A 46,714-nucleotide genomic window follows, 5' to 3' on the forward strand; every position below is an offset into this window, starting at 1 on the left:
CGGACAGCTCCAGCAGCTTGGCCGAGTCGCCCGACATCGGGGACGCGAACCCCTCGCCCATGTCGGTCGACCCGGCGCGGGCGGCGTCCCGCAGCTTGACCTGCTTGAGGAACAGCGACACCACGAAGCCGACGAGGGCGACCGGGACCGTCCACAGGAACACCGTGTGCAGCGAGTCGGCGTACGCCTGGACGATCGGCTCCGCCTGCGCGGCCGGCAGCGCGTGCACGCCCTCCGGGCTCTGGGCCGCGCCCGTCAGAGCCTCGGGGTCGGCACCGCTCGCCCGGGCGGCCTCGGTGACGCCCGCGGTCAGGTTGGGGCGCAGGGAGTTCGCGTAGATGGTCCCGAAGACCGCCGTGCCGAACGACATGCCGAGCGTACGGAAGAAGGTGACGCCGGAGGTGGCCGTGCCGAGGTCGGCGTACTCCACGGTGTTCTGCACGGCGATGGTCAGCACCTGCATGCACAGGCCGATGCCGATGCCGAGCACGAACATGTGCAGCGACTCCAGCCAGGCGCTGGTGCCGGTGTCCATCGTGGACAGCAGGAACAGGCCGATGCCCATGACCAGCGAGCCGGCGATAGGGAAGACCCGGTACCTGCCCGTCTTGCTGACGACGTTGCCGCTGAACACCGAGGCGATGAGCAGGCCGACGATCATGGGGAGCGTACGGACGCCCGAGACCGTCGCAGAGTCCCCGTCGACGTACTGGAGGTACGTGGGCAGGAAGATCATCGCGCCGAGCATCGCGAAGCCGACGACGAAGCTGAGGATCGAGCAGACGGTGAACACCGGGTTCGAGAACAGCCGCATGGGCAGCATGGGCTCCACGGCCCGCGTCTCGGCGTAGCAGAACAGCGCCAGCGCGATCAGGCCGCCCGCGAAGAGGCCGATGATGACGCCCGAATCCCAGGCGTACTCGTTGCCGCCCCAACTCGTCGCCAGGATCAGCGCGCTCGCGCCGGCCGCGACGAGCGCGATGCCGAGGTAGTCGATGACGGGGCGGGTCGCGGAGCGCACGGACGGGATGGTGCGGGCGGCGGCGATCACGACCACGATCGCGATCGGCACGTTGACGTAGAACGCCCAGCGCCAGGTGAGGTGGTCGGTGAAGAGGCCGCCGAGGAGCGGACCGACGACGGTCGCGACGCCGAACACCGCTCCGATCGCGCCCTGGTACTTGCCGCGTTCGCGCAGCGGGATGACGTCGGCGATCAGCGCCATCGAGGTGACCATGAGGCCGCCGGCCCCGATGCCCTGGAGCGCGCGCCAGGCGATCAGCAGCGTCATGTTCGCGGAGAGGCCGCACAGGAACGAACCGGTGATGAAGACGACCGCCGAGACCTGGAAGACGACCTTGCGCCCGAAGAGGTCGCCGAACTTGCCGACGAGGACGGTGGCGACGGTCTCGGCCAGCAGGTAGGCGGTGACGACCCACGACATGTGCTCGGCGCCGCCGAGTTCCGCGACGATGGTGGGCAGCGCGGTGCCGACGATCGTCTGGTCGAGGGCCGCCAGCAGCATGCCGAGCATGATCGTTCCGAAGACGATGTTGCGCTGCCGGCGGTCGAGCACGGGCGGCGCGGAGGCCGCCGCCCGGGATGCCGGGGCCGTGTCCGGACTGGTCTCGCGGGTGGGGGTCACCCTTGCACCCTCACACCGGCGGTGGCGGGGCGCACGCGCTGTCGGCCGTACGCCGTAGGGCCCGCCCCCGGGCGGCCCACCGGGAACGGTCCGGCCGGCGGCCGGGGTCGCGCGGCCCCCGGGTGGGCAGACTGCACCGAGGGGAACACCGGGCTGAGGGGGACGGCATGGCGGACTTCGCGGTGATCGGCGGCGGCATCGCCGGACTGGCGGCGGCGCTCTTCGCCGCCAGACGCGGAAACCGCGTGACCGTCTTCGAGCGGGACACCCGCGCGCCCGGCGGCGCCTGTCTGGACGACGACTTCTTCGGCTGGCGGCGGCCCGGCGTGCCCCAGGCCGCCCAGCCGCACCTGATGCTCGGCGCCGCCCGCTCCGTGCTCCGCCAGGAGGCCCCCGACGTCTACGAGGCGATCATGCGGCTCGGGGCCCGCGAACGGCACGAGCTGGACTGGTTCGAGGAACGGCCGCCCGCCCGCCCCGGCGACGAGGACCTGGTCACCGTCCAGGCGCGGCGCATCGTCGTCGAGACGGCGCTCACCGACGCGCTGCGCGCCGAGCCGCGCGCCGCACTGCGCTACGGCGAGCCCGTCACCGGCCTGCTCGTCGACCCGTCGTCGGCCCCGCCGCGCGTCCGCGGCGTACGGACCCGGCACGGCGCGTACGAGGCCGAACTGGTGATCGACGCCGGTGGCCGCCGGTGCGCCTCGGGGGAGTGGCTGACCGGGGCCGGCTGCCGGCCCCCGGCCGTGGAGCGCCACCGTACCGGCATCGCGTACTTCTCCCGCTGGTACCGGCTGCCCGACGGGGGCGCCGACGGTCCCGTCCGGCCCTGGACCGTGGCCGGCGGACGGTTCGCCGGGTGCGCCGTCTTCCCCGCCGACAACGGCCTGTTCGCCGTCACGGTCTTCGTCCACACCGAGGATCCGACGCGCGGCGCGCTCCGCGACCCGGCCGTGTTCGAAGCGGCGGCCCGCGCCTTCCCGCCGGGCGAGGCGTGGCTGGAACTGGGGGCCCGCCCGCTCTCCCCGGTGCTCGCGACCGCCGGTCTCGACAACCGCTGGAGCGCCCTCGTCGACGACCGGGGACCCGTCGCCGCCGGCATGGTGGGCGTCGGCGACGCCGTCACCCACACCAACCCGACCCTCGGCCAGGGCATGGCGCTCGCGCTGTGGACGGCCCGCCGGGTCGCCCGGGAGACGGACTCCGCCGCCTGCCGCGGACAGGGCCCGCGCCCCGTCCCCGGTTCCCCTGACTTCGTCGCCGAGCACTACGCCTGGGCGCTGCGCACCCTCAGGCCCTGGTTCGACTACCAGGTCGTCACCGACCGCGCGGTGGGGGAGCGGTTCGCCGTACGGCAGTTCCGGCCCGGGCACGCGCGGGAGATGGCGGCGCTCTTCGAGTGCGCCCAGGAGGACCCGGAGGTGATGCGGGCCCGCGCCCGCGTCCGGCACCTCCTCGCGCCGCCCGCCGACGCGTACGGAGCCCCCGAGGTCAGGGCCCGGGTCGACGCGTGGCTCGCCGCGCGCCCCGGCTACATACCCCGCCGGCTGGGCCCCGACCGCCGGGAGTGGGACAAGATCACCGCACCGTGACGCCGGCGCCGCCTCAGCGCGCCCGCAGGACGTCCGCGAGGTCGTAGCTCACCGGCTCCTCCAACTGGGCGTACGTGCAGCTCTCCGGCGTACGGTCCTCGCGCCAGCGGCGGAACCTGGCCGTGTGCCGGAAGCGGTCGCCCTCCATGTGGTCGTACGCGACCTCGCACACCGCCTCCGGGCGCAGCGGCACCCACGACAGGTCCTTCTTGCCGGACCAGCGGCTCGGCGCACCCGGCATCCGGGCGCTCTCGTGGGCGGCGTCGTCCGCCCACGCCGCCCACGGATGGCCCTCGGGGGACTCCATCCGCAGCGGACCCAACTCGTCGATCAGCTCCTGGCGGCGGCGCATCGGGAACGCCGCGCACACCCCGACGTGCTGGAGCGCGCCCGCGTCGTCGTACAGCCCGAGCAGCAGCGAGCCGACGACGGCCCCCGTCTTGTGGAACCGGTAGCCGGCCACGACGCAGTCCGCCGTCCGCTCGTGCTTGATCTTGTACATCAGGCGGGTGTCCGGGCGGTACGGCATGGACTCCGGCTTGGCCAGCACCCCGTCGAGGCCCGCTCCCTCGAAGTGCTCGAACCACTCCTTCGCCACTTCGATGTCGTTCGTCGCGGGCGCCAGGTACACGGGCGGCGGCGCCCCCGCCAGCGCCCCGGCCAGCGCGCTGCGCCGGTACACGAAGGGGGCGTCGAGCAGGGCCTCGTCGTCCAGCGCCAGCAGGTCGAACGCGACGAAACTCGCGGGCGTCCGCTCGGCGAGCGTCCGCACCCGGGACTGCGCCGGATGGATGCGCTCGCTCAGCCGGTCGAAGTCGAGCCGGCCGTTCTGGACGACGACGATCTCACCGTCCACGACGCAGCGGGCGGGCAGCGCGGCCCGCAGCGACTCCACCAGCTCCGGGAAGTAGCGGGTCAGGGACTTCCCCGTCCGGCTGCCGATCTCGATCTCGTCGCCGTCCCGGTGGACGATCGCGCGGAACCCGTCCCACTTGGCCTCGTACTGCATGCCGGGCCCCGGCGGGATGGCGGCCACGGCCTTGGCCAGCATCGGTTTCACGGGCGGCATCACCGGCAGATCCATAGCTCGATTCTGCGACGTGTCTCCATGAAACGCCTCATATCCACCCGGGCGTGGCGGGGGCGGTCCCGGTGTGCGGCGGGCGGCGGACCGGCTTAGCGTGGCGGGCATGGGTGAAGCGGTGGAGCTGCATGCCGGAGAGCGGACCGTACGGCTGTCGAGTCCGGACAAGGTCTACTTCCCCGAGCCCGGGTACACCAAGTGGGACGTGGCGCAGTACTACCTGGCCGTGGGCGACGGCATCATCCGCGCGCTGCGCGACCGCCCGACCACGCTGGAACGTTTCCCCGAGGGGGTCGGCGGCGAGTCCTTCTTCCAGAAGCGCGTCCCGAAGAACCTCCCCGACTGGATCCCCACCGCCCGGATCGCCTTCCCCAGCGGCCGTACGGCGGACGAGATGTGTCCCACCGAGCCCGCCGCCGTCCTGTGGGCCGCGAACCTGGGCTGCCTGACCTTCCACCCCTGGCCCGTACGCCGCGACCGCCCCGAGCACCCCGACGAACTGCGCATCGACCTCGACCCCCAGCCCGGCACCGACTTCGGGGACGCGGTCAGGGCCGCCCACGAACTCCACGCCCTGCTCGACGAACACGGTCTGCGCGGCTGGCCGAAGACCTCCGGCGGCCGCGGCCTGCACGTGTACGTGCCCATCGAGCCCCGCTGGACGTTCACCGAGGTGCGCCGCTGCGCCATCGCCGTCGGCCGCGAACTCCAGCGGCGCATGCCGCAGCGGGTCACCACCGCGTGGTGGAAGGAGGAACGCGGCGAGAAGATCTTCGTCGACTACAACCAGACGGCCCGCGACCGCACCATCGCCTCCGCGTACTCCGTACGGCCGCGCCCGCACGCCCCCGTGTCCGCACCGCTGACCTGGGACGAACTCGACGAAGCAGATCCCCGCGCCTTCGACATCGCCACCATGCCGGTGCGCTTCGCCGAACTCGGCGACGTCCACGCGGACATGGACGACCACGCGTTCGGCCTGGAGAGCCTGCTGGAGCTCGCGGAACGCCACGAACACGACCACGGGCTGGGCGACATGCCGTACCCGCCGGACTACCCCAAGATGCCGGGGGAGCCGAAACGCGTCGCGCCGAGCAGGGCGAAGCGCGAGGAAGCGTGAGCAGCGCGTGAACGGGCCACCGGCCGGCGAGGCCGACTCCGCGCACGGCGCTCACGGCAGACCGCCGACGCGCGCGGAGAAGTGGGCGGCCTTCAAGGAGTCGCCGTTCCTGCCCGCACTCGTGCTGGTGTTCATCCTCGCCCTCGCCGCAGGGCTGTTCGCCGGCTCCTACACGTACACGATGGCCAACCCCACCCCGCACCGGATCCCGACCGCCGTCGTCGGGGACGTGCGGGACGGGGACGGGCGGGCGTTCGTCACCGGCATGGAGCGGGCGCTCAACACCTCGCTGGTCCTGACCCCGTACGCCACGGACGCCGGGGCGCGCGAAGCCCTCGACGAGCAGGAGGAGTTCGCGATCCTGCGCACGAGGGGCGCCGGCGTGGAACTCGACGTGGCGGGCGCGTCGGGCGCCTCCGTCGCGCAGGTGCTCGCCGAGACGGGCGTGAAGGTCGGCCGGCAGACCGGTGTGCCCGTCGTCATCAGGGACATCAAGCCGTTGCAGGAGGGGGATCCGCGCGGACTCGCCCTCTTCTACGTCTCGCTCGCCGCCGTCATCATCGGATTCGTCGGCGCCATCCAGCTCAGCGTGCACGCCCGCGCCCTGAATCCGGCGGAACGGATCGCCTTCACCGTCGCCTACTCACTCCTCGGCGCCTTCGCGATCGCCGCCGTCGTGGACTGGCTGCTGGGCGCGCTCGACCTGCCCTTCGCCGAGTCGTGGCTGATCCTCGCCCTGACGATGTTCACCTCGGGCATGGTCTTCACGATGTTCAACACCCTGATCGGACGCTGGGCGATGCTGCCGACCTGGGGCCTCATGGTCCTCCTCGGCAACCCGTCGTCGGGCGGCGCGGTGTCCTGGCCACTGCTGCCGTCCGCACTGGGCCACATCGGCCGGTGGCTGCCACCGGGCGCGTCCGTCAACGCCCAGCACACGGCCGTCTACTTCGAGGGCCACCAGCACCTCTTCCCCTTCCTGGTCCTCGGCGGCTGGGCGCTGGTCGCCTGCACGGTGTTCGGTGTGTACCGCCACCGGCACCCCGGCGGCCGCGACCGCGTGCCCGCGCACGCGGCCGCGCCCGCCGGGGCGTGAGGCGTGCGGCCTACAGCTGCTTGACGCGGATGTCGCGGTACGAGATCACGTCGGTGGTCCCGTGGACCTGGAGGCCGATGTAGCCGGAGGCGTACCGCCGGCCGTCCGTCCCCGGGTCGTCGCCGCGCGGCGGGTGGAAGTCCTGCCCGCCGGTGTTGTCGAACTCGTTGATCAGGACGCCGTTGCGGAAGACCGAGTAGTGCTGGCCCTTCACCCGGATCTCGTAGTCGTTCCAGGTACCCTTCGGGGTGACGCCCGCCCCGCCGAGACCCACCCGGTCGAAGCCGTAGACCGACCCGGACTTGTACATGTCACCGTCCGGGCGGTCCAGGATCTGCACCTCGTGCCCGTACTTGATGGCGACCCACTCCGGACGCGGCTCCTCCGGATGGTCGTGGACCTGCGGGAAGCGCACGAAGACACCGGCGTTGGCGTTGCCCGTCCCCGGCGCGTCGTCGCGCCAGCGGAGCCTGAGCGAGAAGTCCTCGTACCTGCGCTCGGGGAACCACAGCATGCCCATGCCGGGCGTCGTGGCGCTGCTGGTCATCGAGCCGTCCGCGTTCAGGCCGAACGAGCCGCCGCCCACCTGCTGCCACTTGGCGAAGGAGGACCGCGTACCGTCGAACAGATCCCGGTAGCCGGCCGTCCGGCCGGGCTCGCCGATGCCGGACTGCCGGGCCGCGCGGTAGATCTTCCGGCGCTCCCGCTCGTCGACGACACCGTCGTACAGCAGCTTGTCGAGGACCTTGTCGACGTGCTTCAGGAACAGGGCCTGGGAGCTCCACTCCCGCTCGTCCTCGATCAGCTCGTTGATGGTGCACCGGTTGCGGGTGATCCGGTTGGGCACGCCCGTGTCGACGGTGCCGACGACGACCGTCAGCCGCTCGTCGTGCTCGGGGCAGTTCGGCGCGGGCACGCCGCCGCCTTCCGCGATCGTGAAGGCCACCCGCTTGGCGACGGACGTGTTGCCCGCCTTGTCGGTGGCGCGGTGGTCGATGGTGTGCCGCCCGACGCGGTCGACGATCACCGGTGTGGTGTACGCCAGGTACGGGCCGCCGTCGAGCGAGTACTCGACCTTGTCGACGCCCGAGCCGCCCGCGTCCGTCGCGGTGAGCGTCACCTTCGCGCTGGTGATGTACGCGCCGTCGGCGTTCTTGTCGCCGGTCACCGTCGCCGTGGTCTCCGGCGGGGTCTTGTCCTCGGTCGGCGGTGCGACGACCGTGAAGTCGACGGCCTTCTCGGCGGCGGTGTTGCCGGCCCTGTCGGTGGCCCGGTAGCGCACCTTGTGCGTGCCCGTCCCCTGCACCACGACCGGACCGGCGTACGTCGTCCAGGCGCCGTCCGCCCCGAGCGCGTACTGGATGGTGTTGACGCCCGAGCCGGTGTCGGACGCGGTCACCGTGACCGTCGCCGTGCCGAGGTACCGGCCCTGCGCGTCCTTCGCACCGCTGACCGTCGCCGAGGTCTCCGGCGGTGTGGTGTCGTCGCTCGGCGGGGCGACGACGGTGAAGTCGACGGCCTTCTCGGCGGCGGTGTTGCCCGCCTTGTCGGTGGCCCGGTAGCGGACCTTGTGCGTACCGACCTGGTGGACCATGACCGGCGCGGTGTACGGCTGCCACACCCCGTCCGCGCCGATCGCGTACTCCGTCCTGTCCACCCCGGAGCCCGCGTCGGTCGCCGTGACGCTCACCGACGCGTGTCCGACGTACGCGCCGTCGGCGTTCCGCTCGCCCTCCACCTTCGCGGAGGTCTCCGGCGCGGTCGTGTCGTCGCCGCCTCCGTCGGTGACGGTGAGGATGCCCTGCATTGAGCCGTGGCCGGGAATGGTGCAGTGGTAGAAGTACCGGCCGGGCGTGAGGGTGACGGTCGCGGTGTGCCTGCCGCCCTGGGCGTCGCTCGGGTTGGCGAGGATGTTCAGCTGTACGTCGTTGTTGAACTCGGGGTCCGAGACGTCGAACGTCAGCGTGTGCGGCATCCCGGTGGTGTTGCCGGTCGCCGCGCTGTTCTCGAAGACGATCGTCGTCTCGCCCGCCACCGCCGTCCTCGGGAAGGTGGGATAGCGGTCGATGGGGTCGCCCGCGGTCCAGGTGAGGGTCTGGGCGGCCGCGTCGTCCGGGGCCGCCGCGTCGTCCTCACGGCCGTACGCCGCCGTCGACGTCAGGCCGAGGACCATCAGGAGGGCCGCCGCCAGCACGGTCCACAGGTGAGGGGTTCTCCGTTTCAGCCGCACCGCCTACTCCCCCTTCCCGGCCAGGTCCGCGGCGGCCGGAGTCGGCTCGCCGCCCTTGTACGTCACGCGCCACAGCGCCGACTTGGCGTCCGAGGTGAAGAACCCGCGCCCGTAGTCGAGGACGTACAGCGAGCCGTCCGGCCCGAACTTCCAGTCCATGAGGTTGCGGATGCCGTCCGCGCCCACCGGAATGATCTTCTTCAGCGACTCGGCGTGCGTGGGCAGCCCGCCGTCGCCTGCGGTCTTCGGGTCGGTCAGCACCGCGTGGCGCGGCTGGTCGCCGTCGTAGAAGTCCCCGACGAACCACTTGCCGTCCCAGTAGGACGGCCACTTGTCCGGGCTGTCGCTCGCCGGGTCGTGGCGGTAGACCGGGCCGTTCATGGTCGCCTGACCGCCGCCCTTGAGCCACGGCAGCAGCAGCTTCTGCTCCTCCTGCTTGTAGCTCGGCACACCGGCGGCGTCCCGCGGATAGTCGACGCCGCCGCCCTGGGGCGAGTACCAGATGGTGTTGGGGGTGACCGGCGGCAGGTTGACCAGGCCGTCGTTGTGCGGGGACTCGTTCTTCGGCCGGTCGCAGTCGTACCAGCCCAGCGGCTTCGCGGGGTCGGGCAGATTGCGGTCGCGGTACGGCTGGTTGTTGCCCATGCAGTACGGCCAGCCGTGGTTGCCCGGCTTCGTGATCGCGGCGAACGTGTCGTACTTCGCCGGGCCCCAGGTGGTGCTGGGCGCGCCGGCGTCCGGGCCGACCCAGCCGGCGTACAGGATGTCGGTCTTCGGATCGACGGCGATACGGGCGGGGTTGCGCACGCCCATCACGTAGATCTCGCCGCGCGTTCTGCCGCCGCCCTCGTCCGGCTCCTCGCCGGTGAAGAGGTTGCCGGCGGGAAGCGTGTACGTGCCGTCGTCCTCGGGGTGGATCCGCAGGATCTTGCCGTTGAGGTTGTTGGTGTTGCCCGCCGTGCGCCGGGCGTCCGCGAAGGACAGGCCCTTGAAGTTCGGCTCCGGGTTGTTGCCCGAGTAACCGTCGCTGAAGCGGGAGGAGTTGTTGTCACCCGTCGCGATGTAGAGGTTCTGCTTCGAGTCCCACGCCATGCCGCCGCCCGCGTGGCAGCAGCTGTGGATCTGCACCGGCCACTTGAGCAGGACCTTCTCCGAGGCGAGGTCCAGCTTGTTGGTGGCGAGGTCGAGCGTGAAGCGCGAGACGCGGCGCTCTGCCGTACGGGTGTCGCGGTCGATCCGCGCGTGAGGGGTGTAGTGCAGGTACACCCAGCCGTTGGTGAGGAAGTCCGGGTCCGTCTCGACGCCGAGCAGGCCCTCCTCGTTCTTGACCAGCTCGTCGCCGCCGCCCTTGTTGCCGAAGACGGTGAGGGCGCCCGCGAACGTCACCTTCTTCGTCCTCGGGTCGTAGACGTGGACCTGGCCCTGCCCCTTGCCGATGTCGGGGTCGCTCCAGTCGGTGACCACCGGAGCGTCTGCGTCGCCGCCGCCCCGGCCGATGTAGAGGACCCGGCCGTCCTCGGCGGTGGCCAGTCCGTGCGGTTCGCCGATCTGGTCCGAACGGCCGGGCTGGTTGGGCGCGGTGAGGCGCTCGGCCCGGTAGTGGGCGTTGATGCCCGCCTTGCAGTCGGCGCGGGCGATGCGCGCGGTCCACTGGAGGGCGCCGCGCAGGTGGTCGCGGAAGTCCGTCTCCTGGAAGGACTCGGGCGTACCGCCCATGCCGGTGTAGAAGGACCGGCCGCCGTCGTAGTCGCGGCACCAGGACACCGGGTGGTCCCAGCCGTTCGCGCCGGTCCCCGGCCTGTACGTCGCCTCCCGGACGCGGGCCACGGTGTGGACGTCGCCGGACGGGTTCTTCGTCCAGTTCAGCCACCTGTCGGGGCGCTTCCACTGGAGCGGGAGGCCCTTCGTCGCGGGGTGTTGCCGGTCGCCGACTTCCACGGTCGCACGCTGTACGTTCGCGGGCCCGCCCACGGCGGGCCGCGCGCCGATCAGGCCGCCGAACCAGTCGGAGTACGGCTCGGTGCGCGCCGCGTCGTGGATGCCGAGGAAGCCGCCGCCGGCCTCCATGTACGCCTCCAGGCCCGCCTCCTGCTCCGGGTCCAGCACGTCGCCGCCGCCCGTCAGGAACACGACGGCGTTGAACCTGCCCAGCCTGGCGGTGGTGAAGACGGACGGGTCGTCCGTCGCCTCGACGCGGAAGCGCTGGGCGGCCGGGCCGGACCGGCCGATCGTCTCGATGGCCGCGATGCCGGCATCGACCGCGGGGGACTCGTCGGCGGCGGCCGATCCGTGGAACACCAGCACACGGACGTTGGCCCCGCCGGGCGGAGACGGGAGATCGGGTAACGACAACGTTGTCGGGGGCGCGGGAGGCGGCTGCGGATACGGTCCGGCGGAGGCCGGTGCGCCGCCGAGCAGTCCGGATGCGACGACTCCGGCCGTCAGTACGGCGGCCAGGCCGCGTCGTTGTCTTGACCGGTGATGTGGTGCGCGCTGCATGTGTTCACCCATCCCTCAGTGGTCACGGGAACGGCCGATGAAGCTAGACCTCTTTTCGTGCCGCGCCAAGAGGGACGACCGCAATGGCGCCAACTTTGTCCTTGCTGTGGATGAACGGCACCGCCCCCGCTACGGTGTGGCCGTCGATCTCCGATGCGTGCGTGGGGAGTTGGGCCATGGACAGAAGGAGCTTCAACCGGCGGTTGCTGGCGGGCGGCGCGGTCGCCGCAGCCGGGGTGACATCGTTGTCGGTGGCGGATTCCGCCCCGTCGGCCGCGGCGGCGGAAGCCCCGCCGAGGACGGCGCCGGGCGGCGGACAGGTCCACCGGCTGAAGATGTACGCCGAGAAACTGCCCGACGGGCAGCTCGGTTACGGGTTCGAGAAGGGCGGGGCGACGGTCCCGGGGCCGCTGATCGAGCTGATCGAGGGCGACACCGCGCACATCGAGTTCGAGAACACCCTGGACGTGCCCGCCAGCCTCCACGTGCACGGTGTCGACTACGACGTCGCCAGTGACGGCACCAGGCTGAGCCGCAGCCATGTGGAGCCCGGCGGCACCAGGACGTACACCTGGCGCACGCATCTGCCGGGCCGGCGCAAGGACGGCACCTGGCGGTCCGGGAGCGCGGGCTACTGGCACTACCACGACCATGTGGTGGGGACGGACCACGGAACCGGCGGCATTCGCAAGGGGCTCTACGGCGGGGTGATCGTGCGGCGCAAGGGCGACATCCTGCCGGACAGGACCTTCACCATCGTCTTCAACGACATGACCGTCAACAACCGGCCGGGACACCGGAGTCCGGACTTCCGGGCGACGGTGGGGGACCGGGTGGAGATCCTCATGATCACGCACGGCGAGTTCTACCACACGTTCCACATGCACGGGCACCGGTGGGCGGACAACCGGACGGGGCTGCTGGCGGGCCCCGACGACACCAGCCGGATCATCGACAACAAGATCACTGGACCGGCCGACTCGTTCGGGTTCCAGATCATCGCCGGAGAACACGTCGGGGCCGGCGCCTGGATGTACCACTGCCACGTCCAGAGCCACTCCGACATGGGGATGGCCGGGCTGTTCCTGGTGGCCAAACCCGACGGCACGATCCCCGGGCACGAGCCGCACCATCCCCGGGGGCACGCGCACCGGACGCCGCCGTGAGGCGTCACCGGCCGCCCGCGCCGCACCGGAGGCGCCGGTCAGCCGCGGACCTCCGCGGCGAGCCGATCGAGGCGGGCGGTGGTGAGTTCCAGCCACCGCACGTCCGCCTCCAGGTGGAACAGGGCGTGCTCGCGGATCAGCCGGCCGGCCAGGGGGCCCTCGGACTTGCGCAGGGTGAGTTCGCGCATCAGGCGCAGGTGCTCGGCCCGCTGGGCGTCGAGCAGCCGCTCGGCGCTGCGGCCGCTCAGCAGGGCCAGCACGACCTTGGTGTAGAGGGCCGTCCGCAGGTACGGGTCGGGGTCCTCGGGCCGGCCGAGCCAGTTCTCGACGTCGCTCACGCCCGCTTCGGTGATGGCGTACCGCTTCCGCTCCGGGCCCGCCCCCGCCTCGATGCCGTCGATCTCCACCAGGCCGTTGCGCAGCAGCCGCGCCATGGTCGAGTAGACCTGCCCGTAGTGCAGCGGGCGGTCGTGACCGAAGCGGTCGTCGTAGGCGCGCTTGAGGTCGTACCCGTGACGGGGCCCCGACTCCAGAAGCCCGAGCAGGGCGTGGCCGATGGACATGCCGGCACTCTACACGCGGTGTATACGCACGAGGCGAAACGCCGCCGGCCGCCGCGTTGACCGGACGTTGAGCAGACGTTGATCTCCGCGGTGAAGGGTGGAGCGCATGATCACCACTACCGAACTCCCCTGGCAGGAGACCGCCCTGTGCGCCCAGGCGGGGCCCGAGTTCTTCTTTCCCGCTCCCGGCAGCTCGACCCGCGAGGCCAAGCAGCTGTGCGGCGCCTGCGAAGGGCGGGTCGCCTGCCTGGAGTACGCCCTCACGAACGACGAGCGGTTCGGCGTCTGGGGCGGACTCTCCGAGAAGGAACGGCTGCGCCTCAGGCGCGGCCCGCGTTGAGCCGCGAGGCCCCCTGGCACGGCGACCGCCCGGCGTACATGCTGAGGTCCGCACCGTCCGCGCACGGCTGGGGGAGACGCCATGGATGAGTACGACTACGTTGTGGTGGGCGCCGGTTCGGCGGGCTGCGTGCTCGGCGCGCGCCTGTCCGAGGACCCCACGGTGCGGGTCGCGGTCGTCGAGTCCGGAGGCAGCGACCGCCGGACCGAGATCCGGGTCCCCGCCGCGTTCCCCAAGCTCTTCAAGACGGCGTACGACTGGAACTTCAGCACCGCGCGGCAGGACGGGCTGGCCGGCCGCGAGCTGTACTGGCCGCGCGGACACGTGGTGGGCGGCTGCTCGTCGGTCAACGCCATGATGTGGGTGCGGGGCCACCGCGACGACTACGACGCGTGGGGCGAGGCCGCGGGCGAGGAATGGTCGTACGAGGGGATCGCACCCTACTTCCGGCGCGCCGAGCGCTGGACGGGCCCCGCGGACGGCCGTTCGGTGTACGGGACGCGGGGGCCGATGGTCCTCTCGCCGCCGCGCGACCCGAACCCGACGACGGCCGCCTTCCTCGACGCGTGCCGCGGCGCCGGGCTCGCCGAGCTCGCGGAACTCAACGTCCCCGACCCCAGCGGGTTCGCGCCGACGTCCGTCAACCAGCGTGCGGGGCGCAGATGGAGCACGGCCGACGGCTACCTGAAGCCGGCCGCCCGGCGGCGCAACCTCGACGTCGTCACGGGCACGCGGGTGCGGCGGCTGGCGTTCGAGGGCACACGCGTGACGGGAGTGGTGACGAACGGCGGCACGGTGCTGCGCGCCCGGAGGGAGGTGATCCTCAGCGCGGGGGCCGTCGGATCGCCGCAGCTGCTGATGCTCTCGGGCATCGGGGACCCGGACCACCTGCGCGAGGCCGGTGTGCGGCCGCGCGTCGCCTCCCCCGAGGTCGGCCGGCATCTGAAGGACCACCTGTCCACGGCGGTGGCCGTGCGCTGCCCGCTGCCGGTCACCCTGACGGGCGCGGACACCCTCGCCAACGTGGCGCGATTCCTGCTGGCCGGGCGCGGGCCGCTCACCTCGAACGTGGGGGAGGCGGTCGCGTTCGTACGCAGTACGCCGGAACTGGCGGCGCCCGACCTGGAGCTGATCTTCGCTCCCGGGCCGTTCGTCGACCACGGTCTCACGCCGCCGGCCGAGCACGGCATCACGATCGGCGTCGTCCTGCTCCAGCCGGAGAGCGAAGGGCGCGTCACGCTCGCCGGTGACCACGTCGACACGGCGCCCCGCATCGACCCCGGGTACCTGGCGGACGAGTCCGACCTGCGGCGACTGGTGGCGGGCGTGCGCCGGGCCGAGGCACTGCTGGCACAGCCCGCGCTGGCGCCGTTCACGGCCGGCCCCCTGGCGCCGTACCCGGGGATCGTCGACGACGAGACGCTGGCCAAGGCCGTCCGGGAGTCCGCCGAGACGCTCTACCACCCCGTCGGCACCTGCCGGATGGGCGCCGACGAGGCGTCGGTGACCGATCCGAGGCTGCGGGTCAGGGGGGTGCGGGGGCTGCGGGTCGTCGACGCCTCGGTGATGCCGGGCATCACCCGGGGGCACACGCAGGCCCCGACCGTGGCCATCGCGGAGAAGGCGGCGGAGCTGATCCGCGAGGACGCGCGGGCGTAGCTCAGGCGGCGGGGATGCGGAACGTCTCGCCGTACATCTGCCACACCAGCGGCGGTTCCAGGCCGAGGTTGCCGGCGCGCAGGAACGCGCGCTGCGCGGTGTCGATGCGCGACGTGTCCTCGTGCCCCTTCTTGACCTTCATCACCGCGCGTCCGGCGTCCAGGAAGGCGTTGAGGTACGCCTGCTCGTCGCCGCCCTCGGCGACGGTCCTGGCGGACCTCATGGCCTCGTCGCGGATGCCGTAGAAGCCCTTCGGGCCGACGCCGGGGCCGTGCAGCACCATCGCGTCGTAGTAGACGAACTGGCCCAGCGTGCCGAGGCCGTCCATCTTCGCCATGCGGACGGCCGGCCGGAAGTAGATCCTGTCCCGGGTCTCGTCCTGCGCCCTGCGGAAGGCCGGGCTCTCGGCGGCCTTCGCCCACGCCGCCCGGAAGCCGGGGTCGAGGCCCTCGTGGGACGCCGTGCCGTCCACCGCGCGCAGGGCGGGCAGGTAGGGGGCGAGCGGGTTGTCCGGGTGGTCCTCGGTGTAGCCCTCGACGAGCTGGAGCATGTCGTTGGTGCCGGAGCAGAAGCCGATGACGCCGGCGGTGTAGCCGCAGCCGTCGCCGATGTCCTCGATGGTGGCGTACTGGCCGCGCCAGTTCAGGGTGGAGTTCTCGGCGCTCGCCACGATCCGCGAGGCGATCTCCTTCTTGTCCGGGGCCGCGAGGCCGGCCGGCATCCGGGCGATCCGCCGGTCCAGCGCCTTCTGCTCCCGTATCTCCCGGTCCGTCCGCTTCTTCGGCTCGGGCGTCTTCGGGCCGGCGGCCTTGGCCGGCACGTCCGACGACGGCACTTCCGAGCTCTTGCCTCCGAGGACGAGCGAGACGGCGATGGCGAGCGGAGCGCCCACGAGCGCGAGGCGGGTCAGTGGTTTCACGCCGCACAGCGTACGGGGCGGCCGGACGGGCGCCGCCCCCGCTCCCGCCCCGGCGGGCAGGCTCCGCTCGGGCTCACCCAGCGCGGCCCCCGGCCGACATACAGCGGGCGGCGGGGGCCGCCGGGGGTCAGGAGGCGGCGCGGGCGGCCATCCGGGCCTTGCGCGCGGCCAGCTTCTCGTCGAACTTGCTGGCCTCGGTGTCCAGCCCGTGCATGTAGAGGCCGAGCTCCTCCTGCGCCTTGAGGCCCTCCGGGCCGAGCCCGTCGATGTCCAGGACCTTCAGGTAGCGCAGGACCGGCTGGAGCACGTCGTCGTGGTGGATCCGCATGTTGTAGATCTCGCCGATCGCCATCTGCGCGGCGGCCCGCTCGAAGCCCGGCATGCCGTGTCCGGGCATGCGGAAGTTGACGACCACGTCCCGTACGGACTGCATGGTCAGATCGGGGGCGAGCTCGAAGGCCGCGCCCAGCAGGTTGCGGTAGAAGACCATGTGCAGGTTCTCGTCGGTCGCGATGCGCGCCAGCATGCGGTCGCAGACGGGGTCGCCCGACTGGTGGCCGGTGTTGCGGTGCGAGACGCGCGTCGCGAGCTCCTGGAAGGCGACGTACGCGACGGAGTGCAGCATCGAGTGGCGGTTGTCGGACTCGAAGCCCTCCGCCATGTGCGCCATGCGGAACTGCTCGAGCTTGTCCGGGTCGACGGCACGCGAGGTGAGCAGGTAGTCACGCATCACGATGCCGTGCCGTCCCTCCTCGGCCGTCCAGCGGTGCACCCAGGTGCCCCAGGCGCCGTCGCGGCCGAAGAGGGTGGCGATCTCGTGGTGGTAGCTGGGCAGGTTGTCCTCGGTCAGCAGGTTCACGACGAGCGCGATCTTGCCGATGTCGGTGACCTTCGACTGCTCCGGCTCCCATGCCTGTCCGTCGTCGAACTGGCCCGGGAAGTTGCGGCCGTCGGAGAACGGCACGTACTCGTGCGGCATCCAGTCCTTGGCGACCTTGAGATGGCGGTTGAGTTCCTTCTCCACCACCTCTTCCAGCGCGTACAGCAGTCGGGCGTCGGTCCACGCGTCCGAACTGCCGAGTTGGGGAGAGGTGATCGTCACTGGTGCTCCTGGGGACGGGGGCGGGGGGCATGAAATACCTACGGCCTCGTAGGTTACGAGACCGTAGGTTAAGGGGGTCGTAAGACCTGAGCCAAGTCCTCGCCTGGTAATGTCCCCTTACGTTCAGTTATGGACGCAGGTCAGCCGGTCACAGCGAGAGACATGTCACGCCCGCGCCGACACCCCGAACCGCACCGGATCACCCGGAACCCGCAGATACCTCCTCCTCCTCCTCGCGCCCGAGTTCCAGCCGCCGCGTGATCCCGATGGAGTCCAGGAACGGCTCGTCGTGGGACGCCACGATCAGCGCCCCCTCGTACGACCCGAGCGCCTGCGTCAGCCGGCGCACGCTCGCCATGTCCAGGTTGTTCGTCGGCTCGTCCAGCAGAAGCAGCTGCGGCGCCGGCTCGGCCAGCAGCAGCGCCGCCAGCGTGGCCCGGAACCGCTCGCCGCCCGACAGGGTGCCGGCCGGCTGATCGGCCCGCGCACCCTTGAACAGGAAGCGCGCCAGCCCGGCCCGCACGGCGTTGTTGGTCGCCGAGGGCGCGAACCGCGCCACGTTCTCGGCCACCGTCAGCCCGTCGTCCAGTACGTCGAGCCGCTGCGGCAGGAAGCGCAGCGGCACGTGCGTCAGCACCTCGCCCGCGACCGGCCGGAGCTCTCCGGTGATCGTGCGCAGCAGCGTCGTCTTGCCCGCGCCGTTGCGCCCGGTCAGCGCGATCCGCTCGGGCCCGCGCACCTCGAACGCGCCCGCGACCCCGGCCCCGTACCGCAGCCCGACATCGCGCAGCGTCAGCACCTGGCGTCCCGGATGCACGGTGGTGTGCGGCAGTACGACGTTGATCTCGTCGTCGTCGCGCACCGCGTCCACCGCCCCGCTCAGCCGCTCCTTCGCCTCCGCCAGCTTCTCGGCGTGCATGATGCGGTGCTTGCCCGCCGACTCCTGCGCGGCGCGCTTGCGGGCGTTCATGACGATCTTCGGCTCGCGCTTGGAGTCGAACATCTTCTGCCCGTACCGCTTACGCCGGGCCAGCTTCACGTGCGCGTCGGCCAGCTCCTTCTTCTGCCGGTGCACATCGGCCTCCGCGACGCGCACCATGCGTTCCGCGGCCTCCTGCTCGACGGCGAGGGCTTCCTCGTACGCCGAGAAGTTGCCGCCGTACCAGCGCACTTCGCCCTCCCGGAGATCCGCGATCTGGTCGACGCGCTCCAGCAGCTCACGGTCGTGGCTGACCACGACCATCACCCCCGACCACGCCTCGACCGCGGCGTACAGGCGCTCCCGCGCCCGCCGGTCCAGGTTGTTCGTCGGTTCGTCCAGGAGCAGTACGCCGGGGCGGCGCAGCAGCAGCGCGGCCAGCCGCAGCAGGACGGACTCGCCTCCGGACACCTCGCCGATGGTCCGGTCCAGGCCGATCCGGTCGAGCCCGAGCTGGTCGAGAGCGGCCCGGGCGCGCTCCTCCACGTCCCAGTCGTCGCCGACGGCGGCGAAGTTCTCCTCGGTGGCCTCGCCCGCCTCGATCGCGTGCAGGGCGGCCCGCGTGGAGGCGATGCCGAGGGCCTCGTCCACCCTCAGGGCGGTGTCCAGCACGAGGTCCTGCGGGAGGTACCCGACCTCGCCGACGGTCCGGATCCTGCCCGCCGTGGGGGCGAGTTCACCGGCGGCGAGCCGCAACAGGGTCGATTTGCCCGAGCCGTTGAGCCCGATGAGCCCCGTCCTGCCGGGGCCGACGGCCAGTTGGAACCCGTCGAACACGGGCGTCCCGTCGGGCCAGTTGAAGGAAAGCGCGGAGCAGGTGAGATGGGATGACAAGGCGGCCTCCGGTTGCGGAAAACGAGCAAGGGCAACGGGGAGACACCAAGGGCGACGTACGGCTGCGCCGGGAAGGGCCCGGTCGGGGGGAGAACGGCTCACATGCCGAGGTCGCACACGGCGCGCACAGACGGAAAGCTGTACCGCGCGGGTGTCTCAGGACCTCAGACGAGCAACGTCCCACTCCGATCGACGACAACAGGGCCACGACCAACGTACGCCGCGGCCCCCGGAACGCCAACCGATTATTCGCCGGCCCTCACAGCGCGTCGCGCAGCAGTTCGGCCAGGTCGTGGTCGACGTCGAGATGCAGATGCTCGCCGCCGACGGGAACGAGCGCGTGGGTGCGCTTGAGGAACCGGCGCAGGTCGGCGGTGCGGATGTGGACCATCGCGGTGCCCTCGGCGGCGTGGAACTCGAAAACGGTTCGCCCGTATCCGTACGGCCGCACCCGCACGTCGCCCAGACCTGCCCGCGACTCGATGCCCGCCTCCAGCAGCTCGCGGGCGAACGCCCAGGACACCTCGATGCCCTCCAGGGTGGCGGACGGCGGGAAGCCCACGCGTACGGCGAACGGGTCCGAGCGGTTGTACCGCAGGGTCGCGGCGACCGTCTCCGCCCGGGGTGTGGACGAGACCAGACGGGCCTGCACGGCTTGCACGATCACGGGAGGCAAGACCTGCTCCCTCTCAACGGGTCGGTTGACTGTCACAGGGTCAGACGTAAGAACAACGAAATCCGTGCATGCGCGGGTCGCGTGACCTGCGTCACACGACCCGCGTCCGGGAGGCGCCCTGGACGGGGCAGCGGCCGTGGACTAGCTTCCAGCGCCATGAGGGGCATGGGGAAGACGAGACGGATGGTGTCGTTAGGACTCTGCGGCGCGGCGCTGGCCGCCGCCCTGGCCGCGCCGGCGCGGGCGGACGCACCCGGGGTCTGGCAGCCGAGGGACACCGGCAAGCAGGACGTGCGCTTCCGCGGCCTTTCGGCGGTCAGTCGGCAGACGGCGTGGGTGGCGGGCTCCAAGGGCACGGTGCTGCGTACCGAGGACGGCGGCCGGAACTGGCTCAACGTTTCGCCCCCAGGGGGTCTGGAGTTCCGCGACGTCGAGGCATTCGACAGCCGGCGCGCGGTGGCGCTCGCGATCGGCGAGGGCGAGGCGTCCCGGATCTTCCGCACGGACGACGGCGGCGCCACCTGGACCGAGAGCTTCCGCAACACCGACCCGAGGGCGTTCTACGACTGCCTCACCTTCTTCGACCGCCGCAACGGCCTCGCGATGAGCGACCCGGTCGACGGCAAGTACCGCATCCTGTCCACCGGCGACGGCGGCAGGACCTGGCGCGTCCTGCCGGACGCGGGCATGCCCGCCGCCCACCCCGGCGAGGCGGGCTTCGCGGCGAGCGGCCAGTGCCTGGTCAGCGCCGGATCCCGGGACGTGTGGCTGGCCACGGGCGGCGGCCCGACGGGCCGGGTGCTGCACTCCGCCGACCGCGGCCTGACCTGGACCGCCACCGACGCCGGGATCCCGGCGGGGGACCCGGCCCGAGGCGTCTTCGGCCTCGCCTTCCGCGACCGCCGCCACGGAATCGCGGTGGGCGGCGACTACCGCGCGGGCCAGGAGTCGCCCAAGGCGGCGGCGCTGACCGGCGACGGCGGCACCACCTGGCAGCAGTCGTCGACCCCGCCCCCGGCCTACCGCTCCGGCGTGACCTGGCTGCCGCACACCAAGTCCTCCGCCCTGGCGGTCGGCCCCACGGGCACGGACCTCACACGGGACGGCGGCCGCACCTGGCGCACGATCGACACCGGCTCGTACGACACGGTCGACTGCACCCGCGACGGCGCCTGCTGGGCCGCGGGCGAAAAGGGCAGAGCGGCCCGCCTGCGCCCCTGAGCCACCCCACCCATCAACAGTGCGAACGGCACCGAAGCCCGCCCAGAAGCTCGACGGTGCCCCGGCGCGGGCTTGTCCCGAAATCCCGTTGCGAGTCCTTGGCGGCGCATGAGGGGACGTGCGGGGGCGCTCCCCGCAGGGCGTCGAACGCAACCACGCCGATCGGATCGCAGCGGTGCCGGAAGGTTCGGCGCCCGAGGAGACGCCCCGGCGCGTCACCGCCTCCGAAGCGGGGCTGCGGTCGGACTGGCCGGAAGCTCGACGGTGCGGGAGGGGACAACCGGCACGGGGTTGCCCCGGAGCCCCGTTGCGGGTCCTGGCGGTGCGGGAGGGGACGTGCGGGGGCGCTCCCCGCAGGGCGTCGAACGTAACCACGCCGATCGGGCCGCAGCGGTGCCGGAAGGTTCGGCGCCCGAGGAGACGCCCCGGCGCGTCACCGCCTCCGAAGCGGGGCTGCGCCCGACCGCCCCGCACCCCAACGGCACCGCCACCGAAGCCCGGCCCCGGCCAAACCGCCCCGCACCCCAACGGCACCGCCGCCGAACCCCGACCCCGGCCCGACCGCCCCGCACCCCAACGGCACCGCCGCCGAACCCCGCCTACGCCACCGGCAACCGCTCCCGGTAAGACGCAAGCGCCGGCGCCGTCTTCGTGGCCACGAACTCCGTGATCCGGTACGCGCACACCCCCGCCACCGTGAACGGATCCGCCGCCGCGATCTCCTCGATCCGCGCCCGGTCCTTCGCCACGGCCAGGATCACCCCGCCGTCACGCGGCTGCTTGCGGCCCGAAGCGATGAAGACCCCCGCCTCGTACTGCGTGTCCAGCCACGCCACATGCGCTTCCAGCAGCTCGTCGACGCGTTCGACGGGTGCGGTGTAGGTCAACTCCAGTACGAACATGGCCGTCAGGCTACCCGTACGCTCTGATCACTATGAAGAGCCTGCGCACTCCCGCCGACGAAGCCGAAGCCCGAGCGATCCAGGACGAGCTGCGCACCCGCGTGGTGCTGGACGAGCCGGGCCCGCCCCCCGGCACCGGCCTGGTCACGGGTGTGGACGTGGCGTACGACGACGAGCGCGACGTCGTCGCCGCGGCGGCGGTCGTGCTGGACGCCGCCACGCTCACCGTCGTCGAGGAGGCCACGGCGGTGGGCCGCGTGGCCTTCCCGTACGTGCCCGGCCTGCTCGCGTTCCGGGAGCTCCCGACCGTGCTGGCGGCGCTGGAGAAGCTGTCGGCCGGCCCCGGGCTCGTGGTCTGCGACGGCTACGGCCTGGCCCACCCGCGCCGCTTCGGCCTGGCCAGCCACCTCGGCGTCGTGACCGGCCTCGCCACCATCGGCGTCGCCAAGAATCCCTTCACCTTCACCTACGCGCAACCGGGCCCGCGCCGCGGCGCCGAGTCCCCGCTCCTGGCGGACGGCGGTGAGGAGGTGGGCCGGGCGCTGCGCACCCAGGACGGCGTGAAGCCGGTGTTCGTCTCCGTCGGCCACCGGGTGGGCCTGGACAACGCCTGCGCGCACACCCTGCGCCTGGCGTCCGCCTTCCGGCTCCCCGAGTCGACGCGCGCGGCGGACACCCTGTGCCGCCGGGCCCTCGCCGACGCGATCGGTGCCGGTTTCGGAACAACCGCGTAACTGAGTATCTGTACGGATGTTTGAACTGCCGTAATCGGACAGAGTGATCGTATGACGATCAATCCGCACCCCGAGTACCCGACGCACCCCGGCCCGACGCGAGCGGTCGAGTCCGTGACGGTCCACCGCGCCGGCCGGCGCATGAACACGGTCATACTGGTGGGCGGCCTGGCCGCCCTGGGCTGGACCGGCGGAATGATATACACGCTCGCGGGCTGGTTCACCGGCCACTGACCCGGGCCGCCCGCGTCACCCCCGGACGCGTCCCCCCGCACCCGCCGGCCAACCGCACACGCCAGCCACTCGCACGCGCCAGCCCTCCACACGCCGGCCACTCGCCCGCGTCACCCGGGCACGCGCCCCGAGCACGCGCCCCCAGCCCGCGCCCCGAGCACGCACCCCCGCGTCACCCCCGCACAGCCGCCACCCGGAACCGCAGCCCCGCCGCCGTCAGCCTCTTCAGCAGCGCGTCGCCCATCGCCACCGCCGGAGTGACCTGCCCCGACGTCGCGGGCAGCTCGTCGTAGGCCAGGCACAGCACCGACTCGGCCAGCATCTTCGCGGTCTCGCCGTAGCCGGGATCGCCGCCCGACACCTCGGTGAAGACCCGGCGCCCGCCGCCCTCGCCCACGAACCGCACCGTGAACCAGCTCCGGCCCCTGCGCTCCGCGTCGGGACCCGACCCCCCCGCGTACCGGTCCATGAGCCACGCCCGTGCCGCCGGGATCTGGGCCAGCGCCGCCGCGGCTCCCACCGCCGCCACCCCGCCCACCGCGACCGGCAGCCACTTCACCGACGCGTAGTGCCGGTAGCGGAAGTCCGGACCGTAGCGTTCCAGCGCGGCCGCCGAACGGGCCACCACCTGCGGGTCGATGGTCGGCAGCGGCAGTGCCCAGGTCCCCGTCTCGCGACTGCGCCGCGCCGCGCCGAGCGGGGCCCGCGCACGCCGCCCCACGAGCCTCGGCTCGGACATCCGGCGTTCCCGCGCGGCCCGGAGCGTCTGCCGCCCGCGCCCCAGAGCGGTCAGCGCGGAGGCGAAGGTGCCACCGGAGAACATCGCGTTGGAGCGGACGAAACCGTCGATACGCAGCGGCACGCCCTGCGGCAGCTGCTGCACGGTGAAGTAGACGCCGAGGTCGTGCGGGATCGAGTCGAAACCGCACGCGTGCAGGATCCGCGCCCCGGTCTCGCGCGCCCGCGCGTCGTGCGCCAGGTACATCCGGTCGGCGAACTCCGGCTCGCCCGACAGGTCCGCGTAGTCGGTGCCCGCGTCGGCGCAGGCGGCGACGAGCTCCTCGCCGTACAGGACATAGGGACCGACGGTCGTCGCGACGACACGCGTACGGGCCGCGAGTTCGCGCAGCGCGGCCGGGTCGGACGCGTCGGCGTGCAGGAGGGGAAGGGTCGCGCACGCCGGATTGATCCCGACGAGCCGTTCGCGTAGTTTCTCCAGCTTCACGGGGCTTCGTCCGGCTATCGCCCAACGGCAGTCGGCGGGCGCGTGCGCGGCGAGATACTCCGCGGTCAGTTCCCCGACGAAGCCCGTGGCGCCGAAAAGCACGATGTCGTACGGGCGATCCGTGCCGCCCCTGCGTGGAACCGTCTCGCTCATGGGGGCAGAGAGTAGCGGTGATCCCCGGTAAAAAGAACTAAGCGCTTGCTCGCCCCAAAGGCTTGTGCGAAGTGGAACACGTTCTTAGCATCATTGATGTTACATCAGTTGTGTCACATTGCTGGGGGCTTGATGGCAGGGACAGGGAACGGCCCGCTCGCCGGAGTGCGCGTGGTGGAACTGGCGGGCATCGGCCCCGGTCCGTTCGCCGCCATGCTCCTCGGCGACCTGGGCGCCGACGTCGTCCGGGTGGACCGCCCCGGCGGCGCGGAACTGGGCATCGATCCGGCGTACGACCTCACCAACCGCAACAAGCGCTCGGTGATCGTCGACCTCAAGGCGGCGGACGGTCCGGCCCGGGTCCTCGACCTCGTGGAGCGCGCGGACGTCCTCATCGAGGGCTACCGTCCCGGTGTCGCCGAGCGCCTCGGGGTCGGCCCCGACCCCTGCCTGGCACGGAATCCCCGGCTCGTGTACGGGCGGATGACCGGCTGGGGCCAGGAGGGCCCGCTCGCCCAGCGCGCCGGACACGACATCGCGTACATCGCCCCGACCGGCACCCTCGGCATGATCGGCACCGCGGACGGACCGCCCGTGGTCCCCGCCAACCTCGTCGGCGACTACGCGGGCGGCTCCCTCTATCTCGTCATCGGCGTCCTCGCCGCGCTCCAGCACGCCCGCAGCGAGGGCGGCCGGGGCCAAGTCGTCGACGCCGCGATCGTGGACGGCGCGGCCCACCTCGCCACCATGATCCACGGCATGCTGGCGGCCGGCGGCTGGCAGGACCGGCGCGGAGCGAACCTGCTGGACGGCGGCTGCCCCTTCTACGGCGCGTACGAGACGTCCGACGGCCGGTACATGGCGGTGGGCGCGCTGGAACCGCAGTTCTACGACCGGTTCACCGCCCTCCTCGGCCTCGACGAGGCGGCGGCGTCGGCCCGCGCCGACCTGACCCGCTGGGACGAACTGCGGGCGAGCGTCGCCGCCCGCTTCAGGACCAGGACCCGCGAGGAGTGGACCGCCGTCTTCGAGGACTCCGACGCCTGCGTCGCCCCCGTGCTGTCCCTGAGCGAGGCCCCCTCCCACCCGCACCTCGCCGCCCGCTCCACCTTCGTCACCCACGGCGGCCTCACCCAGCCCGCACCCGCCCCGCGCTTCTCGGCCACCCCGGGAGCCGTGCGCAGGCCACCCGCGCTCCCGGGAGCGGACACGGCCGAAGTGGCGCGCGCATGGGACGTACCCAGCATCGAGCAGGCCGGCCCCAGGAGGCAGAGTTGAAACGTCGGATCTTCACCCCCGAGCACGAGGCGTTCAGGGAGACCGTGCGCACCTTCCTCGCCAAGGAGGTGACGCCGTACTACGAGCAGTGGGAGCAGGACGGCATCGTCAGCCGGGACGCGTGGCTCGCGGCGGGCAGGCAGGGACTCCTGGGCCTGGCGGTGCCTGAGGAGTACGGAGGCGGCGGGAACGACGACTTCCGCTACAGCGCCGTCCTGGCCGAGGAGTTCACCCGGGCGGGCGCCGCCGGGCTCGCGCTCGGCCTGCACAACGACATCATCGGCCCCTACCTCACCGGGCTGGCCACCGACGAGCAGAAGCGGCGCTGGCTGCCCGGCTTCTGCACCGGTGAGACGATCACCGCCATCGCCATGACCGAGCCGGGCGCGGGCTCGGACCTCCAGGGCATCCGCACCACCGCCGAGGACCGGGGCGACCACTGGCTGCTCAACGGCTCCAAGACCTTCATCTCCAACGGCATCCTCGCCGACCTGGTCGTCGTCGTCGCCAAGACCTCGCCCGAGGGCGGTGCGAAGGGCCTGTCGCTGCTCGTCGTGGAACGCGGCGCCGAAGGCTTCGAGCGCGGGCGCAACCTCGACAAGATCGGCCAGAAGTCCCAGGACACCGCCGAGCTGTTCTTCCACGACGTACGCGTCCCCAAGGAGAACCTGCTCGGCGAGCTCAACGGCGCGTTCGTCCACCTGATGACCAACCTGGCCCAGGAACGCATGGGCATCGCGGTCGCCGGGATCGCCGCGGCCGAGCACCTCCTGGAGATCACCACGGCGTACGTCAAGGAACGCGAGGCGTTCGGGCGGCCGCTGTCCAAGCTCCAGCACATCCGCTTCGAGATCGCGGAGATGGCCACCGAGTGCGCCGTCACCCGTACGTTCCTCGACCGCTGCATCGTCGATCACTCGAACGGGGAACTCGACGCGGTCCACGCGTCGATGGCCAAGTGGTGGGCCACCGAACTCCAGAAGCGCGTCGCCGACCGCTGCCTGCAACTGCACGGCGGCTACGGCTACATGAGCGAATACCGGGTCGCCAGGGCCTTCACCGACGGCCGGATTCAGACGATCTACGGCGGCACGACCGAGATCATGAAGGAGATCATCGGCCGTTCACTCCTCGCCTGACCCCTCCGCGCTCCACCCGCCGGCCCCCGGCTCGCCCGCCCCGCCGACCCCTCCCCGCTGTCACGTCACCCTCGAAAGGCTGCTGTCTTGAGTACCGAAGCGTTTGTGTACGACGCGATCCGCACCCCGCGCGGTCGCGGCAAGGCCAACGGCGCCCTGCACGGCACCAAGCCGATCGACCTGGTCGTCGGCCTCATCCACGAGCTCCGCGACCGCTTCCCGGGCCTCGACCCGGCGGCCGTCGACGACATCGTGCTCGGCGTCGTCGGACCCGTCGGCGACCAGGGATCCGACATCGCGCGGATCGCGGCCATCGCGGCCGGTCTGCCCGACACCGTCGCCGGCGTGCAGGAGAACCGCTTCTGTGCCTCCGGGCTCGAAGCGGTCAACATGGCGGCCATGAAGATCCGCTCCGGCTGGGAGGACCTGGTCCTCGCGGGCGGCGTGGAGTCCATGTCGCGCGTCCCCATGGCCTCCGACGGCGGCGCCTGGTTCGCGGACCCCATGACCAACTACGAGACCGGCTTCGTCCCCCAGGGCATCGGCGCGGACCTCATCGCCACCATCGAGGGCTACTCGCGGCGCGACGTCGACGAGTACGCGGCGCTCTCCCAGGAGCGGGCCGCCGAGGCGTGGAAGGACGGCCGCTTCGCGCGCTCCGTCGTCCCCGTCAAGGACCGCAACGGACTGACCGTCCTCGACCACGACGAGCACATGCGGCCGGGCACCACCGCGGACTCCCTCGCCGCCCTCAAGCCGTCGTTCGCGACGATCGGGGAGCACGGCGGCTTCGACGCCGTGGCGCTCCAGAAGTACCACTGGGTCGAGAAGATCGACCACGTCCACCACGCCGGCAACTCCTCCGGCATCGTCGACGGCGCGGCGCTCGTCGCCATCGGCTCGCAGGCGGTCGGCGAGCGCTACGGGCTCACCCCCCGCGCCCGGATCGTCTCGGCCGCCGTGTCCGGATCCGAGCCGACGATCATGCTGACGGGCCCCGCGCCCGCCACCCGCAAGGCACTCGCCAAGGCGGGCCTGACCATCGACGACATCGACCTGGTCGAGATCAACGAGGCGTTCGCGGGCGTCGTCCTGCGCTTCGTCAGGGACATGGGCATCTCCCTCGACAAGGTCAATGTCAACGGCGGCGCCATCGCCATGGGCCACCCCCTGGGAGCCACCGGAGCGATGATCCTCGGCACGCTCGTCGACGAGCTGGAGCGCCGCGACCAGCGCTACGGCCTGGCCACGCTGTGCGTCGGCGGCGGCATGGGCATCGCCACCGTCATCGAGCGTCTCTGACCGTCCCGTCCCACCCTCACGGAGAAGAAGACTCATGAGCGAGAGCACCACCATCCGCTGGGAACAGGACGAGACCGGTGTCGTCACCCTCGTCCTGGACGACCCCAACCAGTCCGCCAACACCATGAACCAGGGGTTCAAGGACTCCATCGCGGCCGTCGCCGACCGCGCGGAGGCCGAGAAGGACTCGATCCGCGGGATCGTGTTCACCTCCGCCAAGAAGACGTTCTTCGCGGGCGGCGACCTCAAGGACATGATCAAGGTCGGTCCAGAGAACGCCCAGCGGGCCTTCGACGCCGGTACGGCGATCAAGCGCGCCCTGCGCCGCATCGAGACCCTCGGCAAGCCGGTCGTCGCCGCCATCAACGGCGCGGCCCTCGGCGGCGGGTACGAGATCGCGCTCGCCTGCCACCACCGCGTCGCCCTCGACGCGCCCGGCTCCAAGATCGGCCTGCCCGAGGTCACGCTCGGCCTGCTCCCGGCGGGCGGCGGCGTCACCCGTACGGTGCGCCTGATGGGCATCGCGGACGCGCTCCTCAAGCTCCTGCTCCAGGGCACCCAGTACAGCCCCCGGCGGGCCCTGGAGAACGGCCTGGTGCACGAACTGGCGGCCACGCCCGAAGAGATGCTGGCCAAGGCGCGCGCGTTCATCGACGCGAACCCGGAATCGCACCAGCCCTGGGACGTCAAGGGCTACAAGATCCCCGGCGGCACTCCCGCCAGCCCGCGTTTCGCCGCGAACCTGCCCGCCTTCCCGGCCAACCTCAGGAAGCAGACCGCCGGCGCCCCCTACCCCGCCCCGCGCAACATCCTGGCGGCGGCCGTCGAGGGCGCGCAGGTCGACTTCGAGACCGCGATGACCATCGAGGCCCGGTACTTCACCGAGCTGGTCACCGGGCAGATCGCCAAGAACATGATCCAGGCGTTCTTCTTCGACCTCCAGGCCGTCAACTCCGGCGCCAACCGCCCCAAGGGCATCGAGCCCCGTCCCGTGCGCAAGGTCGCGGTCCTCGGCGCCGGCATGATGGGCGCGGGCATCGCGTACTCCTGCGCCCGGGCCGGCATCGAGGTCGTCCTCAAGGACGTGACCGCCGAGGCCGCCGGCAAGGGCAAGGCGTACTCGGAGAAGCTCCTCGCCAAGGCCCTGTCGCGCGGCCGCACGACGGAGGCCGAGCGGGACGCGCTGCTGGCCCGCATCACGCCGACCGCCGACCCGGCCGACCTGGCGGGCTGCGACGCCGTGATCGAGGCCGTGTTCGAGGACACCTCGCTGAAGCACAAGGTGTTCCAGGAGATCCAGGACGTCGTCGAGCCGGACGCGCTGCTGTGCTCCAACACCTCCACACTCCCCATCACCGGTCTGGCGGAGGGCGTCGCCCGTCCCGTCGACTTCATCGGCCTGCACTTCTTCTCGCCGGTCGACAAGATGCCGCTCGTCGAGATCATCAAGGGCGAGCGGACCGGCGACGAGGCCCTGGCGCGCGCCTTCGACCTCGTGCGGCAGATCAAGAAGACGCCGATCGTCGTCAACGACTCGCGCGGGTTCTTCACCTCGCGCGTCATCGGCCAGTTCATCAACGAGGGCGTCGCGATGGTCGGCGAGGGCATCGAGCCCGCGTCCGTCGAGCAGGCGGCGGCGCAGGCCGGCTACCCGGCGAAGGTCCTGTCCCTGATGGACGAGCTGACCCTCACGCTCCCCCGCAAAATCCGCAACGAGACGAAGAGGGCGGTCGAGGAGGCGGGCGGCACCTGGCCCGGACACCCGTCCGACGCGGTCGTCGACCGCATGGTCGACGAGTTCGGGCGTACGGGCCGAAGCGGCGGCGCGGGCTTCTACGAGTACGACGAGGACGGGAAGCGCACCCGGCTGTGGCCCGGGCTGCGCGAGCACTTCGCGAAGCCGGGGGCGGAGATCCCCTTCGCCGACATGAAGGAGCGGATGCTCTTCAGCGAGGCGCTGGACACGGTCCGCTGCTTCGAGGAAGGCGTCCTGACGTCGGTCGCCGACGCCAACATCGGCTCCATCATGGGCATCGGCTTCCCGGCGTGGACGGGTGGCGCCATCCAGTACATCAACGGATACGAGGGCGGTCTCCCCGGCTTCGTCGCCCGCGCGCGCGAGCTGGCGGCGACGTACGGCGAACGCTTCACGCCGCCCGCGCTGCTGGTGGAGAAGGCGGAACGCGGCGAGAAGTTCAGCGACGCCTGACCAGCACCACGGCCTGACGGCCCGGGACCCTCACCGGGGTCCCGGGCTCGGCCCTGCCCGCCGCCCGCGCCGAGCGCTCCCGGCCTCGGTCACTCCGCCGTGAAAGCGGCGCGCAGTTCCTCCCGCAGCGACCGCTGGAACGCCGTCACCAGCGCCTGCACGACGATCGGCTGCATGTGGGCCGACAGCGACTTCATCGCCTTCACATGCTCGGGGTCCGCCTCGCGCTCGCGGTACGGCCCCCACACCTCGTCCTTGAAGAGATGCGTCAGGGCACGCGCCGCGGACCGCGTGTGTTCCAGCAGCAGCGTGCGGGCCGCGAGAATCGTCTCGTGGGCGATCGGCACGCCGAGAAGCTGTACGCCGAGGGCCAGCAGACCGGGGTCGACCCGGAAGGTGTCGGGGGAGTCGGCCCGCTCCAGGACGTCCATCGCGGCGAGCCGGTCGATGTCCTCCTCGGACAGCGGCCGGCCGGCCCGGCGCTCCAGCTCCGCACGGGTCGCGTCCTCCGCCGAGTCCGGCACCCAACTCGCCACCAGCGCCCGGTGTATCGCCAGGTCGTGCGCGCTCAGGTCGGGCGGCAGCTGCTCCAGGTAGCGCTCGATCGCCGCCAGCGTCATGCCGTGGTGCTGAAGCTCCTCGATGAGCGCCAGCCGCGACAGGTGGGCAGGGCCGTAGTGGCCGACCCGGCGCGGGCCGATCACGGGCGGCGGGAGCAGACCGCGCGTGCTGTAGAAGCGGACCGTACGCACCGTGACCCCGGCCCGTGCGGCCAGCTCGTCCACCGTGAGTGTCGGCTCCCCGGTGTCCGTGTCCGTCGTCATGTCCGCGCCCCGCTTCCCGCTGCTGTGCACCGCCGCCGTGCTGCGACCAGTGCAACAGTATTGCTGTCTCACCACTGTTGTGAAAGCGCCGACCCGCGCGGACTGTCAGTGGCCGACCGTACGGTTGTCCCATGTCCGGGATCACGTATGTACGGGGGGACGCCACCGCGCCGCAGGGCAAGGGCGTCAAGATCATCGCGCACGTCTGCAACGACCTGGGCGGCTGGGGCAAGGGTTTCGTGGTGGCGGTGTCCCGCCGCTGGCCCGAGCCCGAGGCGGCCTACCGCCGCTGGCACCGTGGACGGGCCGCCAACGGCTTCGGCCTGGGAGCAGTCCAGTTCGTCGAGGTCGAGCCGTACGTGTGGGTGGCCAACATGATCGGCCAGCGCGGCCTGCGGACCGGGAGCAAGGGCGTGCCGGTCCGGTACGAGGCCATCGACACGGCGCTCGAAGCCGTGGCTGCCAGAGCCGCCGAGCTGCGGGCGTCGGTTCACATGCCCCGCATCGGCTGCGGCCTGGCGGGCGGGAAGTGGCCCCGGGTCGAACCGCTGCTCGCGCAGCGGCTGGTGTCGCGGGGCATCCCCGTCACGGTCTACGACCACGACTGACCCGGGACGCGGAGCCCGAAGCCCCAGGCCCTGAGCCCGAGCATCAGGCCCAGCCGCCCAGCCGCCCAGCCGCCCAGTCCGGAGGCCCAGGCCCCCACGCTCGTTGTTACCGGTGCCGGCTGCCCGTTGCCCGGAGCGCGGAAGACGGTCGCGCCGGCAGGTGCCCGGTGAGGTGCCTACGGGGTGGGGGGCACCGCGATGGACTGGGCGTGGCGGAAGATGTTGTGGGGGTCCCACCGCTTCTTGGTCTGCTGGAGGCGCTTGTAGCTGTCCTTGTAGTACAGCTGGTGCCAGGGCTGACGCGAAGTGTTCAGGTGCTGCTCGTCGAGGAGGTCGACGTCGGGGTAGTTGATGTAGCAGCCGTCCGTGTTCGCGTCCTTCGTCGCGGGAAGGGCAGGGTCGACCACCACCGGCACTCCTCCGGTGGGCGCGTAGACGTCCTGATAGAACTTCCTGATCCAGCGCAGATGGGGCGCGGCGATCCCGGGGTCCGCCTCGGCGTCGCGGTAGTCGTAGACGCCGTTCTCGTCGGCGTCGGTGTCCCAGTTCCAGTACACCTGGTACTGGAGCTTCATGACCGAGCTCCGCTGCGGTACGGCCGTGTCCTTCTCGCCCACCTTGTTGATCGCCCCGCCGTACGAGTCGACCTGCACGAGTGCGTCGGGGTTGGTGTACGCCGGATCGGTGAGATGGCGGTGGATCGCGTCGATCTGGTGCTCCGTGAACCCGCGCGTCATGTACGCCGACTTGTACTTGCCGCACCGGTTCGGGCCCGAGTCGTTGATGCTCTGTGTCGCCGTGAGCCAGGGGAGGCGGGTCGGGACGAACAGCGCCCCCTGGGCCGGGTGTTCGCCGATCGCCTGGTCCAGTGGTGTCTCCGTGACGTGGTGCGTCTCGCCGGTCTTGAAGTCCTGGGTGATCCAGCCCATGAACGCCGCCAGCCGCGCCACCGAGTCCTTGCGCGTGTCGTCGAGCTGGATGGTCAGGCCCACTTTGCCGCTGCTCATGTGGGTGAGCTTCAGCAGCGTGAACAGGTCCTGGTAGCTCGCGCCGCCGAACGAGGACGGAAGCTTCCCGGTGTGCTCGTACTCGAAGAACTGCCCGTAGCGCCGGACGAGGGCCTTGAACAGACCGGGGTGCTCGCGGAAGTCCTCCCACTTCCAGGCGACGGACCTGGCCAGCACCCGCGCCGGCGGTCGTCGCAGGCCCCGGAACCAGTACCGCGTGATGACGCCGAAGTTCCCGCCGCCCCCGCCGGTGTGCGCCCACCACAGGTCTCGCAGAGCCGCATCCTCCGAGTCCTTGCGGGCCACCGTCCGCACGGGCCGCTTGCCGTCGGCGACGGTGACCACCTCGACGGCGTACAGGTAGTCCACGGTCAGGCCGAACTGCCGGGAGAGCAGGCCGTAGCCGCCGCCCGAGACGTGCCCGCCGAGCCCCACCGAGTAGCAGGAGCCACCAGGAAGGGCCAGGCCGGTCGACCGGTACAGCTGGGTCGTGCTGTGCCAGTTCGTCGCGCCCGCCTCGATGCAGTACGCGTCCATGTCCGGGTCGAAGTACACCTGGTTCATCCCGCTCACGTCGATGATGACCCCGACGTCGTCGGACGAGACGAAGTTCTCGTAGCAGTGCCCGCCGGAGCGCACCGTGATCCGGCGCTTGACGTTGGCGGGCTTGCCGACGAACTTGCCGACGGCCTCCACCACGTCGTCCGCCGACGCGGCCACCACCACGTAGTCGGGACTGGCGATCCAGCGCTGATTGAACCCCCGGCGCAGAGCGTCGTACCGCGCGTCGCTCGGGTGCACCTCGATGGGACCGGTGGCCATGACGTCCCCCCACACATAGATCGGACGTCACACGCAGTCCCGACGCCCCCTCATTCGGTCACTCAAAGTTACCAGGAGCGGGCGTCGGGTTGAGAACTCGTTCGGGTGAATGCGGGGCCGGGTTGTCACCGGCCGCTCACCCGGTCAGCGCGCGCTCGCCACCACCGGGTAGTGGTCCGACAGGTTCGTGTACGTGTACTGCTTGCCCCAGCTGGAGACGGTCCAGGGCGCGCTCTGCTCCTTGATCACCTCGTTCGTCCAGCCCGCCGGCTTCACGTGCCCCGCCCGGTGCAGGACGTAGTCGAGGTCCTCGCGCGGGTCGTCGGGGTAGCGCTCCGAGGCGATCGAGTTGTCGGCGGTGTCGAAGGAGTACGGGTGGCCGGTCCGCGCGTCGTCGCCGGTCAGGCCGCCGTCGGCGAGCATCGTCGCGTACTCGGGGCTGTGCGAGTCGACGTTGAGGTCGCCCGCCACGATCACCTGCTCCGACGCGGGGATGTTCTTGCCGTCGAGGAAGGCGTCGATCGCCTTGAACTGCCGGCTGCGCATCTGCGCGGCCTCGCCGGCGCCGCAGCCCGGGTCGGTGGACTGGGCGTGTGTGCCGACGACGTGGACCCGGGTGCCGTTCACGTCCAGTACGGCGTACACGAAGCCCTTGTTGGAGTACCAGTCGGCGCCGCACGCGTCCTTGTAGACGTACTGCTCCTTGCGGACGACCGGCCACTTGCTGAGGATCGCCACCCCGCCGTCCTCCGGCGTCGTGGAGGAGTACGCGCCGCCGGTCGCGTCCCAGCCGGTCCTGCTGCGGCCCATCACCGGCGTCTGGTGCGGGTACTGCGCCGCGGCGTTGCTCTTCAGCGCGTCGGAGGCGCCGTTGTCGAACGCCTCCTGGACGACGACCACGTCGTTGCCGCGGAAGAAGGGGGCCGCCGGTATGGCCTTCGCGCGGTGGTCCTGACCCCAGTTCGGGTAGAGGTTCTTGCTGAAGAGGAAGGTGTTGTACGACAGCACCTTCAGCGACGGCACGCCGGCGGACGCGGCCACCGGGGCCGCGGAGGCGGACGGCGCCGTCGCGGCGAGCGCGGCGGCGGCCAGAACGGCGGCGAGGGCGGCGCCGGAGGTGCGACGGAACGCGGAGTGCGGCACTGGAACTCCCGTGGTGGGGTGGGGGGCAAAGATCGGCGCGGCACATCAAATCAGCCGGAGTTACCTTCCGGTAGCCATTGGGCGGCCAATGCCCGGCGGTACGCACACGATCTCCCCAACTGCTCCTCCCGCCTCCGGACGCGCCCCGCGCGGGATCGCATACTGGAGGCGTGCAGACCAGTGAGCGGGACCCCGTTCCGCCGCCCCCGGGCGGCGTCCTGTGGTCCGTCGCGGGGGACGTGCGCGCGCTGCTCATGCTGCCCGCCGCGCTCACCCTCCAGGTCGCCCGCCCGGCCGTCGGCGCGGGCGTCGACCAGCACTCGGTCTTCCGCACGGACCCGTGGGGACGCGGCGAGCGCTCCCTGCGCTCCCTCCAGCTGTGGGTGTACGGGGGAGAGGCCGGCGCCGAGGAGGGCCGCAGGCTCCGGCGGCTCCACCGGAGCATCCGGGGCGCCGACGCGTACGGCCGCCCGTACCACGCGCTGGACCCGGCCCACTACGCCTGGGTCCACGCCACCGGCTTCCCCTGCTACCGGCACGCGCTGCGCTACCTCTTCCGGCCGCTGACCGGGGCCGAGGAGCGGCAGCTGTACGCCGAGTGGCTCCAGGTCGGCCGGGCCCTCGGCATCGACGACCGGGACATGCCGCAGACCGTCGAGGAGTTCTGGCCGTACTTCCGGAAGATGCTGGCCGAAGAGGTGGAGCCGACCGTCGTCGTGCGCGAGCTGATCGCCACCGACCGCCCGCTGCCCGCCCCCGACCGGGGACCGCTGCCGGTGCGTCTCGTCCTGCGCGCCCTGTGGCCGGCGCTGCTGCCGCCGCTGCTCCGCTTCCGGGCGTTCGTCACCGTCGGATACATGCCGCCGGAGGCGCGCGAGGCCCTGGGACTGGCCTGGGACGACGTACGGGAACGCAGGCTGCGCCGGTTCAGCCGCGTCGTACGCACCCTCGTTCCGCTGCTGCCGGAGCGGCTGCGCTACCTGCCCCTGGCGCGCGAGGCCAGGGCGCGGTGGCGGAGCGACGCCGCGCGCGCCGACCGAGAGCGCTCTCAGCAACTCCCTTCGGAGCATGCTCCCGTACCCCCGATCCGTCAACACTTGAACGGGCGGTAGCGCACCGCCACAGCAACTGCCGTCCATGTCACATGTATTGACACTTCTGTTTCAACAGTTTTACGTTCCTTGACATCTGAGAGCGCTCTCGGACGCCCTTCCCCCACCACTCAGAGGTGCCGTCCATGCCAGCTCCGCCCTTGAGAACCGCGTCCGCGCTGCTCCTCGTCTCCGCCCTGACCGCGGTGGGCCTCGGTTCCACCGCCACCCCCGCTGCCGCCGCCACCATCCCCGTAGGGTCGGGCAGTTACTCCGACGTGCGCCCCGCCGGCACGTCGGGCCCCACCACCAACACCGGCACGCCCGTCACCCCCAAGCTCACCCCGGCCGCCAAGGACAAGCCGCTCCCCACCAACGACTGGTGGTCCTCCCTGGCCTTCCAGCGGTACGGCGACAACCCGCACTCCACTCCGATGTACGGGCACCCGCTCACCTACCAGGCCACCGCCGCCGGCCTGGAAGTCGGCTACCCGACGACCCCCGTCGTCGTCGGGGACGGCCGCCAGTACGAGTACGCCCACAAGCGCGACCTCACCCTCGGCCTGACCGGCCTCAACTCGCCCGACACCAAGGCCGACGACTGGTCCGACTGGACCGTCACCCCGTACTGGTCCGACGGCGCCCGCACGCTCCGCACCACCATCGGTCACGGCATGCCCTTCGTGTACGCCAAGGGCTCGGGCGGCAACGCCCAGATCACCACCGCCGCGGCCCCCGCGGTCTTCGCCGACCAGGGCAACGTCGTCGGCATCACCGTCGCCGGCCACCACTACGCCCTCTTCGCGCCCACCGGCAGCGACTGGAACATCTCCGGGTCGACCCTCACCGCCGGCCTCGGCGCCAAGGACTACTTCTCGCTCGCCGTGCTGCCCTCCACCGACGCCCTCGCGACGTACAAGAAGTACGCGTACAGCTTCGTCACCGGCTCCAGGGCGAACTGGAGCTCCGCCGGCGGCACGGTGAAGGCGACGTACACCCTCACCACCGAGGCGAAGGAGGGCAGCGAGACGGGGACGCTCCAGGCCCTCTACCGCCACCAGTGGCTGCACACCTCCGATCCGCTCACCCCGTACACGTACGTCTCGCCGCGCGGCACGATGAAGGTCCGCGAGGGCACGTCCTTCACCACGAGCCAGCGGGCCTCCGGCGTGCTGCCCGCGCTGCCGCAGTCGAGCGGCGTCGACAAGGCGCGGCTGAGGGGCTACCTCAACGAGGTCGCCAACGCCGCCGACCCCTTCTCCGGGGCCACCGACACCTACTGGACCGGCAAGGCCCTGGGCCGCCTCGCCCAGCTCGTGCCCGTCGCCGACCAGATCGGTGAGACCGCCGTACGCGACAGGCTGCTCGGTCTGATGAAGGGCCGCCTCCAGGACTGGTTCACCGCGGGCGGAGCCAACGAGTTCTCCTACGACAAGACCTGGAAGACGCTGACCGGCTACCCGGCGTCGTACGGCAGCGACACCGAGCTCAACGACCACCACTTCCACTACAGCTACTACGTGTACGCCGCCGCGATCGTCGCCCAGTACGACCAGGCGTGGGCCGCCGACTCCGCCTGGGGCGGCATGGTCAAGACCCTCGTACGGGACGCCGCCAACCCCAGCCGCACGGACACCGCCTTCCCCTTCCTGCGCGGCTTCGACGTGTACGCCGGCCACAGCTGGGCCTCCGGCCACCAGGGCTTCGCCGCCGGCAACAACCAGGAGTCGTCGTCGGAGTCGACCAACCTCAGCGCCGGCCTCGTCCTGTGGGGCGCGGCGACCGGTGACACGGCTCTGCGCGACCTCGGCACGTACCTCCTGACCACCGAGTCCGAGGCGATCGCCCAGTACTGGTTCGACGCCGACCAGCAGGTCTTCCCCTCCTCCTTCGGCCACGAGACGGTCGGCATGGTGTGGGGGAGCGGCGGGGCGTACGCCACCTGGTGGACGGCCAACCCGGAGGAGATCCACGGCATCAACGTCCTGCCGGTGACCGGCGGTTCACTCCACCTCGGCGGCGAGAAGGCCGCGATCCGGCGCAACCTCGCCGAGATGGAGCGCGAGAACGGCGGCCCGGCCGTCGAATGGCGCGACATCCTCTGGGAGTTCCAGTCGCTGGCCGACCCGGCCGCCGCCAAGGCGAAGTGGGACGCGGGCCACGCCGGCTACACCCCCGAGCAGGGCGAGTCGAAGGCGCACACCTACCACTGGATCGGCACCCTCGACACACTCGGGGCACCCGACGCGACGGTGAGCGGGGACATCCCGACGTCCGCCGTCTTCACCAAGGGCACGGTACGGACGTACGCCGCCCACAACCACACCTCCACCACCCGCACGGTGACCTTCTCCGACGGCGGCAAGCTCACCGTCCCCGCCCGCTCGACCGCGACCGGCACCGGTACGGGAGGCACCGACCCGGACCCGGACCCGGACCCCGACCCGCCCACCGGCAACACCTTCCAGTTGCGCACCGGCGGGACCCTGACCACGGCCACCGGCGCCACCGCCGGCGCCGACACCGTCGCCTCGGCGGGCGGCGCCAACCACGACGGCACTCCGTACCAGCCGCTGACGTACACCGCCAAGGGGGTCAACGGCACACTCAAGGCCGGTACGCCGACGGCCTTCCGGCTCCAGGTGGACGCGGGCACGACCGTCGGCCTCGGCCAGCAGGCCCGGGTGAGCTACGACCTCACGGGCGACGGCACGTACGAACGGACGGAGACCTACCAGTACTTCGCGACCGATCCGGTGGCGGGCTGGGAGGACTACACGCAGGCGCGCGGCCTGAAGTCGGCGACCGGCACACTCGGCGACCTCAAGGGCGGCACCGTACGCCTCGAAGTGTGGAGCGCCATCGGCAACGGCACGGCGAAACTCCGTACCGGAACGGCCGATTCGGTCCTGGTGATCCCCTTCCAGTAACCGCAAGGCGCACCTCCGACGCCTCCTGGCGAGCCCCCCACACGGCGGGCCCCGGCCGCTCAGGCCGAGGCCCGCCGCACCAGCTCGGTCGGCATGATCACCGACGCCGGCACGCCCGCTTCCCGCGCGCCGCTCCCGTCCATGACCCGCATCAGCAGCCTGACCATCAGCCGCCCCATCCCCTCGATGTCCTGGCGGACCGTCGTCAGCGGCGGATCCGCCGACGCGGCCACCGTCACCACGTCGTCGAACCCGACGACCGCGACGTCCTCCGGCACCCGCAGCCCCCGTTCGCGCAGGACCCGCAGCGCGCCGGCGGCCATCAGGTCGTTGGCGGCGAACACGGCGTCCGGGCCGGGCCCGCGGTCCAGCAGCTCCGCCATCGCGCGCGCCCCGCTCTCCAGGGTGAAGTCGCCCTGCGCGGTCAGCGCGGGGTCCGCGTCGAACAGGACGTCGCGGTAGCCGTCCGCCCGGTCGGCGGCGGACGTCTGGTCGCGGGGACCCGCGATGTGCGCGACGCGCCGGCGCCCCAGTCCGACGAGGTGGCGTACGGCCGAGCGGGCGCCGCCCCTGTTGTCGCAGTCGACGTACGGAACCGCCGCCGCCCCCGCGTCCGGACGGCCGCCGAAGACGGCCGGCACCTTGGCGCGGCGGACGAGGGCGGGCAGCCCGTCGGCGTCGTGCAGCGAGAAGGCGAGCGCGCCGTCGACGTGGCCGCCTCCGAGATAGCGGGCGATCCGGTCGTAGTCGCCGGGCCCTTCCACCCACAGCAGCACCAACTGACAGTCGTGCGCGGTCAGTTCCCTGCTGATGCCGCGCACCTGCTGCTCGAAGAAGGGGTCCGAGAAGACCCTGAACTCGGGCTCGGCGATGATGACGGCGACCGCGCCGCTCTGCCGCGTGACCAGCGACCTGGCCGCCTGGTTGGGTACGTATCCCAGGGCGTCCACGGCTTCCCGCACCTTGTCGGCCAGCGGCCGCCGTACGCCGGCGCCGCCGTTGACGACCCGCGAGGCCGTGGCCCGGGAGACTCCGGCGCGGGCGGCGACGGCTTCGAGCGTGGGGCGGGAACCAGCGGACTGATCGGGCAAGGCGGGCGCTCCTCGGCGGCTCGGGACACGGCTGCTGGCAGCGAGGATATCCGCGGCCGGCACCACGTGAGAGCGCTTCCACCCACTCGTACGGGCGCCGCCGCCCCTCGCGCGGGACGGCGGCGTCCGTGCTGCGGTGGACGGACCGCCGGTCAGTGGTGGTCGTGCTCGTGGATCGTGTTCGTCGCGGCGATCTTCTTCCACGACTTGGGCTGCGCCGGCTTCTCGTCCTCACCGGCGTACGACCGCGCGATCCGCGACTCGGCCGCCTCCGGGGCGCCGGGCTTCGACGGCTGGTACAGCCAGGTGTCGAAGAGTCCGGCGAGCGGCTTGCCCGAGACCTGCTCCGCGTACTTCACGAAGTCGGCCACATCGGCGTTGCCGTGGGCGAACTTCGCCGGCCACCCCTTGAGGATCGTGAAGAAGTCCTCGTCGCCGACCTCGTTGCGCAGCGCCTGCACGGCCAGCGCTCCCCGGTCGTACACGGCGATGTGGAACTGGTTGTCCGGCCCCGGGTCGCCCGGGGCGACGGTCCAGAAGGGGTCGTCGGCGGCCCGCGTCCGGTACACGTGGTCGGCGAGCTCCTGGGCCGTCCCCTCACCCTCCTTCTCGGACCACAGCCACTGGCTGTAGCGGGCGAAGCCCTCGTTGATCCAGATGTCCTTCCAGCCCTTCACGGCCACGCTGTCGCCGTACCACTGGTGGGCCAGCTCGTGGACGACGACCGACACGTTCGCGCCGTTCGCGAACTGCCGCGGGCTGTAGAACGGCCGGGTCTGCGTCTCCAGCGCGTACCCGCTGGTGACGTTCGGGACGTATCCGCCGAGCGCGTTGAAGGGGTACGGGCCGAAGACCCCGGTCAGGTACTCGGCGACCTCGGCGGTCCGCTCCACGCTGGCGCGCGCGGCCCCCGCGTGGTCGCCGAGATCCTTGCTGTAGGCGTTCAGCACGGGCAGCCCGTCCGCCGTCGTGTCCGTCGTGATGTCGAACTTCCCGACCGCGAGGGTGGTGAGGTAGCTGGCCTGCGGCTTGTTCGAGCGCCAGTTGTAGCGCGTCCAGCCGAGCCGCGAACTCTGGCTCTGGAGCACGCCGTTGCTGATGGCCTGGGTGCCGTCCGGCACGGACACGGACACGTCGTACGTCGCCTTGTCCAGCGGATGGTCGTTGCTCGGGAACCACCACACCGCCGAGTCGGGCTCCTGCGCGGCGACTCCGCCGTCCGGGGTGCGGTGCCAGGCGGTGTAGCCGCCGATCTTCAGGGCGGACGGCTTCCCGGCGTACCGTACGACGACCGAGACGGCACGGCCCTTCTCCAGCGGGGCGGCGGGGGTGACGACAAGTTCCTGCTCGCCCTCCTTCGCGAACTTCGCCTTCTTCCCGTTGACCCGCACCTCGCTCACCCCGAGGCCGAAGTCGAGGTTGAAGCGCGAGAGGTTCTGCGTGGCGGTGGCGACGATCGTCGCGGTGCCCTCCAGCAGGTCCGTCCCGGGCTGGTACTTCAGACGCAGGTCGTAGTGCGAGACGTCGTACCCGCCGTTGCCGCTCGCCGGGTAATAGGTGTCGCCTATGCCCGGAGCGCCGGGAGTGAAATCTGCGGCCGATGCCGGGATCGCCAGCAGAAGTGAGGCCGCCAGCGCGCCCGGGGCGATGAGTCTGCGGTGCACGGATGCTCCAAGTGGTCAGTTGGAAGGATCTGTCCGCACCTTAGGCACGCCACCCGCCATCAGTCATGGCCATGGTCGCTGCTGTCACACGACTGCCATCGGGACGACACGAGACCTCCTCCTGCCCTCTTTTGCACAGCAGTTGACCGGAGTAACTTCCAGCCCCATGCCGATATCTGCGCGGAGATCCCGCCCGAAGTGGCGAAGGCTTGTCCCGGTGGCCACGGCCGCCCTGCTGGCGGTCGTGCTGACCCCGGCGGGCGCGCACAGCGCCGCGCCCCGGGAGAGCCGGCCGGTCTACTCCTACGACAACGCGATCCGTGAAGCGGTGTGGGTCGACACGCGCATGGACGGCGACGGGGACGGGAAGAACGACCGGGTCGCCGTCGACATCGTCCGCCCGGCGGAACCGGCCCGACAGGGCCGCAGGATCCCGGTCATCATGGACGCCAGCCCGTACTACTCCTGCTGCGGGCGCGGCAACGAGAGCCAGCGCAAGACGTACGACGCGAACGGCGACCCGGTCCAGTTCCCGCTCTACTACGACAACTACTTCGTCCCCCGCGGCTACGCCTTCGTCGCCGTCGACCTCGCCGGAACCAACCGCTCCGACGGCTGCGTGGACGTCGGCGGCCACTCCGACGTGCAGTCCGCCAAGGCGGTCGTCGACTGGCTGAACGGCCGGGGCAAGGCGTACACCAGCCGCACCGGCGCCGAGCGCGCCAAGGCCGGCTGGTCCACCGGCGACACCGGGATGATCGGCAAGAGCTACGACGGCACCGTCGCCAACGGCGTGGCCGCCACCGGCGTCGAGGGCCTCAAAACCATCGTCCCGATCGGCGCGATCTCCTCCTGGTACGACTACTACTTCGCCCAGGGCGCCCCGCTCTACGACAGCGGCCCCGAATGGCTCTCCGACTACGTGGAGACCCCCGCCGCCCGCGCCCGCTGCCAGGCGGTGCAGCAGCGCCTGGTCGACGAGGCCCCGCGCAACGGCGACTTCACGCCCCTGTGGGCGGAGCGCGACTACGTACCGGACGCCGGGAACGTCGACGCCAGCGTCTTCGTCGTCCACGGCATGCAGGACCTCAACGTCCGCGCCAAGCACTTCGGCCAGTGGTGGGACGCCCTCGCCGACGCCGGCGTCGACCGCAAGATCTGGCTGTCGCAGACCGGCCACGTCGACCCGTTCGACTTCCGCCGCTCCGACTGGGTGCGGACACTGCACCGCTGGTTCGACCACGAACTCCTCGGCTACGACAACGGTATCGACCGGGAGCCGATGGCCGACGTCGAGCGCGCCCCCGGCCGGTGGACCACGGACCAGGTCTGGCCGCCCCGCGGCACGGACGCCACCACCGTGCGCCCCGGCAAGGGCGCGGCGCCCGGCGTGGGAACCCTGTCGCTGCGGCGCGCCGCCCCCGGCGCCACGGAGACCTTCACCGACGACCCGAAGCTGTCCGAGAGCGACTGGGCGGCCGCGATCGACACCTCCACCCCCTCGAAGGCGGGCTTCACCACCAAGCCGCTCACCCGCGACCTGCGCCTGTCCGGCTCCTCGCGGGTGACCGTCACGGTGACGCCGTCCACCTCGACCGCGCACCTGTCGGCCGTCCTCGTCGACCTCGGCCCCGACACGATCCGCGACTACGCGGCCTCCGGCGAAGGCATCACCACCCTTCCTGAACGCACCTGCTGGGGCGCGAGCACCACCGGTGACAGCTCCTGCTTCAAGGAGACGAAGGCCCGTACCGCCGACGTCGAGCACACCGTCTTCAGCCGGGGCTGGGCCGACCTCGGCACCCACGCCGACCCGGCGAAGGGCCGGCCGCTCACGCCCGGCAAGCGGTACACGATCACCCTGGACCTCCACGCGAGCGACCACGTGGTGCCCGCCGGACACCGTCTGGGCCTGATCGTCGGCGGCACCGACGCGGGTCTCATCGACCCTCCGTCCACCACCCCGACCCTCGACGTGGCACTCTCCCGCACGGCCGCCGACCTGCCGGTCGTGGGCGGCGCACGGGCGTTCGCCCGCGCCACCGCGGGACCGCACTTCTCCGCCCCTTCGACGGCCCGCCTCGACGGCCTCGACACACCGCGCACCCGGCGCCCGATCCCCGGAGCGACCCCCTGATGCACCCCCGCGTCCGCGCCCTGGCCGTCGCCGCCGCCGCGGCGGCCCTGGCCGCGCCCCTGACGACGAACACGGCCCAGGCGTCACCGGCCCCGCCCCGTACCGGCTTCGAGAGGAGCGACGGCGCGAGCTGGACCACCCAGGCCGACGAGCAGACGTTCCTGCGCACCGTCGACCGGGCCGGCGACCACGTCACCCTGTCCACCGTCGGCGCCACCGGCCAGGGGCGTCCCGTCCAGCTCGTACGCATCGCGCCCGAGCGGCGCCCGACCACTACCGTGCTGCTGATCTGCTCCCAGCACGGCGACGAACCGTCAGGACGCGAAGCCTGCCTGACCACCGTCAGGGACCTCGCGTACGCCAAGGACCGGAAGACCCTCGACTTCCTCGCCCGCACCACGGTCCTCGTGATCCCCACCGCCAACCCCGACGGCCGCGCCGCCGGCACCCGTACCAACTCCGACGGCGTCGACGTCAACCGCGACCACATCGCCCTCAGAACGGCCGAGGCCCGGGCCATGGCCGCCGTCCTGCGCGACCACCGGCCCGACATCGTCTACGACCTGCACGAGTACGGCGCCACCCCGCCGTACTACGACAAGGACCTGCTGGCACTCTGGCCCCGCAACCCCAACACGCACCACCGGGTGCACGCGGAGGCGCGCACCCTCTCCGAGTCCTACGTACGCCCCCACGCGGAGGAAGCCGGCTTCAGCAGCGGCGTGTACGGCATCTGGACGGACCCCGTGACCGGCGAACCGGTGAAACAGGTGGCGGGCGACGGCCAGGAACGCATCCTGCGCAACACGGCCGGCGTCAAACACGCGGTGGGCCTGCTGGTGGAAACCCGGGTGGACCCCCTGACCGAGGCCGAGAGGAACAACCCGGCCCTCAACAACAAACGCCGCGTGCACACCCAACTGGCCTCCCTCCGGGGCGCCTTCGCCTTCACGGACGAGCGGCGCGCCCACATCGGGGCCGCGACCGCCCGCGCCCGCGCCGCGGGCTTCGCGGACCGGGGCCCCGTCCACATCGCCGGAGCCGACAACGACCCGCCCGAACCGTCCGAGACGATCCAGGACCCGCCCTGCGGCTACGCCCTCTCCGCCGCGCAGTACGCCGAGGTGAAGGACGAACTGGCCCTGCACGGGATCACCGCCCGGCCCCGGCCCGAGGGCGCGTACGTCCCCCTGCGCCAGTCCGGCCGGAACCTGGCGGTGCTCCTGCTCGACGAGCGCGCGGCGTACCACCTCACAGCCGGGAGGCCCGACACCCGTTGTTAGACGAGGGGGACGTGCAACACATGTGGTAGGGGGTACGGGAGCGAAATAAGCTCAGCTATTCCCGAAAGGTGCCGCTTGTGTCGCACGAACAGAAACCGGCTCAACGGCTTCGGCTGCCGGTGAGGGCGGCTCTCCCGGGCCGCCACCCGCACGAGGACGAGACGCCCCGGACCGACCGGGTGGTGTTCGGCGTGACGGCCGTGCTCACCCTGGCCTTCGTGGTCTGGGGCTCCGTCTTCACCGGGACGCTGGAACGCGTCTCGGACACGATGCTGAGCGGCCTCATCCACAACGGCGGCTGGGCCTTCGTCCTGGCCGCCTCCGGCTTCGTGGTCTTCGCCCTCTGGCTGGCCATCAGCCGCTACGGCAGGATCCCCCTCGGCCAGGAACACGAGGGCCCGGAGTTCCGTACCGTCTCCTGGGTCGCGATGATGTTCAGCGCCGGCATGGGCATCGGCCTGATGTTCTACGGCGTCAGCGAGCCGCTCGCCCACTACATCACCCCGCCGCCCGGGACCGACCCCGCCGACTCGGCGGACGCCATGCAGACGGCCCTGGCCACCACCCTCTTCCACTGGACCCTCCACCCCTGGGCGATCTACGCCGTGGTGGGCCTCGCCATCGCGTACAGCACCTTCCGGCGCCGCAGGCGGCAGACCATCAGCGCCGTGTTCGTACCGCTCATCGGCAAGGCGCGCGCCGACGGCACGCCCGGCCGGGTGATCGACATCCTCGCGATCTTCGCCACCCTCTTCGGCTCCGCCACCTCCCTCGGCCTGGGCGCGCTCCAGATCGGCAGCGGGTTCCGGGAACTGGGCTGGATGGAGAAGGCGGGCACCGGGCTCCTGATCTCCATCATCGGAGTCCTCACGGCCGCCTTCGTCTTCTCCGCCGTCTCCGGCGTCGAGAAGGGCATCCAGTGGCTGTCCAACACCAACATGGTGCTCGCCGTCGTCCTCGCGGTCTTCGTCTTCATCGTCGGCCCGACCATCCTCATCCTCGACCTGCTCCCCACCTCCCTGGCGGCGTACATCGACCAGATCCCGCAGCTGGCAGGCCGTACCGAGGCGGCGACCGGCGGCGGTGAGGTCTCCGAATGGCTGAGCAGCTGGACGGTCTTCTACTGGGCGTGGTGGATCTCCTGGACGCCCTTCGTCGGCATGTTCATCGCCCGCATCAGCCGCGGCCGTACGATCCGTCAGTTCGTCGGCGGCGTCATCCTCGTGCCCAGCACGGTCAGCCTGGTCTGGTTCGCCATCTTCGGCGGTACGGCCATGAAGCTCCAGGAGCGCAAGCAGCTCGGCGACGAGACGACCCCGGAGGGCCAGCTCTTCGGCGTACTCCAGCAGTTCCCCATCGCCAGCGCGATGAGCCTCCTGGTCATGGTCCTGGTCGGCATCTTCTTCATCTCCGGCGCCGACGCCGCCTCGATCGTGATGGGCACCCTCTCCCAGCGCGGCACCTTCGAACCGGCCCGGTTCGTGGTCATCTTCTGGGGCGTGGTGACGGGGGCGGTGGCGGCGGTCATGCTGCTCGTCGGCGACGGCAAGGGGGAAGCACTGGCCGGCCTCCAGAACCTCACGATCCTGGTCGCGGCCCCCTTCGTACTCGTCATGATCGGCATGTGCCTGTCCCTCATGCGCGACCTCCGCCAGGACCCGCTGATCGTGCGCGGCGAGATCGCCGAGGAGGCGGTGGAGAGCGCGGTGATCGCGGGCCACGAGAAGTACGCCGGCGAGTTCGAAATCCGCATCGGCCCCGGCACCCCGGAAACCGACCCCACACCCCCCGACGACAAGAAAAACCCCTGACACCCCCACTGCCCCAAGCCGAGAGTGACACCCCCCGCCCCGCTCACACCCGAGCCGGCGGGAGCTGCCGGCACCCGCCCCCCACCACTGCCCACCACCCCGAGCCGACGGTCACGGAGTTGTCGTGCGTCCCGCCCGGCACGGTTGCACAATCCCTGGTGCCACCCGCCTAGCTCAACACTCCAAACCGGCGGGGGCTGCCGGCACCCACCCCCGCACCACTGCTCACCACTCCGAGCCGGCGGGGGCGGGGTTGTCGGCCTCCCGCCCGGCCCGCTTGCGCAATCCCCGCTGCCGGGAGGGGACGTGCCGGGGCGCTCCCCGCAGGGTGTCGAACGCAACCACCCCCCACGCCGCCCCCCCGCGCCCCCGGAGGCCCCCCCGGGGGCGCCCCCGCGCCGG

General features: G+C 71.8%; 35 protein-coding genes (1 of these 35 running past the window's edge). 19 read left to right on the forward strand and 16 right to left on the reverse strand.

What is annotated here, in order from left to right:
- Window positions 1–1,645 carry the 5' portion of an MDR family MFS transporter gene (locus ACWGH0_RS04355; protein WP_453402608.1) on the reverse strand. Its footprint begins 437 nt before the window's first position, so 1,645 of the gene's 2,082 nt are visible here — the first part of the coding sequence; it begins with the start codon at window positions 1,643–1,645; its stop codon lies beyond the left edge, outside the window.
- A 167-nt stretch (window positions 1,646–1,812) separates the two neighbouring features.
- Between ACWGH0_RS04355 and ACWGH0_RS04360 the strand changes: the two genes are divergently transcribed.
- Window positions 1,813–3,237 (forward strand): NAD(P)/FAD-dependent oxidoreductase, encoded by a 1,425-nt coding sequence (locus ACWGH0_RS04360; protein ID WP_453402609.1) that lies wholly within the window; start codon window positions 1,813–1,815, stop codon window positions 3,235–3,237.
- A gap of 13 nt (window positions 3,238–3,250) precedes the next feature.
- On the opposite strand, the gene ACWGH0_RS04365 is transcribed toward ACWGH0_RS04360, so the two are convergent.
- Complete coding sequence (locus ACWGH0_RS04365) at window positions 3,251–4,321, reverse strand: ATP-dependent DNA ligase (RefSeq protein WP_453402610.1); 1,071 nt, start codon at window positions 4,319–4,321, stop codon at window positions 3,251–3,253.
- Between the two features lie 106 nt (window positions 4,322–4,427).
- Between ACWGH0_RS04365 and ligD the strand changes: the two genes are divergently transcribed.
- Together ligD and ACWGH0_RS04375 are read left to right on the forward strand one after the other, a co-directional pair.
- A complete protein-coding gene (gene ligD / locus ACWGH0_RS04370) occupies window positions 4,428–5,441 on the forward strand; it encodes a non-homologous end-joining DNA ligase (RefSeq protein WP_453402611.1) in 1,014 nt (337 codons plus the stop codon).
- 7 nt (window positions 5,442–5,448) lie between these two features.
- Window positions 5,449–6,537: an ABC transporter permease gene (locus ACWGH0_RS04375; RefSeq protein WP_453402612.1), complete on the forward strand. Its 1,089-nt coding sequence runs from the start codon at window positions 5,449–5,451 to the stop codon at window positions 6,535–6,537.
- A 10-nt stretch (window positions 6,538–6,547) separates the two neighbouring features.
- On the opposite strand, the gene ACWGH0_RS04380 is transcribed toward ACWGH0_RS04375, so the two are convergent.
- Entirely contained in the window at window positions 6,548–8,710 is a 2,163-nt protein-coding gene (locus ACWGH0_RS04380; protein WP_453402705.1) for an OmpL47-type beta-barrel domain-containing protein, read from the reverse strand.
- Between the two features lie 60 nt (window positions 8,711–8,770).
- Window positions 8,771–11,266 (reverse strand): ThuA domain-containing protein, encoded by a 2,496-nt coding sequence (locus ACWGH0_RS04385; protein WP_453402613.1) that lies wholly within the window; start codon window positions 11,264–11,266, stop codon window positions 8,771–8,773.
- Window positions 11,267–11,442: 176 nt separating this feature from the next.
- Between ACWGH0_RS04385 and ACWGH0_RS04390 the strand changes: the two genes are divergently transcribed.
- Entirely contained in the window at window positions 11,443–12,432 is a 990-nt protein-coding gene (locus tag ACWGH0_RS04390; protein ID WP_453402614.1) for a multicopper oxidase domain-containing protein, read from the forward strand.
- Window positions 12,433–12,470: 38 nt separating this feature from the next.
- Here ACWGH0_RS04390 and ACWGH0_RS04395 read toward each other — a convergent pair whose 3' ends face one another.
- Window positions 12,471–12,995: a PadR family transcriptional regulator gene (locus ACWGH0_RS04395; protein ID WP_453402615.1), complete on the reverse strand. Its 525-nt coding sequence runs from the start codon at window positions 12,993–12,995 to the stop codon at window positions 12,471–12,473.
- A 106-nt stretch (window positions 12,996–13,101) separates the two neighbouring features.
- On the opposite strand from ACWGH0_RS04395, the gene ACWGH0_RS04400 reads away from it, so the two are divergent.
- Both ACWGH0_RS04400 and ACWGH0_RS04405 read left to right on the forward strand, forming a co-directional pair.
- Entirely contained in the window at window positions 13,102–13,335 is a 234-nt protein-coding gene (locus ACWGH0_RS04400) for a WhiB family transcriptional regulator (RefSeq protein ID WP_453402616.1), read from the forward strand.
- 81 nt (window positions 13,336–13,416) lie between these two features.
- The gene (locus ACWGH0_RS04405; protein ID WP_453402617.1) at window positions 13,417–14,994 is read left to right on the forward strand and encodes a GMC family oxidoreductase; all 1,578 of its coding nucleotides are present in this window, start codon (window positions 13,417–13,419) and stop codon (window positions 14,992–14,994) included.
- 1 nt (window position 14,995) lies between these two features.
- On the opposite strand, the gene ACWGH0_RS04410 is transcribed toward ACWGH0_RS04405, so the two are convergent.
- The 4 genes from ACWGH0_RS04410 to ACWGH0_RS04425 form a co-directional block, all read right to left on the reverse strand.
- Window positions 14,996–15,904 carry a chitosanase gene (locus ACWGH0_RS04410; RefSeq protein ID WP_453402706.1) on the reverse strand — a complete coding sequence of 303 codons (909 nt, stop codon included), beginning with the start codon at window positions 15,902–15,904 and terminating at the stop codon, window positions 14,996–14,998.
- Between the two features lie 136 nt (window positions 15,905–16,040).
- Window positions 16,041–17,015 (reverse strand): acyl-ACP desaturase, encoded by a 975-nt coding sequence (locus ACWGH0_RS04415; RefSeq protein WP_453402618.1) that lies wholly within the window; start codon window positions 17,013–17,015, stop codon window positions 16,041–16,043.
- A gap of 199 nt (window positions 17,016–17,214) precedes the next feature.
- Entirely contained in the window at window positions 17,215–18,828 is a 1,614-nt protein-coding gene (locus ACWGH0_RS04420; protein ID WP_453402619.1) for an ABC-F family ATP-binding cassette domain-containing protein, read from the reverse strand.
- Between the two features lie 259 nt (window positions 18,829–19,087).
- Window positions 19,088–19,504 carry an SsgA family sporulation/cell division regulator gene (locus ACWGH0_RS04425; protein WP_453402620.1) on the reverse strand — a complete coding sequence of 139 codons (417 nt, stop codon included), beginning with the start codon at window positions 19,502–19,504 and terminating at the stop codon, window positions 19,088–19,090.
- A gap of 156 nt (window positions 19,505–19,660) precedes the next feature.
- Here ACWGH0_RS04425 and ACWGH0_RS04430 point away from each other — a divergent pair, with 156 nt between their 5' ends.
- On the forward strand, window positions 19,661–20,725 hold the full coding sequence (locus tag ACWGH0_RS04430; RefSeq protein ID WP_453402621.1) for a WD40/YVTN/BNR-like repeat-containing protein: 1,065 nt from the start codon (window positions 19,661–19,663) through the stop codon (window positions 20,723–20,725).
- Window positions 20,726–21,324: 599 nt separating this feature from the next.
- Here ACWGH0_RS04430 and ACWGH0_RS04435 read toward each other — a convergent pair.
- A complete protein-coding gene (locus ACWGH0_RS04435) occupies window positions 21,325–21,627 on the reverse strand; it encodes a YciI family protein (RefSeq protein WP_453402622.1) in 303 nt (100 codons plus the stop codon).
- 32 nt (window positions 21,628–21,659) lie between these two features.
- Here ACWGH0_RS04435 and ACWGH0_RS04440 point away from each other — a divergent pair, with 32 nt between their 5' ends.
- Window positions 21,660–22,361 carry an endonuclease V gene (locus ACWGH0_RS04440; RefSeq protein ID WP_453402623.1) on the forward strand — a complete coding sequence of 234 codons (702 nt, stop codon included), beginning with the start codon at window positions 21,660–21,662 and terminating at the stop codon, window positions 22,359–22,361.
- Window positions 22,362–22,412: 51 nt separating this feature from the next.
- Window positions 22,413–22,595, forward strand: coding sequence for a morphogenic membrane protein MmpA (gene mmpA, locus ACWGH0_RS04445; RefSeq protein WP_453402624.1), 183 nt, complete (start codon window positions 22,413–22,415; stop codon window positions 22,593–22,595).
- Window positions 22,596–22,767: 172 nt separating this feature from the next.
- On the opposite strand, the gene ACWGH0_RS04450 is transcribed toward mmpA, so the two are convergent.
- Window positions 22,768–23,973: a saccharopine dehydrogenase family protein gene (locus ACWGH0_RS04450; protein ID WP_453402625.1), complete on the reverse strand. Its 1,206-nt coding sequence runs from the start codon at window positions 23,971–23,973 to the stop codon at window positions 22,768–22,770.
- Between the two features lie 132 nt (window positions 23,974–24,105).
- Here ACWGH0_RS04450 and ACWGH0_RS04455 point away from each other — a divergent pair, with 132 nt between their 5' ends.
- The 4 genes from ACWGH0_RS04455 (at window position 24,106) to ACWGH0_RS04470 (ending at window position 29,901) form a co-directional block, all read left to right on the forward strand.
- Window positions 24,106–25,251, forward strand: a complete 1,146-nt coding sequence (locus ACWGH0_RS04455) for a CaiB/BaiF CoA transferase family protein (protein WP_453402626.1) — start codon at window positions 24,106–24,108, stop codon at window positions 25,249–25,251.
- Window positions 25,248–26,390 carry an acyl-CoA dehydrogenase family protein gene (locus ACWGH0_RS04460; protein WP_453402627.1) on the forward strand — a complete coding sequence of 381 codons (1,143 nt, stop codon included), beginning with the start codon at window positions 25,248–25,250 and terminating at the stop codon, window positions 26,388–26,390. The genes ACWGH0_RS04455 and ACWGH0_RS04460 overlap by 4 nt, the downstream gene beginning before the upstream one ends.
- An 87-nt stretch (window positions 26,391–26,477) precedes the next feature.
- Complete coding sequence (locus ACWGH0_RS04465; RefSeq protein WP_453402628.1) at window positions 26,478–27,692, forward strand: acetyl-CoA C-acetyltransferase; 1,215 nt, start codon at window positions 26,478–26,480, stop codon at window positions 27,690–27,692.
- A gap of 34 nt (window positions 27,693–27,726) precedes the next feature.
- On the forward strand, window positions 27,727–29,901 hold the full coding sequence (locus tag ACWGH0_RS04470; protein ID WP_453402629.1) for a 3-hydroxyacyl-CoA dehydrogenase NAD-binding domain-containing protein: 2,175 nt from the start codon (window positions 27,727–27,729) through the stop codon (window positions 29,899–29,901).
- Between the two features lie 89 nt (window positions 29,902–29,990).
- On the opposite strand, the gene ACWGH0_RS04475 is transcribed toward ACWGH0_RS04470, so the two are convergent.
- Window positions 29,991–30,725, reverse strand: a complete 735-nt coding sequence (locus tag ACWGH0_RS04475) for a MerR family transcriptional regulator (protein WP_453402630.1) — start codon at window positions 30,723–30,725, stop codon at window positions 29,991–29,993.
- A 131-nt stretch (window positions 30,726–30,856) separates the two neighbouring features.
- Between ACWGH0_RS04475 and ACWGH0_RS04480 the strand changes: the two genes are divergently transcribed.
- Complete coding sequence (locus tag ACWGH0_RS04480) at window positions 30,857–31,333, forward strand: Appr-1-p processing protein (RefSeq protein ID WP_453402631.1); 477 nt, start codon at window positions 30,857–30,859, stop codon at window positions 31,331–31,333.
- Window positions 31,334–31,509: 176 nt separating this feature from the next.
- On the opposite strand, the gene ACWGH0_RS04485 is transcribed toward ACWGH0_RS04480, so the two are convergent.
- Both ACWGH0_RS04485 and sph read right to left on the reverse strand, forming a co-directional pair.
- Window positions 31,510–33,162 (reverse strand): FAD-dependent oxidoreductase, encoded by a 1,653-nt coding sequence (locus ACWGH0_RS04485; RefSeq protein ID WP_453402632.1) that lies wholly within the window; start codon window positions 33,160–33,162, stop codon window positions 31,510–31,512.
- Between the two features lie 144 nt (window positions 33,163–33,306).
- The gene (gene sph, locus ACWGH0_RS04490) at window positions 33,307–34,305 is read right to left on the reverse strand and encodes a sphingomyelin phosphodiesterase (RefSeq protein ID WP_453402633.1); all 999 of its coding nucleotides are present in this window, start codon (window positions 34,303–34,305) and stop codon (window positions 33,307–33,309) included.
- Window positions 34,306–34,475: 170 nt separating this feature from the next.
- On the opposite strand from sph, the gene ACWGH0_RS04495 reads away from it, so the two are divergent.
- Both ACWGH0_RS04495 and ACWGH0_RS04500 read left to right on the forward strand, forming a co-directional pair.
- Window positions 34,476–35,417: an oxygenase MpaB family protein gene (locus ACWGH0_RS04495; protein WP_453402634.1), complete on the forward strand. Its 942-nt coding sequence runs from the start codon at window positions 34,476–34,478 to the stop codon at window positions 35,415–35,417.
- 125 nt (window positions 35,418–35,542) lie between these two features.
- The gene (locus tag ACWGH0_RS04500) at window positions 35,543–38,326 is read left to right on the forward strand and encodes a glycosyl hydrolase (protein WP_453402635.1); all 2,784 of its coding nucleotides are present in this window, start codon (window positions 35,543–35,545) and stop codon (window positions 38,324–38,326) included.
- A 59-nt stretch (window positions 38,327–38,385) separates the two neighbouring features.
- Here the strand turns inward: ACWGH0_RS04500 and ACWGH0_RS04505 are convergent, their stop codons facing one another.
- Together ACWGH0_RS04505 and ACWGH0_RS04510 are read right to left on the reverse strand one after the other, a co-directional pair.
- On the reverse strand, window positions 38,386–39,417 hold the full coding sequence (locus tag ACWGH0_RS04505) for a LacI family DNA-binding transcriptional regulator (protein WP_453402636.1): 1,032 nt from the start codon (window positions 39,415–39,417) through the stop codon (window positions 38,386–38,388).
- 152 nt (window positions 39,418–39,569) lie between these two features.
- Window positions 39,570–41,081: a M1 family metallopeptidase gene (locus tag ACWGH0_RS04510; protein WP_453402637.1), complete on the reverse strand. Its 1,512-nt coding sequence runs from the start codon at window positions 41,079–41,081 to the stop codon at window positions 39,570–39,572.
- 166 nt (window positions 41,082–41,247) lie between these two features.
- On the opposite strand from ACWGH0_RS04510, the gene ACWGH0_RS04515 reads away from it, so the two are divergent.
- The 3 genes from ACWGH0_RS04515 to ACWGH0_RS04525 all read left to right on the forward strand — a co-directional run bounded on the left by ACWGH0_RS04515 (window position 41,248) and on the right by ACWGH0_RS04525 (window position 46,312).
- Window positions 41,248–43,218 (forward strand): Xaa-Pro dipeptidyl-peptidase, encoded by a 1,971-nt coding sequence (locus tag ACWGH0_RS04515; protein WP_453402638.1) that lies wholly within the window; start codon window positions 41,248–41,250, stop codon window positions 43,216–43,218.
- Entirely contained in the window at window positions 43,218–44,501 is a 1,284-nt protein-coding gene (locus ACWGH0_RS04520) for a M14 family metallopeptidase (protein WP_453402639.1), read from the forward strand. The genes ACWGH0_RS04515 and ACWGH0_RS04520 overlap by 1 nt, the downstream gene beginning before the upstream one ends.
- 77 nt (window positions 44,502–44,578) lie before the next feature.
- A complete protein-coding gene (locus tag ACWGH0_RS04525; RefSeq protein ID WP_453402640.1) occupies window positions 44,579–46,312 on the forward strand; it encodes a BCCT family transporter in 1,734 nt (577 codons plus the stop codon).
- Window positions 46,313–46,714: the final 402 nt, after the last annotated feature.

This window comes from Streptomyces sp. NPDC054887 (assembly GCF_053610585.1).

What these genes read in the sequence shown, in the direction of transcription:
- ligD (WP_453402611.1), top strand. Translation starts at nt 4,428, where the DNA reads ATGGGTGAAGCGGTGGAGCTGCATGCCGGAGAGCGGACCGTACGGCTG.
- ACWGH0_RS04500 (WP_453402635.1), top strand. Translation starts at nt 35,543, where the DNA reads ATGCCAGCTCCGCCCTTGAGAACCGCGTCCGCGCTGCTCCTCGTCTCC.
- ACWGH0_RS04515 (WP_453402638.1), top strand. Translation starts at nt 41,248, where the DNA reads ATGCCGATATCTGCGCGGAGATCCCGCCCGAAGTGGCGAAGGCTTGTC.
- ACWGH0_RS04450 (WP_453402625.1), bottom strand. Translation starts at nt 23,973, where the DNA reads ATGAGCGAGACGGTTCCACGCAGGGGCGGCACGGATCGCCCGTACGAC.
- ACWGH0_RS04405 (WP_453402617.1), top strand. Translation starts at nt 13,417, where the DNA reads ATGGATGAGTACGACTACGTTGTGGTGGGCGCCGGTTCGGCGGGCTGC.
- ACWGH0_RS04485 (WP_453402632.1), bottom strand. Translation starts at nt 33,162, where the DNA reads ATGGCCACCGGTCCCATCGAGGTGCACCCGAGCGACGCGCGGTACGAC.
- ACWGH0_RS04390 (WP_453402614.1), top strand. Translation starts at nt 11,443, where the DNA reads ATGGACAGAAGGAGCTTCAACCGGCGGTTGCTGGCGGGCGGCGCGGTC.
- ACWGH0_RS04470 (WP_453402629.1), top strand. Translation starts at nt 27,727, where the DNA reads ATGAGCGAGAGCACCACCATCCGCTGGGAACAGGACGAGACCGGTGTC.
- ACWGH0_RS04365 (WP_453402610.1), bottom strand. Translation starts at nt 4,321, where the DNA reads ATGGATCTGCCGGTGATGCCGCCCGTGAAACCGATGCTGGCCAAGGCC.
- ACWGH0_RS04360 (WP_453402609.1), top strand. Translation starts at nt 1,813, where the DNA reads ATGGCGGACTTCGCGGTGATCGGCGGCGGCATCGCCGGACTGGCGGCG.
- ACWGH0_RS04480 (WP_453402631.1), top strand. Translation starts at nt 30,857, where the DNA reads ATGTCCGGGATCACGTATGTACGGGGGGACGCCACCGCGCCGCAGGGC.
- mmpA (WP_453402624.1), top strand. Translation starts at nt 22,413, where the DNA reads ATGACGATCAATCCGCACCCCGAGTACCCGACGCACCCCGGCCCGACG.
- ACWGH0_RS04400 (WP_453402616.1), top strand. Translation starts at nt 13,102, where the DNA reads ATGATCACCACTACCGAACTCCCCTGGCAGGAGACCGCCCTGTGCGCC.
- ACWGH0_RS04395 (WP_453402615.1), bottom strand. Translation starts at nt 12,995, where the DNA reads ATGTCCATCGGCCACGCCCTGCTCGGGCTTCTGGAGTCGGGGCCCCGT.
- ACWGH0_RS04380 (WP_453402705.1), bottom strand. Translation starts at nt 8,710, where the DNA reads ATGGTCCTCGGCCTGACGTCGACGGCGGCGTACGGCCGTGAGGACGAC.
- ACWGH0_RS04430 (WP_453402621.1), top strand. Translation starts at nt 19,661, where the DNA reads ATGAGGGGCATGGGGAAGACGAGACGGATGGTGTCGTTAGGACTCTGC.
- ACWGH0_RS04520 (WP_453402639.1), top strand. Translation starts at nt 43,218, where the DNA reads ATGCACCCCCGCGTCCGCGCCCTGGCCGTCGCCGCCGCCGCGGCGGCC.
- ACWGH0_RS04455 (WP_453402626.1), top strand. Translation starts at nt 24,106, where the DNA reads ATGGCAGGGACAGGGAACGGCCCGCTCGCCGGAGTGCGCGTGGTGGAA.
- ACWGH0_RS04435 (WP_453402622.1), bottom strand. Translation starts at nt 21,627, where the DNA reads ATGTTCGTACTGGAGTTGACCTACACCGCACCCGTCGAACGCGTCGAC.
- ACWGH0_RS04440 (WP_453402623.1), top strand. Translation starts at nt 21,660, where the DNA reads ATGAAGAGCCTGCGCACTCCCGCCGACGAAGCCGAAGCCCGAGCGATC.
- ACWGH0_RS04475 (WP_453402630.1), bottom strand. Translation starts at nt 30,725, where the DNA reads ATGACGACGGACACGGACACCGGGGAGCCGACACTCACGGTGGACGAG.
- ACWGH0_RS04385 (WP_453402613.1), bottom strand. Translation starts at nt 11,266, where the DNA reads ATGCAGCGCGCACCACATCACCGGTCAAGACAACGACGCGGCCTGGCC.